The following is a 55,596-nucleotide window of genomic DNA, read 5'->3' as shown; positions in this document are numbered from 1 at the left end:
GTGGAGCGCTTCCGCGCGGCCGGGCTGTTCAGCCTCGCGCTGCCGCGGTCGCTGGGCGGCCCGGAGTGCGCGCCGCTGGCCGTGCTCGACACGGTGGCCGAGGTGTCCCGGGCGGACGCCTCGGCGGGCTGGAGCCTGCTGATCGGGCAGGGCTCCGGTTTCCTGGCCTGGCTGGACCCGGCGGTGGCCGGGCGCCTGCTGGCGGGCACGCCGAACCCGGTCATCGCCAGCTCGATGGCACCGGCCGGGCGGGGCGTGCCGACCGACAACGGTTTCGTGCTCGACGGGCGGTGGCCCTACGTCAGCGGGTGCCTGCACAGCGACTGGGTCCTGCTGGCCTTCGCGGTGGCCGATCCCAGTGGTGAACCGGTCAGCGGGCCGGGCGGGGCGCCGGTAGTGCGGATGGCGTTCGTGCCGTCCGGGGAGCTCGCGGTGCTCGACACCTGGCGCGCGGCCGGGTTGCGCGGCACCGGTAGCCACGACGTGGCCGCGCGGGAGGTGCGGGTGCCCGCCGAGCTCGTCATCGACCCGCTGTTCGAGCGGGCCAAGGTGGGTGGTCCGCTCTACGGCGCGTCGATGTTCAGCTTCCTCATGATGATGATGGCGGGCTTCCCGCTCGGGGTCGGCAGGCGGGCGCTCGACGAGTTCGCCGCCACCGCGCGGCGCAAGACCAAACCCGGCACCGACGTCCCGCTGGCCGAGGACGAGGGCGTCCAGCACGACCTGGTGCTGGCCGAGACCTCGCTGCGCGCGGCCAGGGCGCTGCTGGTGGCGGCGATCGGGGACGTGGTCGAGGCGGTGGGCCGCGACGCGGCCGACCCGCCGGTCCGCGCCCGGCTGGCCGCGGCGGTCGTGCACGCCATGACGACGGCGCGGGAGGTGGTGCAGACCGCGTTCCACGCCTGCGGCGCGAGCGCGCTCTACTCCTCGCACCCGTTGCAGCGCTGCTTCCGCGACATCCACGCCGCGGCGGCGCACGTGGCCTTCAGCCAGGACAGCGTGCGCCGCCTGGGGCGCATCGAGCTCGGGCTGCCCGCACCCACGTTCCTCGTCTGACCGACGACCGTCCACTTCAGACGATGTGGACCGGAAGGAGACCCATGAAGCACACGCTGATCGTGGCCAGGATCGCCGACGGGGCCGAACGGGCCGTCGCGGACATCTTCGCCGCCTCCGACGAGACCGAGCTGCCCGGGCGGATCGGGGTCCGGTCCCGGACGCTGTTCGGCTTCCACGGCCTGTACCTGCACCTGATCACCGCTGACGACGACGTCCGGTCGACCGTCGAGCACAGCAGGCAGGACCCGCTGTTCCGGCGGGTGAGCGAGGACCTGCGCCCGCACATCGCCCCGTACGACCCGCGGACCTGGCGCTCCCCCGCCGACGCGATGGCCACGCCCTTCTACCACTGGGAGAACCAGGAGGTGACCGGGTCATGAGCACGCCCACCAAGACGGGGAACCCGCCCGCGGGTCTGGCCGACCGCGGCGTGGTCATGCGGGTGATGTTCGGCGCGTGGCTGCAGCAGGCGCTGTACGTGGCGGCCAAGCTGGACGTGGCCGACGCGCTGGCCGACGGCCCGCGCGCGGCCGCGGACCTCGCGGACGCGGTGGGGGCGGACCCGACCGCGCTGACCCGGTTCCTGCGCGGGCTGGGCGCGGTCGGGGTGTTCGACGAGCCCGCGCCCGGGGTGTTCGCGCTCAACGGCCCGGCCGAGTACCTGCGATCGGACACAGTGGACACCCACAAGTACATCGCCATCCTGCACGGGGAAGAGGCCTACGCCGCGTGCGCCGAGGCGCTGCACACCGCGCGGACCGGGAAACCCGCGTTCGACAAGGTGTACGGCACGACGTACTTCGATTACCTGGCCGAGAACCCGGGCGCGCGCTCCACCTTCGACCAGGCGATGGGTCGCGAGACCGCGGTGCCCCAGGTGGTGGCGGGCTGCGACTTCGGCGACGTGGGTGTGGTGGTCGACGTCGGCGGCGGCACCGGCGCGCTGCTGGCCGCGGTGCTGGGCGACCGGAACGGCTTGCGCGGCGTGCTGTTCGACCTGCCCGCCGCCGTCGCCGCGGCCACGGCGAACGTGGCCCGGCTCGGCTTGGCCGACCGGGTCGAGGTGGTCGGCGGCGACGCGTTCGAGGCGTTCCCACCGGGCGGCGACGTCTACAGCATCTCCCGGGTGCTGCACGACTTCGACGACGAGCAGGTGCTCACCGTCCTCGGCAACGCGCACCGGGCCATGCGGCCGGGCGCGCGCCTGTTCGTCTTCGACGCGCTGCTGCCGGACCGGCCGGGGTTCAACCCGGGCCGGTTCGCCGACCTGGGGATGCTGATGGTCCTGGGTGGCCGCTACCGCACACAGGCGGAGCTGTGCGGGCTCGTCGAGCGCGCGGGCCTGCGGGTGGTCGCGGTCCGCCACGCCGAGGGCGGCGACCCGCGGGCGGAGAGCGTCATCGAGGCGACCCGCGACTGACCCCGGTGCCGGGCGCGACAGCGGCCCTGGAGTCCACTGTGGACTCCAGGGCCGCCGCGCCGCGCCGGTGGGTCAGGACACCCCGCCGGTGACGTGGACGATCTCGCCGGTGATGCTCTGGTTCGCCTGCGAGGCCAGGAAGACCACGGTGTCGGCGACGTGCGTGGACAGCGGCAGCCTGCCGGTGGGCAGCCTGCCGGTCTGCTCGTCCATCAGCGCCTGCGGGATCTCGAAGGGCAGGTCCTTGCCGTCGATCACCCAGCCGGGCAGCACGACGTTGACCAGGATGCCGTCGCCGCCGACCTCCCAGGCCAGGCTGCGGCTGGCGCCGTGGATGCCGGACTTGGCCGCGGTGTAGGCGACCGAGCCGACCATCCCGCGCTCCACCAGGGAGGTGGACAGGTTGACGACGCGCCCGGATCCACTGGTGCGCAACGCGGGTAGCGCCGCGTAGAGCACCCGCAGGTAGCCGGTCAGGTTCGCCTCGACCAGCGCCTCCCACGCGGGCCGGTCGCTGGTCTCGAAGCGCGCCGGACCCTCGGTCGGGCTGTGGTCGGCCCAGCGGACGGCGTTGTTCACCAGCACGTCGAGCCCGCCCCAGTGCTCGACCACGGTCCGCACCAGGGCCTCGGGCGCGGCCGGGTCCTCGAGGTCGAACGGTGTGACGAACGCCTGCCCGCCCGCCTGCTCGACCCGCGCGGCGACCTTGTCGGCGGCGTCCCGGTTGTTCTTGTAGGTCAACGCGACCCGGGCGCCCTCCCGGCCGAACGCCACGGCGGTCGCCGCGCCGATGTTGGACGATCCGCCGGTGACGAGCACGGCGCGATCGCTCAGTCCGAAGTCCATGCGAGCTCCTTCACGAAGATAGTTACCCGACTAACTATATGCTAGCCTCGGGGCCGGAGTCGACCAGCCGGACTGGGGAGAATCGGATGACGGTCAAGACACTCGTGGCCTACTACAGCGCCACCGGCACGGTCCGCCGACTGGCCGAGGCGGTCGCCGAGGGCGCCGCGAAGGCGGGCTCGGACGTGCGGCTGCGCCGCCTCGCCGAGACCGCGCCCGCCGCCGTGGTCGCGCAACGCGCTGACTGGCAAGGGAATCTGGACACCAGCGCGCACCTGGAGCCGCCGACGCACGACGACCTGCGCTGGGCGGACGCGGTGCTGCTCGGCACGCCGACCCGCTACGGCAACCTCGCGTCGCCGCTCACCGCGTTCCTGGAGACCACCGGTCCACTGTGGTTCGCCGCGGAGCTGGCCGACAAGGTGGCGGGCGGTTTCACCAGCGCGGGCAGCGCGCACGGCGGGCACGAGTCCACGCTCTTGGCCCTGTCACACGTCTTCCACCACTGGGGTGCGATCTACGTTCCGGCGGGCTACGTCGGCGACGTCCTCCAGTCCGCTGGAAACCCCTACGGTGTATCAGCCCTGGCGGGCCACGACACCCCTGGACCGTCCGAAGTGGAGCTATCGGCCGCGCGCGCCTACGGTGCCCGGGTCGCCGCGGTCGCCACCCGGCTCACCCGCTCGGGGGAGCACGCGGGATGACCGCGGCCGAGCCCGCGGCCTCGGTCACCGACTCGCGCACGAGCCGCTGGGGCGCGGTCGTGGCAGCCGGGCTGGCGGTGTTCGTCAGCACCGTGGACATGAACGTCGTCGGCGTGGCGCTGCCGACGCTCGGGCAGCGGTTCGGCGCGGGCCCGGGGGCGGTCCAGTGGGTGGTGCTGGCCTACGTGCTGCCGCTGGTCGCCCTGGTGCTGCCGGTCGGCCGGTGGGCCGACGGGGCGGGGACCCGGCCCGCGTTCCTGTTGGCGGTGCTGGGTTTCGGAGCCGCGAGCGTGCTGGTGGCGGCCAGTACCGGACTGCCCGTGATGATCGTCGCCCGCGGCGTGCAAGGGGTGTTCGGGGCCCTGGTGGCGGCGCTGGTGATGTCGGTGATCGGCCGGTCGGTGCGCCCGGCCGACGCCGGGCGGGCGATGGGGCTGGTGGCCGCGGTCGGCCCGCTCGGCGGCGCGGTCGGCCCGGCGCTGGGCGGTGTGCTGATCGCCGAGTTCGGCTGGCGCTCGGTGTTCCTGATCAACGTGCCGGTGTGCCTGGCCGCGGCCTGGCTGGGTCTGCGCTCGATCCCGGCGGGCGACGGCGGCCTGCCCGCGCCGCGCCGCTCGTGGCTCGCCGACGCCCTGCTGCTCGGCGCCGCGGGGTCCGCGCTGATCCTCGGGCTGCAGGAGCTGGGCAGGCCGGGCGCGCGGCCGCCGTGGGCCTTCGCCCTGCCGGTCGTGGCCGTCGGCGCGGTCGCGCTGTGGGTCAGGCGGCCCGCGGCCCGACCGGTCCGCGCGGTGCTGGCCGACTCCCCGGTGCGCGGCTGGCTGCTGGCCCTGCTGGCGGGCGGCGTGGTCAGCGGGGCACTGGGCTTCCTCACCCCGTACCTGTTGGCGGGGACGCTGCGCGTGCCCACCGCGCAGGTGGGTTTGGTCATGCTGGCCATGCCCGCCGGGATGGTGCTGTGCGCACCGCTGGGCGGGGTGCTGGGCGACCGCTGGGGGCAGCGCCGCACGGCGCTGGCGGGCACCTGCCTGATGCTGGTGGGCGCCGCGCTGCTGGTCCCGGCCGCGACCGACTGGGGGCCGACCGGGGTCGCCTGGCGGCTGCTGCTGGTCGGCGCCGGGTCGGGTTTGCTGGCCGCCCCGGCGCAGGCGGCGATCATGACCGGGGTGCCGCCCGCGCGCACGGCCACCGCGGGCGCGCTGTCCGCCCTGCTGCTCAACGTCGGGTTCGCCCTGGGGCCCGCGCTGGGCTCGATGACCTGGGGGCTGCGCGGGAACTCCGCGACCGGGATGGCCACCGCGTTCGCCACCGCAGCCGTCGCCGCGGCGGTCTCCACCGCCTGCGTCACCCTGGTCCGGGGGCGGCGGGCCCGCAACGGCGCTCCCCACGCCACCCGGCACTCCCCCTGAGCCGGTCGGGCCCGCACCCCGGGTGGACGACCAGGGCTTTCCGCGTCGCGGTCGCCCTGGTCGTCCACTTAATGTCCGGCGCGGCCGCCCATTTGCGATCGGCCGCCGCGAACTCGTTCCGTGCTAGTCTGCTGTGATCCGGCTCGCGGGCCGGACACCGCGACACAGGCGCTTGGGGGCGGCACGCGGCGAGATGGGGGAAGAACGTGGCTGTTCTGCGAGCATTGGGGAATTGTTCCGCCGCGTGGCCGATCACCGCCAAGCGGATTCGTCCGTTCGGCGCACCGGCTCAGCCTGGGGAAATCGGCGAGACCGGTCCGCGGATCGAGTGCGGCTCACCACCAACCGGCGATAAATCGACGGGACCCGTACCGACGATATCAATGACCTGACGTCGAAACGGCTTTCTGGGAGGCCTGATGGCTGAGCTGACGACCGCACCGACCACCGGCTCCCCGGGGGCGCGGTGACCAGGGTGGACGACACCGTCCTGCACGAACTGGTGCAGCTGGCCAAGTCCTCGCGCAACGAGCTGGCCAAGGAGTTGGCCAAGGTCGACCTCTACATCGGCCAGGAGCAGGTGCTGCTCGCGCTGTGGCGCCACGACGGCCTCAGCCAGGCCGAGCTCGCCGAGCGGGTGCAAGCCGTGCCGCCCACGGTCACCAAGATGCTGCAGCGCATGGAACGCGGCGGCTTGGTCCGCCGGGAGCGCGCCGACGGCCGGGGGCGGGTCAGCCGGGTCTTCCTCACCGAGGCGGGCCGGGCGCTGCGCGCCGACATCGAGCGGCTCTGGGCGGTGGTCGAGTCCCGGCTCACCGCCCGCCTCGACGACCGGGAGCGCGCCGCGCTGCGCCACCTGCTGCGCAAGGCGCACGGCCGGACCGAACCGGCGACCATGTCCGGAATGGTCGATTACCCGGCTAATTAGTTGGCTAACGGGAACCACTCCCGCTTTCTTTCCGAGACCGGAACTGTTTCGCATCCATCAAGTTCTGGAAATCCTGCCGGAACGCACCCTTGTCATCGGCCTGCGGATCGGGTTCCATAGGCGGAGTCGGCATCGTCACCACGTCGCGTGGTGACACATGGGGGGCATGCGTTCGACAACGCGGTCGAGTCGCGTTCACTTTCTTTCGGCCGGCCTGAATTTCTTCCTATCACTTGGACGGAGGTCGGTGGAATGACGCATGCGATCGGTAGCGAAAACGGTACCGGGTCCGGTTGGCTCCGGTGTGATTCCTGTGACGATATCTCGTTCTGGCGAAAGTGGAATCGCAAGCAGGGTGTGTGCCCGTCCTGCGGGCACCACGCGGCGCTGGACCCGCGGGCCCGGATCGCGACCCTGCTCGACCGGGGCAGCTTCGCGCCGGTGGCGTTCGGCGACGGCCTGCTGGACCCGCTCGGCTTCGTGGACCGCGTCCCCTACCCCGAGCGGCTGGCGGCGGCGCGCGAGCGCACCGGCGAGCAGGAGGCGGTGGTGGTCGGCACCGGCCGGATCGGGGGCGTGGCCACCGCGCTGGCGGTGCTCGACTTCCGGTTCCTGGGCGGCAGCCTGGGGGTCGGGGTGGGTGAGCGGCTGACCGGCCTGCTCGAGCACGCGCTGGTCGAGCGCCTGCCGCTGGTGCTGGTCACCGCCTCCGGCGGGGCCCGGATGCAGGAGGGGGTGCTGTCCCTGATGCAGATGGCCAAGGTCAGCCAGGCGATGGCGGCGATGCGCGCGGCCGGGCTGGGCACCGTGTCGGTGATCACCGACCCGACCTACGGCGGGGTCGCGGCGTCCTTCGCCACCCAGTCCGACGTGCTCCTGGCCGAACCGGGCGCCCGGCTGGGGTTCGCCGGACCGCGGGTGATCCGGCAGACCATCGGCGCGACGCTGCCGCCGGGGCTGCAGACCGCGGAGTACCTGCACGCCACCGGGATGCTCGACCAGGTGGTGCCGCGGTCGCGGCTGCGCGACGTGCTCGCCGAACTGCTCGACCTGGTGGCGGTCGACCGGCGCGTCACCGCACCCGCCCGGCCGCCGCGGGTCCTCGCCGACCGGCCGGTCCGCGCCGACACCCCCCGGGACGGCTGGTCCACGGTGCGGATCGCGCGCGACCGCGACCGGCCGACCGCGCGGGAGTACCTGGCCCGGATGTGCGAGTCGTTCGTCGAACTGCACGGCGACCGGGTGGGCGGCGACTCGGCCACCGTGGTGGGTGGCCTCGCCCGGCTGGGTGGGCGCTCGGTCGTGGTGGTCGGCACGCAGAAGGGGCACACGAGCGCCGAGCTGACCGCGACCTCGTTCGGCATGGCCGGTCCGGACGGGTACCGCAAGGCGCTGCGGCTCTTCGCGCTGGCCGAGCGGCTCGGGCTGCCGGTGGTCACCCTGGTCGACACCCCGGGCGCGCACCCCGGTCCGGTGGCCGAGCGGGGCGGGCAGGCACTGGTGATCGCCGAGTCGATCCTGGCCCTGACCACCCTGCGGGTGCCCGTGGTGGCGGCGGTGGTCGGCGAGGGCGGCAGCGGCGGCGCGCTGGCGCTGGCGGTCGCCGACCAGGTGCTGATGAGCGAGCACGCGGTGTACTCGGTCATCTCGCCGGAGGGCTGCGCGGCGATCCTGTGGGGTCCGGGGCAGGCCGAGCAGGCGGCCAACGCGCTGCGGCTGACCGCCCCCGACCTGGTGGCGCTCGGCGTGGTGGACCGGGTGGTGCCCGAGCCGGACGGCGGGACGCAGGCAGACCACGCCGAGGCGGCGGCGCTGCTGGCCGCGGCGCTGGAGCGCGCCCTGTCCGGGCTCGCCGAACTCCCCCGGGCCGAGCTCGTCGCGCGGCGCCGGGACCGGTTGCGGCGACTGGGCGCCGCACCGGGTGCAGTTGAGCGGACCGAGACCGTGGGGGTGGCATCGTGAGGCAGACGCAGGACGGCGAGGCACTGGTGGCCGCACTGGGGCGGGAGGCGGAGCGCCTGGTGGCCGCTCGGCCGGGAGGGCTGCGCCGGGTGCGCGTGCGCTCGGGCGAGGTGGCCGTGGAACTGGAGTGGGACCCGGCGCCCGCCGGGGTGCCGGTGGTGGACCAGGTGCCCGAGGCGGCGGAGCCCGCCGCGACCGCCGCGGTGCTGGCGCCGATGGTCGGGACCTTCTACCAGGGACCGGAACCGGGGGCGGCGCCGTTCGTGCGGGTCGGCGACGTGGTCGCCGAGGGCGCGGTGGTCGGGATCGTCGAGGCGATGAAGATGATGAACAAGGTGCTCGCCGACCAGGCTGGCACCGTGGCCGCGGTCCCGGTCCGCGACGGCGAGCCGGTCGAGTTCGGCCAGCCGCTGCTCCTGCTGGAGCGGGCGGGGGTGAGCTGACCGTGTTCCGCAAAGTGCTGATCGCCAACCGCGGTGAGGTCGCGCTGCGCGTGGCGCGGACCTGCCGGGAACTCGGGGTCGCCTCGGTGGCTGTGTACTCCACTGCCGACCGTGGCACCGCGGTGACCCGGTTCGCCGACGAGTCCGTCCACATCGGACCTCCGGCCGCCGGGCGGAGCTACCTCAGCGCCCCCGCGCTGCTGGAGGCCGCGCGGCGCACCGGCGCCGACGCCGTGCACCCCGGTTACGGGTTCCTGTCCGAGGACCCGGACTTCGCCGAGGCGTGCGCGCACGAGGGGATCACCTTCATCGGCCCGGACTGGCCGGTACTGGCGCGCCTGGGCGACAAGGCCGCGGCCCGGGAGTTGATGGCCGCGGCCGGGCTGCCGGTGCTGCCAGGCGGTTCGCAGCCGTGCGCGGACGAGGCCGACTGCGCCAGGACAGCGGCGGACACCGGCTACCCGGTGATCGTCAAGGCGATCGCGGGCGGTGGCGGCCGGGGCATGGCCATCGCGCACGACCCGGCGGAGATCTCGGTCGCGTTCCGCGAGACCCGGGCCACCGCGGAGCTGCTCTACGGGGACGACCGGGTCTTCGTCGAGCGGTACCTGCCCCGCGCGCGGCACGTCGAGGTTCAGGTCCTCGGCGACCGGTTCGGCGCGGCGGTGCACCTGGGCGATCGCGACTGCTCGGTGCAGCGCAGGCACCAGAAGCTAGTCGAGGAGACGCCCGCGCCCGGCTTGTGCGAGCACACCCGGGCGGCGATGGCCGAGGCCGCGGTGCGCGGCGTGCGTGCGGCCGGGCTGGTCGGCGCGGCGACGGTGGAGTTCCTGGTGGACGCCGAGCAGCGGTTCTACTTCATGGAGGTCAACGCGCGGCTGCAGGTGGAGCACCCGGTGACCGAGATGACCACCGGGGTGGACGTGGTGGAGTGCCAACTGCGGGTCGCCGCCGGGGAACCGCTGCCGATCACCCAGGAGCGGGTGCGGCCGCGCGGCGCGTCGGTGGAGTGCCGGATCAACGCCGAGGACCCCGAGCAGGACTTCCGGGCCACCCCCGGCGCGCTGACCGAGTTCCACCTGCCGAGTGGACCGTTCGTCCGCGTCGACACGCACTTCGCCCCGGGTGACCAGGTGCCGCCGTTCTACGACCCGCTGCTGGCCAAGGTGGTCACCTGGGGGCCGACCCGGGCCCGCGCGATCGGGCGGATGGTGCGGGCGCTGGGCGAGGTGCGGGTCGCCGGACCGGGGATCCGGCACAACGTCGACCTGCTCACGGCCGTCCTGTCGGACCCGGACTTCCTGGCCGGGACGCACTCCACGCACCTGCTCGACGAGCTGCGGGACCGCCTGCGCACGGGTGTGGGGGCGCGGTGAGCGGGGTGCTGCCCGCGATGGCCGAGCCGTACCCGAGCGCCCCCGCGCCGCGGGAACCCGAGGCGGACCCGCCCGACGCCCGCCCCGGCCGCCGACCGCCCGGTCGGCCGCGCAGCGAGCGGGCCGGTCAGGCGATCATCCTGGCCACGCTGGAGATGCTGGTGGAGGGCGAGTCCATCGACTCGCTGTCGATGGAGGCGGTCGCGGCGCGCGCCGGGGTGGGCAAGGCGACGCTGTACCGGCGCTGGTCGAACAAACGGGCGCTGATCTCCTACGCCCTGGAGTCGCTCTACGAGCCGATCGAGGCGGTCGAGTGCGGGTCGGTGCGCCAGGACCTGATCGCCGCGCTGACCGAGCTGTGCCGCTGGCTGGTGGAGACGACCTCCGGCAGGCTGCTCCCGCACCTGGTCAGCGGCGGGCGGCGGGCCCCGGAGCTCTACGAGCGCTACCTGCGGGCGGTAGTGGAGCCTCGACGGGAGGCCATCCGCGGGATCCTGTTCCGCGGTGTGCGCGACCGGCAGCTGGACCCCGACCTGGACGTGGAGACGACGTTGGGGGTGCTGTTCGGGTCCGTGCTGTCGTGCGTGGCGGTGACGACCGACTTCACCGAGTGCGTCGGCGGTGTGGACGGGGCGGGCGGGGTGGCCGAGCGGACGGTGGACCTCGTGCTGTTCGGCGCGCTGCCCGCGACCTGAGGTCGGCGGTGTGGGTCGCCGGGCGACCCACACCGCCGCGCTCAGCCCGCGGTGACGGCCTCGATCATGCTGTCCACCCTGGGGCTGGTGCCGACCGGACCGTCCCAGCTGCGGACCGCGCGCAGGCCGGACCGCTCCAGCAGCCCGTGCAGCTCCCGCTCGGTGCGGTCCTGCCCGCCGAGCACGACGAGCATGTGCAGGTCGGCCAGCATCGCCGGGTGGAAGCCGCTCTCGTCGGGCAGCAGGTGGTCGACCACGAGCACCCGGCCACCGGGGGCCATCGCCTTGCGGACGGCGGTGAGCAGCTCCACCGCGCGGTCGTCGTCCCAGTTGTGCAGCACCCGGGAGACCACGTAGACGTCCGCCCCCTGGGGCACGGAGTCGAAGAAGCTCGCGCCGATCACCTCGCACCGGTCGGCGACCCCGGCCCCGGCGAGGTGCGCGGGGGCCTCCTCGACACCCGCGGGCAGGTCTTGCAGGACGCCGCTCAGGTGCGGGTGCTCGACGAGCACCTGCGCGATCAGCGTGCCGATCCCGCCGCCGATGTCCGCGACGACCCGCGCGTCGGAGAAGTCGAACTCGGCGAGCACCTCGGGCGGCCGGTCGGTCACGCCCATTGTCCGGTTGAAGATCTCATTGTATTCCGGGTGGGTGGCCAGGTATTCGAAGAAGGGCTCACCGAAAACGTGGTCGAAAGCCGGTTCCCCGGTGCGGACGGTGTGCAGGACATCGCCCCACGCGCGGAAGGTCTCCCCGCCGTGCAGCATGACGCCCCAGCGCAGCGTCCGCGGCTCGTCGGTGCGCAGGGTCCGGCCCAGGTCGGTGAGGCCGAACGCCCGGTCCGGGTGGGCGGCGAGGACACCGAGCCCGGCCAGCGCCCGGCAGAACCGGTAGAGCGCGCCCTCGTGCGCGCCGGTGGCCCGGGCCAGCTCGGCGATCCCCACCGGCGCGTCGGCCAGGTGGTCGGCGATGCCCAGGGCGGCCGCGACGTGGATCGACTGGCTGATCCACGGGCCACCCATGAGGTGCAGCCGCAGCATCCGCTCGTGCGGCGCCTCGGCGCCGTGGTCGCTTTCTTCAGCGGTCATCGAATTCCTCCCCAGGTCGTTGTCATTCAAGACAAGCAGAGCCCGGGAAGGCGGGTCAAGACGACCTTGTCAATTCGGAGGGCAATACGCTACGCCGTTGTTCTGCATTCGGTGAATCATTCCTGAACGGTCCCGTAATGGTGCTCCGGGGTCCTGGGGACGATGCCGTCGAGGAAGGTGGAGACGAAGTCGTCGGCGAAGCGCGACATGGGGTAGTCGCTGGTGGGCTTGAGCCAGCGGACGGAGAGCCACAGGGCGTCGCGCAGCATGCGGTAGAGCACGCGCGGGGGGATGTCGTCGCGGAAGGCACCGGTCTCGCCGCCCGCCTCGAGGACCGTGATCCAGGTCTTCTGGATCGAGTGGGCGGCGACCCGGATGTGGTCGTAGCCCGCCAGGGAAGCCAGGTAGGCGCCGCTGTTCTGGTAGATCTCGGTGGCGTGCGGGTGCGCCTCGATGACCGCCAGCGAACCGCGGACCAGCTCGGTCAGCTCGGTGCGCGGGTCGTGGCCGGCGGCCATGACCTGGTCGTAGCGGACGGCCAGGTCGTCGAGGTAGCTGGTGACGATGGCGCTCACCATCTCGTCCTTGGACTTGAAGTGGTGGTACAGGCTCCCGGACAGGATCCCCACCGCGTCGGCTATCTCGCGGACCGTGGTCGCCACGATCCCCTTGCTGGCGAACAGGTCCGCCGCGTGGTGCAGGATGACCGTGCGCCGATCCGTTGGCCCCGCCATTGTCGCCCCCTTCGCGACCCGCGTTCGCCGGGCCACCCCTCGCTACCAATCAAGCGCTTGTTATACCACATTGGTAACTATCCCAACAGGGCCGCGCCAGCCCTTGACGTGGCGTGGAACACCTTCCTAGGGTACCCGACCAAGCGCTTGCTACGACCTCGTGGCAGGCACAAGCGAGGAGGTCGGCCCGTGCGGAAGCGACTTGGCGTACTTCTGGTGGCGACGGCGCTCTCCGCGACCGCCTGCGCCGCGGACACCGGCGAGCAGGCGGCGCAGCCCACCGACTCGAGTTCCCCCTACCGCATCGTGCAGCTGCTCGGGCAGAACCAGGCCGGTCCGGCGGCGCTGAACGCGAAGGCGGCGGCCCAGGCGTCCAAGGCCGCGGTGGCCGTGCTCAACGAGCAGGGCGGCATCATGGGGCACAAGGTGGAGCTGGAGATCATCGACGACGGTGGTGACCCGACCACCGCGGTCACCAAGCTGCAGGCCCGGCTCAACAGCGGCCCCAAGCCCAACCTGATCCTGCCCGGCAACACCAGCGCCGAGGCGCTGCCGATGGCCCCGATCATCACCGAGGCGGGCGTGTTCTCCGTGCAGCAGGCGTCATCGGACGCGCTGGACAACCCGGCGAAGTTCCCCTACCTGTTCAAGACCCCGCCGATCCCGGCCACCTGGGCCAAGGCGTTCGCCGACTACGCCAAGGGCAAGGGCATCAGCAAGGTCGCGATGATCGCGGGCAAGGACGCCTTCGCCCAGGCCACCGTCGCGGCCACCAAGAAGGCGCTCGCCGACGCCGGGCTCACCCTGACCGGCGAGGAGACCTACACCGCCGAGGACCTGGACATGACCGCCCAGCTGGAGCGGCTGCGCGCGGGCAACCCGGAGCTGGTGTTCATGCAGGGCGCGGGCGCCGCCGTCGGCTACGTGCTGGAGAGCAGGCGCAAGATCGGCTGGACGGACACCCCGCTGGTCGCCGACTCCACCTCGGCGGTCACCTCGCTGCTGAACAAGGCGGCCCCGGACGGCCTGGTCGGCACCCCCTCGGTGCAGAACGTGTCGCTGCAGGTGCTCGCGGGCGCGGTCAAGGGCGGCAAGGCCCCCAACCCGGACTCGCTGGGCAAGATGATCGCGGCGCTGAAGAAGGAGGGCGACATCACCCTGCCGCTCAACGCCTACTTCGCCTACGACGGCATCATGCTGGCCGCCAAGGCGGCGGAGGAGACCAAGACCATCACCGACGCCAAGGCGCAGTCGCAGTGGCTGGAGAAGCTGACCTCCAGCCAGACCGGCGGCTGGGCACTGGCCGGCTACACCTACACGGCCCAGTCCCACGGCCCCGGCGTCGACCCGGCGACGGTGGCGATCGTCCCGGCCTCGACCCTCACCGACGGCCAGTTCTCAGGATGACCCTGCACGACAAGGCGGTCGTCGTCACCGGAGCGGGCCGAGGTCTCGGCGCGGCCTACGCGGTGGCGGCGGCCGCCGCGGGCGCTTCGGTGGTCGTCAACGACATCGACCAGGACGCGGCCGCCAAGGTCGCCTCCGACATCGGCCGGGCGGGCGGGCGAGCCGTCGCCCACCCGGCCGACATCACCGACTGGGACGCGGCCGAGGGCCTGATCTCCCTCTGTGTCAGCGAGTTCGGCGCAATCGACGGTCTGGTCAACAACGCCGGCGTCTTCACGTTGGCACTACCGTGGGAACAGGACCCAACCGAGGCACGCCGACTCATCGAGGTCAACCTCCTCGGCACCCTCGCTTGCGGCACACACGCGCTTCGGCACATGGTGGCCCGAGGCAGCGGAACCGTCGTGAACGTGACCTCGGGCGAACAGATGGGCAAGACCGCGACAGCGGTCTACGGCGCGACCAAGGCGGCAGTGGCGACATTGACCTACTCCTGGTCCCTCGACGCACGCGACCACGGGGTCCGGGTGAACGCGGTCTCCCCCAACGCCCACACCCGGATGGCCGATACCTACCAGGCGTTCCGAGGTTCGGCAGGCACGCAGAACGTCGGCCTGGCACCGGAGGTGAACGCGCCATTGGTGGTGTACCTGCTATCGGACCTGAGCTCGGCAGTGACCGGACAGGTGGTCCGGCTCAACGGGTCCGACCTGATGCTGTGCACCCACCCGGCGGTCCTCGACCCGGTCCTGACCCGTCCAGGGTGGACGATTGAGGCGCTGGCCGAGGCGTTCGCGGGGGAACTGGCGGAGCACCTGCAACCAGTCGGCATCCAGCGAGTCCGCACGGCACCACTGCCGTGAACCGAGTCTGCGTGAGCGGCATGGCAGCCCTGACCTGGCCGTTGTCCGAAGAACTGTCGATGTACCAACGACTCGGCGCAGACCTGGTCGGACTACCCGCGACAAAACTGGCGACCCACGGCTGGCCAGCGGCACTGGGCGAGATCACACTGTCCGAAGTAGAGGTCGAATACCTGGTACACGCTTGCCAGTCCGACCCGAACGACGAAGTGGGCTGGGTCCGCGAGGTCCGGTCGATGCTCACGGCACTGGACCAGGCAGCGAAGCTGGGAGCAAGAACGCTGTACCTGACCGTCGGCCCGTCGGGCAGCCTGACCTGGGAACAGGCAGCGACCCTCTTCGTCGGCCGGATGCGACCGGTCGTGGAACGCGCCGGCGAACTCGGGATCGCGTTGGCACTCGAGAACACGTCACCGGTCCGATCCGACCTCAGCTTCATCCACACGGTCCGCGACGCCGCAGAGCTGGCACGGGTCTTGGACGTGGGACTGTGCGTCGACCTGTACTGCTGCTGGCAGGAACGGGACCTGATGACCACACTGGGAGCGGCGGTCGAGCGGATCAAACTGGTCCAGGTCAGCGACTTCCGCCTGGGCACCATGGCATTCCCGAACCGTTGGGTGCCAGGTGATGGAGACCTACCGCTGACCCGGTTGTTGGCTGACGTGCTGGGGATCGGGTATGGGGGTGTTGTGGACATCGAACTGATCGGACCGGCGATCGAAGCAGAAGGCCCGGAGAACGCACTACGCCGAGCACTCGCATGGACCACAGCCCAACTGGCCTAGCCAGCAGTCCCCATACTCCATTTCGTTCCCCTCCTTCCCCTCCTTCCTGCCCCCTGCGCCTCGCCCCTGCACCGCACCGCCCTGCCCTTCACCTGCCTTGCCTCCCCCTCACCTCACCTCACCTGCCCTGCCCCTCCCCTGCCTTTGCCCCCCTGCCCTGCCCTCCGCTGCCCCCACCCATCCGCAGCGGATAGGCCGACCCGGCTGGTACGCAAGTCCCGTTACGGATGCTCGATCTAGTGGACTTGCTTCGTGTGGGGGGAGAGTGCCGCTAAACTTGCCGTGGGTGGGGATGCCCTTACCTGCCCTTTTCTCTCCACCGCGGTGCTCTAGGGGCCCCGCACGAAGCGAGTTCACTAGATCGAGCCCCCTATCTTTTCCTCGGGCAGCCCCAGCGACGAGCCGCCGAAGACGGTCGACCATAGGTCGGTGTGCGGCACACCCCACGAGCTGCCCGAGTAAGAGCGGGGCTCGATTGGCTGGACTGCCTTCGCGCGGGGCCCCTAGAGCACCGCGGTGGTGAAAAAAGGGCGGGTGAAGGGCATCCCCACCACACGGCAAGTTTAGCGGTGCTCTCCCCCCACACGAAGGCAGTCCACCCAATCGAGCATGTCCGTAGCGGGCGTTGCGTACCAGCGGGCTCGGCATTTAGAGATTTGAGGACAAGAGATAAAGACAAGAGAACAGATGTATAACAATAGGCGACAGGAGGTGGCAGGGGGGCAGGAGGTAGTGGGGGTTGTTGGTCAGGACAGTCGTTCTAGGATTAGGGCCATTCCTTGGCCGCCTGCGGTGCACATGGTCACCAGGCCGAATTGGCCATCTTTGGCTCGTAGGCCGTTGATCAGCGTGGTTGTCATCCTGGCGCCGGTTTGGCCGTAGGGGTGGCCCAGCGCGATGGCGCCGCCGTGCACGTTCACCAGGTCCAGATCCAGCTTCAGGTCGTCCACACTCGGTAGCACCTGCGCGGCAAAGGCCTCGTTGATCTCGACCAAGTCCAGGTCCGAGACCGACATTCCGGCGTTGGCCAGGGCTCGTCGGGTTGCCTCTACCGGGCCCAGGCCCATGATCTCGGGGGACAGCGCCGATACGCCGCTGGCCACGATCCTGGCCAGTGGTGTCACGCCCAGTTCTGCGGCGCGCACGTCCGAGAGCACCACCAGTGCGGCTGCGCCGTCGTTGAGGCCGCAGCAGTTTCCCGCTGTGACTGTTCCGTCAGCACGGAACACCGGCTTGAGTCCGGACAAGGACTCCACCGTGATGCCGGGGCGTGGTCCGTCGTCGGTGCTGACCACGGTTCCGTCGGGCAGGGTGACGGGGGTGATGTCCGTGGTGAAGAAGCCGGACGCGATCGCGGCTTGGGCGCGTTGTTGGCTCAGGGCCGCGAATTCGTCCTGTGCTCGCCTGCTGATGCCGCGCAGTGTGGCCACGTTCTCGGCTGTCTGGCCCATGGCGAGGTAGACGTCGGGAACGTTGCCGTCGGCGCGCGGGTCGGTCCACTCGGGACTGTTGAGTGCCGTTCGCGCGGAAGCGTCGGCGAACATGGGGTTCTTGGTGTCTGGCATGCCGTCGGCCTTGCCCCGGTTGAAGCGGGACACCGCCTCCGCTCCTGCGGCGATGAAGGCGTGGCCCTCGCCCGCGCGGATGGCGTGCAGGGCCATGCGGGTGGCTTGGAGGCTGGACGCGCAGTAGCGCTGCACGGTCGTGCCCGGCACGTCGTCGAGTCCGAGGCCCACGGCGACCACGCGGGCCAGGCCGTAGCCCTGTTCGCCTGCGGGCTGGGCGGTGCCCAGGGCCAGGTCGTCCAAGGTGTGCGGATCCAACTCCGGCACCCGGGCCAGTGCGGCGCGGACCATGGCGATGGCGAGGTCGTCGGCGCGCATGTCGGTGAGGGAACCCTTGAAGGCGCGGCCGATCGGTGAGCGGGTGGCGGCGGCGATCACGGCTTCGGGCATGGGGTACTCCTTCGCGGGGGACTCAGGCTGGGGCGCCGAGCCGGAACTTCTGGATCTTGCCGCTGGGTGTGCGGGGCAGTTCGGTCACGAAGGTGACCCGGCGCGGGACCTTGTAGTTCGCCATGGTCGCCCGGCAGTGCTCGATGAGTTCGGCCTCGGTGGGCACCGCGCCCGGCTCGGCTACGACGTAAGCGTGGCCGACTTCGCCGAGGCGGTCATCGGGCATGCCGACCACGGCGACCTCGGCGACGGCCGGGTGGTCGCTGAGCATGCGCTCGACCTCGGCGGGGTAGACGTTGAAGCCGCCGACGACGTACATGTCCTTGAGGCGGTCGGTGATCCGCAGGTAGCCCTCGGTGTCGAGCCAACCGACGTCGCCGGTGTGCAGCCAGCCGTCCGGGTCGATGGCGGCGGCGGTGGCGACCGGGTCCTCGAAGTAGCCGAGCATCACGTTGTAGCCGCGCACGACGACCTCACCGTGTTCGCCTGGCGGCAACGAGTTTCCCAGACCATCCACAATGGCCACCTCGGTGCCCGGGATCGCCTTGCCGCAACTGGTGGACAGCCGTTCGGCGTCGGTGTCCGGCGGGCACACGGTGGCGGTGCCGCAGGTCTCGGTGAGCCCGTAGGCGGTCACCACGTCCCGGAAGCCCAGCCGCTCGCGCATGCTCACCAGCAGTGGCACGGGCACGACGGTGGCGCCGGTGACCGCGAGCCGCACCGAGCCCAGGTCGTGGTCAGCCAGCTTCGGATGGGCCAGGATCGAGGTGAAAACCGTTGGCGCGCCAGGGAAGACCGTGATCCGTTCGCGCTCGACCAGCTCCAGCGCGCCCACGACGTCGAAGACCCGCATCGGGACGATGGTCGCCCGCTTGACCAGGCAGGCCAGCAGGCCCGCGCGGTAGCCGAAGCTGTGGAAGAACGGGTTGATCAGCAGGTACCGGTCGCCCGCGCGCAGCCCGACGCCGTCCGACCAGGCCTCGTCCACGCGCAGGTCGGCCAGGTGGGTCACCATGGCGCCCTTGGGGTAGCCGGTGGTGCCGGAGGTGAACAGGATGTCGGCGACGTCGTCGGGCCGCAGGGCTGCGATCCGCTCATCCACAGTGGACTCGGGGACCGTCTCGGCGCCGGCGAGGAAGTGCTCGTACCCGATCGCGGCCGGGTCGTCGACGTCGTCGAGGGTCACCACGGTGTGCAGGTCGGGCAGGCCGGGCACCGGCAGCCGGTCGGTCGGCGGCTCGGGGCTGCTGTCGCGGACCATGGCCAGGTAGTCGTTGCCGAGAAAGCCGTCGTCGAGCAGCAGCACGCTCGCTCGGACCTTGGCCAGCGCGTAGCGGGCCTCGGCGCCCTTGAACCGGGTGTTGACCGGAACCAGCACCCCGCCCGCGGCCAGGATGCCCAGCGCGGCGACCACCCAGCGGCCGGAGTTGGGCGCCCACACCGCAGCCCGGTCGCCCGGCAGCAACCCGCGGGCGATCGCGGCCCGGGCGAACCGGGTGACGGCGGCGTCGAGGTCGGCGAAGGTCAGCCGGAGGTCGCCGTCCACCACGGCCTCCACGCCGGCCGAGTCGACCGCCGCCGCCCGCAGGCACGCCGGGATCGTGCTGAAGCCTCCGCTGTCCGACACGTGCGCCTCCCGCTGTGCTGACTGTCCGCCGGACCGATCCTAGCGAGCCAACCAAGCGCTTGCTAGTCTAGTCGGGTCGCCATTGTCCGCACGTCCTGGAGGATGACCGCATGGCCGAGGCCTACATCGTCGAGGCGGTCCGCACACCGGTCACCCGCAAGGGTGGCGCGCTGGCGGCGGTGCACTCCGCCGACCTGGGCGCGCACGTGCTGGCGGGCCTGATGACCCGGTCCGGAGTGGACCCGGCGGCGGTGGACGACGTCGTGCTGGGCTGCGTGGACACGATCGGCTCGCAGGCGGGCTGCGTCGCGCGCACGGCGTGGCTGGCCGCCGGTCTGCCGGACGAGGTGCCCGGGGTGACGGTGGACCGGCAGTGCGGGTCGTCCCAGCAGGCCGTGCACTTCGCCGCCCAAGCGGTGCTCAGCGGCACCGCGGACATCGTGGTCGCAGGCGGCGTGCAGAACATGAGCGCGATCCCGATCTCCGCGGCCATGTGGGCCGGGCAGCAGTACGGCTTCCCGGACCCGTTCAGCGGCTCGGTCGGCTGGCGGCGGCGCTACGGCGACACCGAGGTCTCGCAGTTCCAGTCGGCCGAGATGATCGCCCGGAAGTGGGGCATCAGCCGGGCCGACATGGAGGAGTTCGCGCTGCGCAGCCACCAGCGCGCGGTCGCGGCGATCGACGGCGGCCGGTTCGACCGGGAGGTCCTGCCGCTGGGCGAGGCCACTGTGGACACCTGCCCGCGCCGCGACACCTCGCTGGCGAAGATGGCCGCGCTGGCCCCGCTGGCCGAGGGCGGACAGGTCACCGCCGCCGTGGCCAGCCAGATCAGCGATGGCGCGGCGGCGCTGCTGGTGATGTCGGAGCGCGCGGTGCGCGAGCACGGCGTCACCCCGCGCGCCCGGATCCACTACCTGTCGGTGCGCGGCGCGGACCCGGTCTGGATGCTCACCGCGCCGATCCCGGCCACCGCACGCGCCCTGGCGCGCACCGGGCTGAGCATCGACGACATCGACCTGGTGGAGATCAACGAGGCGTTCGCCTCGGTGGCGCAGGCCTGGCTCAGGGAGTCCGGCGCCGATCCCGACCGGGTGAACGTGAACGGCGGCGGCATTGCGCTCGGTCACCCGCTGGGCGCGACCGGCGCCCGGCTGATGACCAGCCTGCTGCACGAGCTGGAGCGCACCGGCGGCCGCTACGGGTTGCAGACCATGTGCGAGGGCGGCGGCCAGGCCAACGTGACGATCATCGAGCGCCTCGGATGAGCGCGCTGGCGGGCCGGGTCGTCATCGTCACCGGTGGCACCAAGGGCATCGGCGCGGCGATCGCCCGGCGCTTCCTCGCCGAGGGCGCGGACGTCGTGGTGTGCGGGCGCACCGAGCCGGACGAGCTGCCCACAGTGGACTCGCGGACAGTGGGCTCGCGGACAGTGGGCTCGCGGACAGCGGTGTTCGTCCAGGCCGACGTGCGGCAGCCCGATCAGGCGGCGGCACTGGTGCGGGCGGCGGTGGACCGGTTCGGCAGGCTCGACGTCCTGATCAACAACGCGGGCGGCGCACCACCCGCGGACACCGCGACGGTCTCGCCCCGGTTCATCTCGGCGGTGGTGACGCTCAACCTGCTGGCCCCCTACTACACGGCGCAGCCCGCGTACGCGGTCATGCGCCACCAGCCCGAGGGCGGCCAGATCATCAACATCGGCAGCGTCGCGGGCCGCTCCCCCGCCCCCGACTCGGCCGCGTACTCGGCGGCCAAGGCGGGGCTGACGATGCTGACCAGAGCCCTGGCCATGGACCTGGCCCCCGAGGTGCGGGTCAACCAGGTGACGGTCGGACTGGTGCACACCGAGCTGTCCCACCTGAGCTACGGCGACGAGGCCGGGCAGCGGCGGGTGGCCGAGGCGATCCCCCTCGGCCGGATGGCCACCCCCGAGGACATCGCCGCCGCGTGCGCCCTGCTGGCCTCCCCCGACGCCGCCTACGTGACCGGCGCCGACCTGCTCGTCGACGGCGGTGGCGAGATCCCCGCGCGGCACACCGCCGCGCAGCCGAGCCCCGCTCTGGAGACCACTGCCCTGGACACCACCACCCAGCACGGCGCCACCCAGCAGAGCACCGACCCGCGCCCATGACGTTCCGCGAACTGCACGGCCTGGACCTGCGCATCAGCTACGCCGACACCGATCCGGCGGGCATCCTCTACTTCGGTGCGTGGTTCCCGTGGATGGAGCGGGTGCAGACCGAATGGCTGTTCCTGCGGGGGTTTCGGCAGGACACGCTGGAGGAGCGGTTCGGGTGGCGCACGATCACGCGGGCAGCCGAGTGCGAGTACCTGGCACCGGTGCGGCTGTTCGACCCGATCCACGTGGGCCTGGGAATCGGGCACCTGGGGACGACGTCATTGCGGTGGGAACTGCGGATGACGCGTGATGGGGAGCTGGTGGGGCGCGGGTCCATGACGTTGGTGACGACGGATGCCAGTGGGGTGCCGGTGGCCGTGCCCGCTGCCTTGCGCACCTTGGTCGCGGAATGACCGTGAGCGGGGGTCGGGCACGTCGATCGGTGGCGGGTTGGCCGGTCAACCGATGGTGATTCTCCGGTGGGACATTCGCCAGGTGGTGTCGGTGCGGCGGAGCTGATCTTGGTAGGTGCCCATGCCTACCAGGTGTGGGGTGCTGGTCGTGGAGGTGTAGAAGCGCCAGTAGGACATGGCGGTCGCGTGATCTCCGTCGGGAACAACCGAGGTACCCGAGACGATGTGCCGGGTGGCGCTGCCGGGACCCTGCACTCCCCCGGCCCGCCGCTGCCGCACGCCCTCGGCGATCTCCAGGCGGCCGGTGCGGGTTTGGGCTGGTACCGCGAGGTCCCCGGTCATCTCCCACACCGCGTCCGCGGTGAACAGGTCCAGGTAGTCGTCGATGTCGCCCTCGTCGGCGAGCTGGGCGACCCGGGCGATCAGATCGGTGATCAGGATCATGTCAGCGGCGGTCACAGGCTTTCGCCAATCTTCCCGCGCAGCAAGGAGTTTGTACCGAAGAGGTGTTGGTTCGCCTTGGCGCGCTTGAGGTAGAGGTGTGCGTCGTGCTCGAAGGTGAAGCCGATGCCGCCGTGCAGCTGCACCGACTCCGCTGCCACCGCCATCAGGGCATCCGTGCACACCACTTTGGCCAAGGGCGCGACTGAAGCAAGTTCATCGGTGCCCACGGCCCGCACCGCGTACCAGGCCGTGGCTCGGGCGCCCGCCACGAGCACAGCGAGGTCGGCGCAACGGTGTTTTAGAGCTTGGAAGGAGCCGATCGGCTTGCCGAACTGGTGCCGGACCTTCAGGTACTCGACCGTGTCGGCCAGGCAGGTCTCCGCCGCCGCGGCCGATTCCGCCGCCAGGGCGACGTGCAGCAGGTCGGTCACCACGGCCGCCGGGCCGATCAGCGTGGCAGGCACGTCGGTCAGGTCGATCTCGGCGAGCGCCCGGGTGTGGTCGAGCGCCACTCGACGCCGTCGAACGACCGACGTTGTGTCTACTGTGTACAGATCATCACCCGCCACCACCAGCAGGACGTCCACGTCCGCGCCGTGGATGACGTGCTGCTTGGAGCCGGTGATCCTGCCCTGGTCGACCGTGGTCGGTTCGCGGTCAGCCAGGGCGATGGAGACCGACAGCCCGTCCTCGCCGATCCTGGCCAGGAGGTCGTCGGCGCCGCACTGGTCGAGGACCGCGCAGGCGACCAGGGTGGTCAGCGAGGGCGAAGGCACCAGCCTGCGCCCGAACTCCTCTATCACCACCGCGGCGTCACCGAAGTCCATGCCCAAGCCGCCGCAGCGTTCAGGGACCAGCAGTGCCGCCAGGCCAAGCTCGTCGACCGTGCGGCGCCACAAGTCCTTGTCGTACCCCGGATCCAGCGCCATCGCCGTGCGGATGTCGGCGTTGTCGTCGAGGAACTTCGCTACCGTGGCGCGCATCTCGCGCTGTTCGGTGGCGCGCATCGGGTCGTCCATCGCGGGCCTCACCGGGGCAGGCCGAGGAGGCGCTCGGCGATGATGTTGCGCTGGACCTCGTTGGTACCGCCGTAGATCGTGTCGGAACGGGTGTAGAGGAACAGCCGTTGCGCATCGGTCAGCTCGTAGGGTGGCCCGTCGGTCACCAGGGCGCCGGATCCCGCGACGTCGACGGCCAGTTCGCCGAGGTCGCGGTGCCAGACCGCCCACTGCAACTTGGAGATCGAGCCCTCCACCCCCGGCACACCAGCGGCCGCCATGGTGTGGATCGCGCTGTAGCGCAACACTTTCAGCCCGATCCAAGCTTCGGTGACGCGGGTCCGGAGCTCTGGGTCGTCGAGGGCGCCGGTGCTCCGCGCGAGCTCGACGACCGCCGAGAGCTCGCGCTCGAAGCCAACCTGCTGCCCCAGGGTCGCCACCCCGCGTTCGAAGGCCAGCGTGGCCATGGCGACCTTCCAGCCCTCGCCCTCGGCGCCGATCCGGTTGTCCACCGCGGTGACCGCGCCGTCGAAGAAGACCTCGTTGAACTCCGACGTGCCGGTGATCTGGGTGATCGGCCTGATCTCGATCCCCGGCTGGTCCATCGGCACCAGCAGGTAGGACAGGCCGCGGTGCCGGGACTCGGCCGGATCGGTGCGGGCGAGGACGAAGCACCAGTCGGCCAGGTGGGCCAGCGAGGTCCACACCTTCTGGCCGGTGATCTCGTACTGGTCGCCGCGGCGGACCGCCCTGGTGCGCACGCCCGCCAGGTCCGAGCCCGCGCCCGGTTCGGAATATCCTTGGCACCACAGGACTTCACCGCTGAGGATGCCGGGCAGGAGCCTGGCCCGCTGCTCGGGTGTGCCGAAGGCGAGCAGCGTCGGACCGACCAGCTGCTCGCTCATGTGGCCCAGCCTGCCGGGCGCGCCCGCGCGGGCGCACTCCTCGTGGAAGATCACCTGCTGGACCAGCGACAGACCGCGACCGCCGTGCTCGACCGGCCAGCCCAGACCGATCCAGCCCGCCTCGCCGAGCCGGCGCTCCCAGGCCATCCGCCGCTCATGCGCCTCGTGCTCGTGCCCCGGCCCGCCCGCGCCGACGACGTCGGCGAAGTCGCCGCCCAGGTTCGCCTCGAGCCAACCGCGGACCTCCGCGCGGAACTCCTCGTCGGTCACGGCTCAGGCCCCGTAGACCGGGGTCGGCGGCTCGGCGCGGTCAAGCAGCGCGGTGATCACCAGGCCCAGTTCGCCCGCCTGCCAACGGGTTTCGCGGGTGGCGGGCTTGCCGTGCCGCCAGCCGTCGGCCAGCGACACCTCGCCGCCGGCGATCTCGAAGACCTGGCCGGTGACGCCCGCGGCCTCGTCGCTGCCCAGCCAGGCGACCAGCGGGGAGACGTTGGCCGGGTCCATCGCGTCGAACCCGGTGTCCGGCTTGGCCATCGCCTCGGCGAACACCGCCTCGGTCATCGGGGTGCGCGCCGACGGGGCGATGGCGTTGACCACCACGCCGTAGCGGGCCAGTTCCACCGCGGCGATCTGGGTGAGCACCGCGATGCCCGCCTTGGCCGCGGCGTAGTTGCCCTGGCCGACGCTGCCCATCAGGCCCGCGCCGGAGGAGGTGTTGACCACCCGCGCGGCCACCGGCTCGCCCGCCTTCGACCGGTCGCGCCAGTACGCGGCGGCGTGCCGCAGCGGGGCGAAGTGGCCCTTGAGGTCGACCTTGAGGACCAGGTCCCACTCCTGCTCGGTCATCGTCACGAGCATCCGGTCGCGGTTGATCCCGGCGTTGCTGACCAGCGTGTCCAGGCTGCCGTAGGCGTCCACGGCGATCCGCACCAGCTCGGCGGCGTAGTCCCAGTCGGACACGTCGCCGGTGCTGGTGACGGCGTCGCCGCCCAGACCGCGGACCTCGTCGGCGACGTCCTGCACGGCGGACCCGACGTCGTTGAGCACCAGCCGGGCACCCTGGCGGGCGAACTCCAGCGCGTGTGCGCGCCCGAGCCCCTGCCCCGCACCGGTCACGATCACCGACCGCCCCTCGCACACCCTGTCCATCGGCCCACCTCGCTCCACCGGTCCACCCAGTCCTACTCAGTCCACTCGCGATCGCTGTCCGGCCAGCCAAGCACAGGACGGGTTGACCACGCAAGCAAGCGCTTGGTAGATAGCTGTCCACACCCGATCGAGTGAGGGAGCCGGATGGCCATGTTCCGCGCGATGCGCCATCCCCAGTTCCGCTTCCTGTGGGGCTCGGTCCTGCTGGTGCAGCTCGGCTACTGGTTCGCCACGATCGCGTTCCAGTGGGAGGTCGCGCGCCGCACCGGCAACGACCCACTGGCGCTGGGCGTGCTCTACTTCGCCGCCTTCGCGCCCTACCTGCTGTTCTCCCTGCCCGCGGGCGCGCTCGCCGACAGCCGAGACCGGCGGGCACTGCTGTTGACGGCGCAGGTCTGCTCGATCGCCCTGGCCACGACCTGCGTCGTGCTGTCGCGGTTGGACGCGACGCCCACCCTCGCTGTGCTCGGGCTGGCGTTCCTCGCGGGCTGCGTCATCACCGTCGTCTCCCCCACCAACCAGGCGCTCACCGCCAACTCGGTGCCCGCCGTCGATCTCGCCAGCGCGGTGCCGCTCCAGTCGATGGGCCTCAACCTCGCCCGGATTGCCGGACCCGCGCTGGCCGGGCCGGTGCTGCTGTTCGCGGGGTCGACCGCCGCGTTCAGCGTGTACGCGCTGACCTGCGTGGCCGCGACCGCGCTCGCCTGGCGGCTCGTGGTGCGACCCCGCCCGATCGTGGTGCCGGGCGAGGGACTGCGGCGCCGGGTGCTCGCGGGCGTCGCGCATGCCCGGGACCGGCCGCCCGCGTTGGCCGCGCTGCTGACGGTGGCGGTGACCTCGGTGTTCGGGTCGGCTTTCCAGTCACAGCTGCCGGTACTGGGCGCGCAGGTCGCTGGCGAGAGCGGATTCCTGGTCCTCGTCGTGGCAGGCGGAGTGGGTTCGCTGGCGGGAGTGGTGGCGGTGGCGAGCCGCGCCCGGCAGGCGACGCTGGTGTCGGCGGCACTCCAGTTGGCGGTCCTGGGCGCGGCCGTCGGGGTGCTGGGCGTGGTGCGGTCGTTCGCGGGGATGGCGGTGCTGATGGCGGTGGCGGGCGGGCTGACGTTCTCGATCATGACCTCGATCAACGGCATGCTCCAGCGGCTGGTGGCCGACGCGCACCGGGGCCGGGTGCTGAGCCTGTACTTCCTCTGCTGGGGCGGGCTGCTGCCGTTCGGCGGGCTGGGCCTCGGGGTGCTGCTGCGGGTGGCGGGGGCGCCGGTCGCGTTCGCGGTCACGGGCGCGGTGGCGGTCGTCGCCGGACTCTCGATCGCCGCACGGTCGGGTTGACGGCGGTCTGACCTGCGCCTATTCTCCAACCAAGCGCTTGCTTGACGATGGGAGGCCCGGTTGTCCGACTTCGGTTCCCGCCCCGGTGTCGCGGTCGTGACCGGGGGCACCGGCGGCATCGGCGCGGCGGTCTGCCGGTTGCTGAGCGAGCGGGGCTGCACCGTCGTGCTGACCTACCGCGCCAACGCCGATGCCGCGCGCGCCCTGGTCGCCGAGGGGGTCGCGGTCGTCGCGCACCAGGTGGACCTGACCGACACCGACCGGGTCGCGGAGGTCGTCGGCAGGTTGCCGGAGGTGCACACGGTCGTGCACGCGGCCGGGCCGCACATCCCGATGGTGCACCTGTCGAAGGTCACGCCCGCGCGGTACGCGGACCAACTCCAGCAAGAGGCGGCGGCGTTCTTCACCGTGGTGAGCGCGGTGCTGCCCGCGTTGCGCCGGAGCCGGGGCAACGTGGTCGCCGTGACCACCGCGGCGACCACCCGCTACCCGATTCGCGATGGGCTGTCGTCGGGCACCAAGGCCGCCGTGGAGTCGCTGGTGCGGGCGTTCGCGGCCGAGGAGGGGCGGTTCGGGGTGCGCTTCAACAGCGTCGGCCCGGGCATGCTGACCGACGGCATGGCAGAGCGCCTGATCAGCTCCGGCGACCTGGACGCCCGCGCGTTGGCGACGGCCGAGGCCTCGATCCCGTTGCGGCGCTTCGGTTCCGCGGTGGACGTCGCCGAGGCGGTGGCGTTCCTGGCCTCGGACCGGGCGGGCTTCGTCAGCGGGCAGAAACTCGACGTGGACGGCGGATATGGCGTCTGAGCACACGATTCGCGAGGAAACGATGACACCCTCTTTCACCTTCACCCCCGGCGACGTCGTGCTGGTCACCGGCGCGGGCAGCGGCATCGGCCGGGCCACCGCCCTGCACGCCGCCGAGGTCGGCTTGACCGTGGCGGCGTGGGACATCAATGCCGCGGGTGTGGCCGACACGGTCGCCGAGGTCGAGCGGCTGGGCGGTACCGCACTGGCGGTGACGGCCGATGTGAGCGTGCCCGAGCAGATCGAGCGGGGGCTCGCGGCGAGCCGGGAGCTGGGCACGATCCGACACCTGGTCAACAACGCGGGCCCGTCGTCGGCCGTGGACCTGGACTTCGACGAGGCGATGCTGCTGTCCGTGGGCAGCATGCGCCGCATGGTGGACGCTTGGCTCGCACCCGCACCCGCCGGGGCGACACTGGTGAACATCGCGTCGGTGGCGGGCAACGTGATCGGGACGGCGTCGGACTGGTACTGCGCGGGCAAGGCCGCGATCACCGGCTACACCAGGCACCTGGCGGCCTACCGCAGCGACGAGGTCCGCGCGAACGCGGTGGCACCGGGGATGACCGACACCCCGCGACTCACCGGATTCGCGGCGAGCCCCGTGGGCCAGCGAGCACTGGAGCGGATCCCGTTGCACCGCATGGCAACCCCGGACGACATCGCGTGGGCGGTGCTGTTCCTGTTGTCCCCGCTGGCTTCCTACATCAACGGCGTGTTCCTACCGGTGGACGGCGGCTGGACGGTCACCCAGTGACCGAGGCGACGGACAAGGCCGCGATCACCGAGGCAGTCCTGCGCTACTGCCGAGGCGTGGACCGCCTGGACATGGACCTGGTCCGCTCGGCCTACCACCCGGGCGGGATCGACCACCACACCGGGTTCTCCGGCCCGATCGAGGAGTACGTGGAGTGGGTTTCCACTGCCCTGCAACGGTTCGCGGGGACGATGCACACCGTCGGGAACCAGCTGATCGAACTGCGCGGGAACCGGGCCCTGTGCGAGACCTACGGGACGGCGGCGCACTGGGGTCCCCCACCCGACGACCCACGGCGCAACTTTACCAGCGGCTTCCGCTACGTGGACCTGATGTCGCGTGTGGATGGTCGATGGGCGATCGACGAACGCTGGGCCATCCGCGAGTGGACCCGCTCGGACGCGGGACGGCTGATGGCGAAGGAGGGCGAGGGCCCGTCCGGCAGCCGGGACCGGGAAGATCCCCTGTACCGGGCACGGGCCCTGCTCACCCGTTAGCCGGTGATGGGCCGAAACTGGCTGTCGGCGGCACTGGCCAGGAAGGCCGTCCAAGCCGCGCCCGGGAAGGCGATCGGTCCGACGGCCGGGCTCTTGCTGTCCCGGACCATGGCACCGTTGTCGAGTGGGGCGACCTCGACACAGTTGCCGGTTGCGGTGCTGAAGCTGCTCTTTCGCCACGTTGCGGTAGTCATCGACAAGTCCTTTGTCAGGTCGAATGGTGTGGGTTCGGCTCCCGAAGGCCGGTCAGCCTGCGTGGTCGAACTCGCCGTTGGCGGCACCGGTCACGAACGCCGTCCATGCGGTGGGCGGCACCGTGATAGGCCCGGCGGCGGGGTACTTGCTGTCCCGGACCATGGCACCGTTGTCGAGTGGGGCGACCTCGACACAGTTGCCGGTGCCAGTGCTGTAGCTGCTCTTGCGCCATTTGGGGTCGGGATGGGAATCGTTGGTCATCTCAGGTCCTTGATCACGTCGTGGATGAGGTCCAGTGATTCTCGGGGGGCCATTGCCTGACTCTGCACGGATGCGAGAGCGTGCAGGTAGCTGCGGATCACACCGCCACGCTCATGCACCGTCCACGAGGTCACCCCATCAACATAGACGGCCTCGGGGTCGGTTTCGTCGGGCCACTGGATGATCACGAAAGACTCGCCGAGAGCGGCGTGCGCATCGGCGGTGAAGGGGACGACCTGCACGGTGACGTCATGCTCGCCGACAAGCCGAGCGACGTGGCTCAACTGCTCGCGCAAGACACCAGGGCCGCCGATCTGTTGGCGGATCGCAGCCTCCCCGATGATCGCGGTCAGGCGGAGCCCTTCCAGCACACGCTTCTGGCGGCGCATCCGCAGCTCCAGGTAGCGGTCGATGTCAGCTACGCGGATGTGCGGCGATACCCCGGTGATGACACGTTCGGCGTAGTCACGGGTTTGCAGGAGGCCAGGAATAACCTGCCCCTCGTACGTGCGGATCCAGGAGGCGTCGGCCTCCAACTCGATGAGCATCTGCACGGCCTCGGACAGGATGTCGCCGTAGTCCTGCCACCACCCCGGCGCGTCGGCCTTGCGCCGCAGTTCGTCCAGCTGTGCGGCGGCTTCGGCGGGGATGCCGAGCACCTGCACCGTGTCGGCCAGGACCGCCGGGGACAGCCGGGACTTGCCGGACTCGATCTTCGACCAGGACGCCTGGTGGATGCCGATCCGGCCCGCCAGCTCCGTGCCGGACAGGCCGCTCTCCACCCGATAGGCGCCCAGGCGGCTACCCAGCCGTCGACTCCGCACCGTTGGTCGCACCGTTTGCCCTCCATCGTCCGCTGCCGCTGTCCAACCGCACGATCACCCAATTGGGCCACTTCCCGGCGAGCATAATGCCTGCCATCCTCACTATCATCCAGGGGCTGGCTGAAATCAGCCTAGATCACTCGAGCAGGGAGACCGACATGACCACTGCGTCCACCCGTCCAGCCCACCCGTTGGACGTGCTGGTGCGGGACCCGTCATCGAGGCCGCCGATGGGCGGGGAGGCGGAGTTCGCGGCGATGGTGGCCGACCTGGTCGCGACGGAGGTGCCGCGGGTGTTCGCGGTGGTGCAGGAGTACGGGGAGCGCGTCGACGCGCGGATCGTGGCGTGAGGGTTGGCGTTCGAGAGCCACGCGGAGGTGGCCTCGGTGGATCGGAGCATGCGGATGAGCCTGTCGGCGCCGGAAGGCGCGGTGCGGGCGTTCAACCTGGGTACCCACATCCGGGCCCGGCTCGTGTGGGTCGGTGGCGGCTGACCGCTACTCGAACCAGGTCCACTGCCATGGTTCGATGGTGCGTGCCGGGCCGGAGAGCAGTGGGCGCTCGATATCGTTGTGCGGCAACGGTTCTAGCGCGTCGATGCGGCGTGTGACCTCGGCCGGGTCGCCGTCGAGGTAGTAGAGCGTGATGCGCAGCGTCGAGGTGACTGGGGTTCGTGTGCCGTCGTCGGCCTCCGTGGTGACGTCTTCGCTGCGGAAGATCCAGCCGCCCGCCACGCCGTCGACGGCCAGCACCTGCGGGATGCGGGTGCGGGCGTACCAGTCGAACAGCTCAGCGGCGTCCGGGCCGTCCGGGCTGTCCACTTCGGTCACCGTGATGTACACGCCTCGGTTGGGACGAAAGGGAAGGGCGTCCGGGGTGATCCGGACACGCGGGTGGGCGAAGCCCTGGATGGGGCGGAAGAAGCCCATCAGCGGGCGGGTCGTCCAGCGCAGGTCCTGCCTGCGGCCCTGCTGGATCGTGGTGTCGGCCAGCGCCTGCCACTCGCGGATGCTCGCGTCGGCGGGCTCGGCGAACCAGTACATCGCGACGTAGTGCGCGCGGGCCAGCACCGGGTCGGGCGCCGAGCCCAGGGCCGCGCACTCCGGGGAGCGGACCCAGCGGTCGCCGTGCAGGACACCGGGCAGCGCGAGGTTCTGCGGGCGGTGGTCGAGCTGGTGCCAGTCGTTGTAGTCGGGGTGCCGGGCCGGGTCGGTGACGCTGGGGAACGAGAAGAAGACCCGGGTGGCCGTGGTGGGCGTGGTCATGACCGTCCTCTCGGCAACCTGACAACCAAACCTAACAAGCGCTTGACCAAACCTAGCAGCGTTTCCTAGTGTCGAACAAGCGCTTGGTCACACCGGGAGGACCACATGGACGAGCCGACAGCGGCACTGGCCACCGCCGCCCGACGGGTGGTGGACGCCGTCGTTCGCGCCGGTGGCGCGGTGGGCGATCGGTCGGCCGACCTGGCCGAAACCCTGCACGCGGTGGCCGACGAGCTGGACAAGCTCGCCCCGCCGCTGGCGGACCGGATGGCCGCGATGTGGCAGCCGCTCGACTCCCGCCCGCATAACATGGTCACCGGCTGGGAGAACCCGCTGGCGCCGCCAGTGGCGATCGACCGCGCCGAAGATGGGTCCGTCACCGGCTCGATGGCGCTCGGCCTGCCTTACCAGGGGCCGCCCGGCCACCTGCACGGCGGGATGTCCGCGCTGGTCATGGACCACGTGCTGGGGCTGGCGAACATCTGGGCGGGCAACAGCGGGATGACCGCCCGGCTCACCCTGACCTTCCACCGGCCGCTGCCGCTGTTCACCGAGTTGGCCGTGACCGGCAGGCAGGTGGCGGTGGACGGCCGCAAGATCCACTCGACCGGCGCCATCGGGACCGACGACGGACCGGGCGTGACGGCGGAGGGGCTGTTCATCACACCGCGATCGTCCCGATAGCACTGTCTAGAGAGGACATGTAGTGCGCTTTGGCTTGATTCCGTCGATCGTGGTGCAGCTGCCCGGCGCCAGCGACCCGTGGGAGGCCGACGGCAGCGGCGACGACCTGGTGCGGATCGCGGAGGCGGCGGACACCCTGGGGTTCCACCACATCACGTGCAGTGAGCACACCGTCGTACCCGTGGACATCGCGGCGGTGCGGGGTGGCACGTACTGGGATCCGTTGGCGACGTTGAGTTTCCTCGCCGCGCGCACCCGACGGATCCGGCTGGCCACAAACGTCCTGGTGCTCGGCTACCACCACCCACTGGAGTTGGTGAAGCGCTACGGAACACTCGACCGACTCAGCGGCGGACGCGTGCTGCTCGGCCTCGGCGTCGGAACGTTGGAGCAGGAGTTCGACCTGCTGGGCGCGGAGTTCACCGATCGCGGCCCACGCGCGGACGACGCGCTGCGCGCTCTGCGCGCGTCATGGGGCAGGCCAGAACCATCATACGACGGCCCGTACTACTCCTTCCGAGACCTCCTGGTCGAGCCACACGCGCCGCGGACCGACGTTCCACTGTGGATCGGCGGCCGAACCCGGAGATCCCTGCGCCGAGCCGTCGAGCTCGGCAACGGGTGGATGCCGTTCGGCTTGTCAGGTGCGGAAATCACTCAGATGCTGGCCACTTTCGATCTACCCCAAGACTTTGACGTCATTCTCCAGACACCACGCCTGGACCCGCTGGGCGATCCGGACCGCACCCGGTCGCACATCGCGGCTGCCGCCGAGGCGGGCGCGTCCATGGCCAACGTCAGTGTCAGCGGCACGAGCCGAACGCAGGTGCTCGACCAGCTGCACGCACTCAGCGAGCTCTACCCGGAAGCGATGGAGGAGCCATGACCGACGACCGGATCGCCGCCCTGGAGCGCAGACTCGCCGAGGTCGAGGACCGGTTGGCACTCCTGCAGATCGTGGCCGCCTACGGCCCGGCCGTGGACAGCGGTTCGGCGGAGGCAACCGCCGCCCTGTGGACCGAAGACGGTGTTTACGACACGTTCCCCGTCGTGTTGGCGGGAAAGGCGGCCATCGCGGGGATGGTCACCGGCGAGCTGCACCAGGGTTTGATCAACTCAGGCGCGGCTCACCTGATCGGCATTCCGCACATCGAGCTCGCCGGGGACACAGCGGTGGTCACGACGTACTCGCAATTGGTACTGCGCGACAACGAAACCGACAGCTACCGCAGCTGGCGCACCGGCGTGAACCGCTGGGAGTTCGCCCGCACCCCGCAGGGTTGGCGAGTGACCCGCCGGGTCAACCGCCAGCTCGACGGCACCCCGGAGGGCCGCGCGATCTTGGGCGCGGCCGTGACCGCGAGCGACTCCCGGGGCTACGGCCATGGTTCAAGGGTGGGTGGGTAGGTTCGTCCAACCCTTGCCGTCGGCGCGCCCGTACCAGCCGGAGGCGGCGAGGGTGCCGCCGTCGACCGGGATGGTGTGACCGGTGACGAAGCGGGCGTCGTCGGAGGCAAGGAACTCGACTACGGCCGCGTAGTCGTCGGGAGTACCAAATCGTCCTAACGGGACCCAGCTCTGGATCAGATCTGGATCGCGGCCGCGCAGCATGAGCGCCGCCGGGGTCTGCGGGGTGTCGGCGAGGTCGGGCGCGATCGCGTTGACCCGGATGCCGTGCTGGGCCACGTCGACCGCCAGGCTCTTGGTGAACGCCACGACACCGGCGTTGAAGGCGGCGTACGGCGCGGCATAGGGGATGCCGCGGAAGGCCTCGACGGTGGCGTTGTTGATCACCGCACCGGAGCCGTTGGCGATCATGGCGGGGAGCAGGGTGTGACACATGCGCAGCACGTGCAGGAGGTTGAGCTCATAGAGCTGCTGCCACTGCTCTTCGGTGCTGTGCAGGAAAGTTCTTGCGGCAGGGCGGAAATCACCGACGTTGTTCACCAGCGCGTCGACCAAGCCATCCTTTTGGGACAGTGCGGTGTCGCGGACCCGATCGACGACCGCCCGGTCGCGGATGTCGCCGATCACCAGCACACACCGGCCTCCTGCCGCATCGATCTCGGCCCGCGCCATCTCGGCGGCGTCGGCGTCGATGTCGTTGAGCACCACGATCGCACCCGCGGCCGCGAGGCGCCTGCTGATCCCACCGCCGATGCCGAGCGCTCCCCCGGTCACCACCGCGACCCGGTCGTGGAGCCGTCCGCTCATGCGTTTCTCCTTACGGGCGTACCGGGCCACCAGGTCGGCCAACCCGGCGCTCATCGCAGGCCGAGGCGGTCGGCGCAGGCGGACAGCTCGTCCCGGGCCTCGGTAAGGTCGGAGGTGGGCGTGGTGGTGAGCAGGACGCGGTCCGCGCCCAGCTCGGCCAGTCGCGCGGACTTCTCCGGTGTGATCCGACCCGCGAGGTGACCGAGGGTCAGCTCGAGGGCGTCGGGGTCGCGTCCGGCCCGCTCGGCCTCGACGCGCATGAGCTGGACCAGTTCGCGCAGTTCCTCGCCCGCGACGCCCAGTGGTTGCAACCCATCACCCCGCCGCCCGGCGCGGCGGGCGGCGGCCTTGGAGTGGCCGCCGATGTGCAGCGGAACCCCCTGCGGGCGAACAGGTTTGGGGTAGCTCATGGCGTTGGCGAACCGGAAGAACTCCCCGTCATGCGAGGTCGGCCCGTCGGCCCAGAGAGCACGCAGGACGTCGATCTGCTCGTCGGCCCGCCTCCCGCGAGTGGCGAAGTCGGTGCCGCACGCCTCGATCTCCTCGCGCATCCAGCCCATACCCAAGCACAGGCGGAGGCGACCACCGGAGAGCGCGTCAACGGTCGCGATCCGCTTGGCGAGCCCCACAGGGTGGTGGTTGGGCAGGACGAGCACGCCGGTGGCCAACCCGATCCGCTCGGTGCCGCCCGCAAGGAAGGCGAGCAGGTCGAGGGGGTCGGGGATGGGACAGTCGTCGGGCAGCTCCATCCGACCGGAACCGGCGTAGGGGTAGACGCTTTCGTACCCGGCCACCACGACGGTGTGCTCGACCACCACGACCGACTCGAACCCGCACTCCTCGGCGTGCCGGGTGAAGCCCATGATCCACCGGGGGTCGGCGGTGGTACCCGCGCCAACGGGAGCCAGGACCGCGTAGTGCATGGACACCTCCGACAGCAAAGCAAGCATTTGCTTGGTTGAAGGGTAGCTGCTGGGGGCGAGGGTGGCAATGAGGGCAGACTGGGCGGCGCGAATGGGTGGACTGGAGACGGGCGGAAAGAGTTGGACCGCTTTGCGGGAGCAGCCCCGGCTGGCGTGGGGAGTAGGGCCTGGGCCGCTTGAGTCGTCGCTCGAGTTTTTGAGCGTGGGCTCGCCTTGGCGTTGCCGTCTTCGTTGCCCGAGTGAGGACGGGGGCTCGATCTAGTGAACTCACTTCGTGCGGGGCCCCTAGAGCACCGCGGTGGGGAAAAAGCGTGGGGTGAAGGGCATCCCCACCACACGGCAAGTTTAGCGGTGCTCTCCCCCCACACGAAGCGAGTCCACTAGATCGAGCATCCGTAGCGGGGCCGGCGGTACCAGCGTGGTCGGGACCCTGTTGTGTGCCAGCGGGGTCGGGATCCTGTTGTGTGCCAGCGGGGTCGGGATCCACTTGTGTGCCGGCGGGGTGGGCCTATCGGGACCGCAGTGTCCGGAACAGCCCCGCAGGTGCGGAGAGGGGCTTGGTGGGCTGGGGCGTTGGCGGCGACAACAGTGTTCACCTTCACTTCGCTCCCACCTCAGTCGATCGGCCGTCCAGGGCTCGGCTCCGGCCAAGGCGTGTTGAGTTGCTCCCGGATCTCCACTAGGCGGCGGGCCAGGGTGGGGGCCGTTTCTTCCAGGTGGGTGGTGTCAGTGTGCAGGTCGAGGAACTGCGACCAGAGAACCGCCCGACTCTGTTCCATCAGTTCCACCGCTCGGCCCAGGTCGCCTTTCTCGGTCGCCACGGCTGTGGCATCGCCGGTCAACGTAGTGATGCCGGCGAGCACTCGCTCCTGGTCGCGACGGGTCACTCCGCGCCAGGTCAGCAGGGGGAGCAGGGAGATGGCGGTGGCGTACCCGTCCACAGCGGACACCGATCCCTCGCTGGTGGCCGCCTCTGCCCAGCGGCCCGCCGCCTTCAGGCGGACTGCCACCGGGGCGGCCTGGGCCTCGGCGGCTGATCGCCAGGCGGCGATGGCTCGGGCCCTGTCGTCCTCGGCCCCGCGCGTCCACAGTCCCAACCCCAGGTTCGACTGGTAGGCGGCTCGGCCCGGGTGGCCCGGCGGGACCAAGTCGACCGCGTCCGACACCGCCGCGATGGCGGCGTCGAGGTCCGCGGGGTCGCCCGCCAGCTCGTACCGGACCGCCAACGCGTTCTGCAGGTTGGACAGCACTGCGGGCCGCGCCGGGTGGTCCGCGGACAGCAGCTCCAGTGCGGCCCGCCCGGCGTCGACAGCCGTCTTGATATCCGCCGGGTCGCCTGTTCGCTCGAACCGCAAGGACGCCGTGTTGCCCAAAGTGGATAGGTACTTGGCTCGTTCTGGATGGCCGACCGGTGTCACCTCCACCGCGGCCCGGGCGGCGACCACGGCATCGTCGAGGTCGGTCGGGTGATCCGCGTGTGGCGCGCGAACCGCCAACGCAGTGGCCACATTGGACAGGTAGACAGCCAGGTACGGGTCGTCGGAATCCGCCAGCGCCACCGCCGACCGGCACGCTTCGATCGCCTCGTCCAGGTCGCGCAGGCCGCCGGAGCGGTCGAAGCGGAGTCGGAGGGCGCCGCCCAGGTTGGCCAGCAAACGCACGCGACGATCGCCCGAATCGGCGGCGATCGCCGCCCTACCTGCGGCGATCGCCTCGTGCAGGTCCTCCGGATCTCCGGTCAGTTCGAAACGGGATACCAGGGTTCCGCTCAGGGTGGACAGTGCATCGGGCCCGCCAGCCGCCGCCACCGCCGCCCGGCAGGCATCGACCGCCTGGTCCGCATGACTCTTCTGTCCTGTGTGGATAGATCTGTCGCGCAACAGCAGAGCGAGGTCGACCATGCGCGACAGCAGCTCTGGGCCACCGAGAGCAATCACATCGGTCAGGGCCGCGATCGCCGCCTCCAGGTCGGCCAGTGCGGACGAGCGCCGCGCGCGGGACAGCAGGGCCGCGCTGAGGTTCACCAGGTACCTGTCGCGATACGGGTCAGCCGGGTCAGCCAACGCGGCCCGGAGGATCTCGACGGCCTCGTCGATCGCCGCCGGGTCGCCGCCCTGCAACGCGAGCACCGCCCACTGGGTGCCACTCGCCGGGAGCACACCGGGGCCAGAGCCGATGTCCAGGTGGCCGCGGATCTCAAGCGGGGTCAAGTCGACGTCCTTCTCCGCGAGGAAGGAGAACAGCCGCACGGCCACGGCCAAGTCGTCCGCCTGCTCCGTGGCCTGGAAGCGGCACCAGTGCAGCAGCGCGACGGCCTGGAACACGTCGACGTAGACCTCTTCCTCTGTGTCCTGGTCCAGCACCGTCGCCAACAACGCACCCGCTTCGGCGACCGCGGCGTCGCCCAGCACGGCGTCGGCGTCACCCGCGAAGTAGTCCGCAACCCGTTGCCGCAGCGCGTCAAGGTCGGTCACGATGGCCCAACTCCCTGTTCAGCAGGCGGCCAACCTCAAGTAGCCGCGCGCCGAGCGCTGGATCGGCCGTGGTCACCGCCGTCAGGTCCGGCGCGGCATCAAGGAGTTGGCTCCATAGCACCGACCGCCCCGACTCCAGCAATTCGACGGATAGACTTGACTGTCCACTGTGTATAGCCCAGGCGCCCGCATCCGTGGCCAGGCCTAGGGCAGCGGCCAAGTGCCGTTCCCGGGACCGGCGGTCCAAGCCGTGCCAGGACGTCACGCCCAGCAGGCGAACCGCCTCGGTGAAGCCCGCCACCGCCTCCGGCACCCTGCCCGCCCCGCCCGCCACCTCACCTCGCCTGCGCGCCGCGACCATCCTGATCAACGGGGGCGCGGTGCGCACGCCCGCGGCTTGCCTCAAGAGCGCCAGAGACTCGGTGAGCACGTCCTCGGCACCGGTCACCGCAGCGAGCGCGGCCAACGCGACACCGAGGTCGGCCTGGTGCAGGGCCAGATCGGGTTGGTCGGCCGTGGTCCGCTCGACCGCCCGCCGGGCCCACTCGACCGACTCCTCGAGGACCGCGCTCTCGCCGGTGGCGTAGTACAGGCTGAGCAGGGTCATCGCCAGGTTCGCACACAGCGCGGCGTGATCGTGCGCGCCGGGCAGCACGGCCGCGACCGCGTCGCGCATGGCCTGAACAGCCTCGATGAGATCATCGGACACAGTGGACTCCACACCGGGCGAAGCCAAGAATGGCAACAAGTCTGCTGGTTCGCCGGACCGACGGAGTAGTGCGTTGCCGAGGTTGCTGAGTCTGCCGGCGAAGGCGGGGGCAGTCGGCGGCGTCGTGCGCGCGGCCTCCCGCGCGGCGTCGACAGCCTCGTCCAGGTCGGCGAGCTGGGCTGATTGTCCGTAGCGGCTCTGCAGGACGCCGGTCAGGGTCGACCACCACGCCGCGCGTTCCGGGCTCTTCACGGGCGCTACCGCAACTGCGGCCCGCGCGCACACTACGGCCTCATCGATGTCCTCGATCGAACCGAGGTCTTCAAAGCGGGAACGTAGAACCGCGCTGAGGTTGGCAAGTCTGCGGGCCAGTGCGGGGCTACCCGGCGCGGTGACACCGACCGCACGACGAGCCGCGGCCACCGCCTCTTCCAGATCGGCGGGTCGACCCGTGAGTTCGTGGCGGGAACCGAGCACCACCGAGAGGTTCGACTCGTGAGCGGCCCGGTCCTCGTTCGTACGGGCCAGTTCCACGGCCGCGCGAGCCACCTCGACCGCCTCCTCGAGGTCGGCCGGATCAGCGGTCCACGGGAAGCGGGCCCACTGCGCGGTGGCCAGGATTCCCAGGTATGTCGGGTATTCGGGGTGCTCACGCGCAACGGACCCGAGTGCCGAACGGGCCAACTCGACAGCCTCGTCCAGGTCTGCGACCGCACCGCGGTCCTCGAACCGAGCCTGAACAGCCTGGGCGAGCAGGGCCCTGATCCGCGGCCCGTCCATGTTGTCCAGCCGAGCCAGCTCAACGCCCTGCCTGGCGAGGACTACCGCCTCATCGACATCGGCGGCGGTGCCTTGGCGCTCGTAGCGGGAAAGCATGGCCTGCCCGAGGTTCGCGACGCAGCTGGGTCGGTGCGGGCTCAGGTCTGGTGTGCCCTGGAGTGCTTGGCGCAGAATGTTTATCGCGGCGGCCAGGTCTTCCTCGTCCGCGGTCGCGGTGAAGCGGTCGTGCAGCAGGTCGCCCAGGTTCGACCGGTACACCTCCCGATGCGCCCCCTTTCCCACGGCCACGGCGGCCCGCGCGGTCTCGATGGCGGCGTCGAGCTCGGCGAGGTCTTGGTGGAGTCGGTAACGGGCACCGTGGACGCCCGACAGGCAAGACAACGCGCCCGCGTGGTCGCCCTCGGATTCGGTCTCCCGCACCGCCTTCCGCGCGGCCACGAGCGCCTCGTCCAGATCCGCTACCGAACCCGTTCTGTCGTACCGGGTGCGCAGGGCGAGTCCGAGCGCCGACCACGTGTCGCCAATCGGATCGGTCACGGCGCGCGCGGTGCTGATCGCCTCGTCGAGGTCGGCCAACTCGCCGTGCGCCTCGAATCGGGTGACCAAGGCCGTGACCAAGTTCGTCAGCACGATGGCGTTCGTCGCCGCCGGGTCGTCCGGGTCGCCGACCGCCGCACGGTACTGCGCGACGGCGGTGTCGAGATCGGCGACCTCGCCCCGGCTCTCATAGCGGGCGCGCAGCACAGCGGCTGAGGTGGCCAGCACACCGCCCCGCGAGCGCGATCCCGGCTCGGCGGCAGCCACCGCACGGGCAGCCACCGCGATTGCCTCATCGAGGTCTACTTCCCGCCCCGCAAGCACAAAGCGCTCGCACAGGGCAGCCGCGAGGTTCCCACTCCTGGCAGCGATCGTCGGATCGGCGTCAGCGGACTCCCGGAGCCTGTCCACGGCGACATCGAGGACATCGGCATCACCATCGGCCAGGTAGAGCAGGAACTCGGCCACCCCCGCATCCTCACCGAGCACGTCCCGCAGTTCGACAGGCACACTGTCCGGGGCAAGGTCCCAAACCTCGGTGAACAGGGAGATCGCCCGCTCCAGTTCGACCTCGGCCTCGTCCGCCGGTAGCAAATCTACACGCAGCCAGTGCAACCAGGCGACTGCGACGACAGCCTCGACATCAGGTTCGGCAGCCGCGAACAGATTCTCCGCTTCCCGCAACGCTTCGGGGCCGAGCACGACCGCCGGGTCCTCGGCGAACCGCTCGACCCGCGACTCCACCAGGCGCAGCCACCGCGCGCGGTCCGCGCTCATGGGCCGGTGTGGGTGAACGGGAGCCAGTCGTCCATCGAGCGCCCGCTGTCACGCAACGCGCGAACCGCACTGTGCAGGGCCGTGGCCGAACGATCGGGAGTGAACTCCCCATCCACCACCAGCTCCGGGTAGACGGCGGTGGTGACCTCCGCCGCGATCGCGGGGTCAACCGACCACAGGGTGCCCACGACGTGCCGATACCCGGTATAGCTGAGCGCCGCGGCGAGGGTGATCACCTCGTCGGGGAGGTCGACGCCACCCGTCGCGGTCCGACACGCCGACAAGAAGGCGAAGTCACCGCCGTGGCGGGCCGCACTGAGCAGCGCGATGGTGAGAGTCCCGTCAGACAAGAGAAATCCGGCGGCGGATGGGTCATTGAGGTCCTGGTGACCGTGGCAGCTCAGGTGGACCCGACGATGATCGGCCATGGCAGCCCGCACAGCCGCGACGGTAGCGGCGGAGCCACCGATGCTGGTGAGACCGTGCGGGAAGGTCTCACGCAGGAAGTCGTACTCGCGCGCGACATCGCTCGCCAGATCAACCTGGTCGAGAACGTCTGGCACACTGACGAAAAGCAGCGGGCTATCATCCTTTTCGGACGGCTCAGTCAGACCGGCGAGTGCCCGCAAGGTAGGTGTGTACGAAGACACGACCCGGTCCAGGACAGTACGACCACTACCGTCGAAGTGGTAACCGGCACCGTGCAGCGGCAACAGCGTGAGCAGACCGGTCGGGCACCACCACACCCGGGCGTGATCCCTGGGCAAGGCGCCCAAAACCGGTTCGGCGACAGTGTCCCAGAGCCACTCCACGGTCGCTCGCAGAATGCGTTCGCGCTCCGCCAACCAGTCGGCGCGGGCACGCAGCGCAGCCGCGAATGAGAGATCCGCGACGGCGTGGTCCCCCAGGACGGTCAAAAAGGCCGCCGTGCGCTCCGCGACCTCAGCCGCCGTGAGGCGGGGCAGCTCGACCACCTCGACCCCGGCGGTGGTGACAACCAGCGCGTCACAGCGCCAGCGACTCACGTTGACCACGACCACCGGCCCGTTGACCGCCGCACCCAACAACGACTCCAGTGGCGGCGGGCGGAGGAAGTCCTGGAAACCCTCGATCCGGCGGACCTGCTCGACCAGGTCGTCCCACTCCCTGGCCAGCGCCATCCGCCGGTCGACCTCCCGCGCGTGGCTGTCCCGCTCCGCAGCGACCACGTCCCCGACACCGCCTGTTCCGTCTCCGGTACCGCCGTCACCATATACTGTACGGCCGGCGACCGGCACCATTCGGAGGCGCGCGTGGACAGGCTCGGCACCATCCCTCTGCACCTCACCGAGGCGGCCAAGTCCTTCGAGGCGGCACCGAGCGGAATCCCCCTCGGCCTGATCGAACTCGGCGGCTGGCGGGTCCGCCAGCTCGACCCGGTCCCCACGGACCTGGCCGGACACGCCGCTTATCTGGTACGAGCGCACTACAACTTCGCCATCGAGCCAGAAGTACCCGCACCGGCCTGGGCCGAGATCAAGTTCGAGTTCCCGATTCCGGGCGTCACAGTGCTAGACGCCATCCCCCGCGCGATAACGAGACCGATACCCGCGACCACCTACGACCTGAACGCGCACCTCGACTTCATCCCAGGCACAGGCGCGATCCCACTACCGGCACTCGAGCCCCGGATCGACTGCACCGGCATCGGCACCGACTCCATCCAGTGGACCCACACCGGCGGCGTCCCCACCGGCGCACACACCGCGTGTTTCGTGCTGCTCACACCGCCGGACATGGTCGAGGTACCGGTGGTGGCATCGGGGAGCTACCACGTGTCAATAGATCCGGCACTGAAAATGCGCCCGACCGGCCGAAAGGACGCTTTCGTCCTCCCCTTGCCCACAGTACCGAAGCCTGCAATAGCCGAGCCCACAGCGCCGGAGACGTTGCAGGACAACGGTTCCAAGGCAGTGCCAACGAACGGTTCCGATACACGGGTCTTCGTGTCCTACGCACACGAGTCACCAGAGCACAAGGCAGCGGTAGCAACCCTCTGCGACCTCCTCCGAACAGAGGGCATCACGGTGCACTACGACCGCCAGAACCTCGACGTCCGCCGGAACTGGGACTCCTGGATCAACACCCAGATCATGCGAGCCGACTACGTGCTCACGGTCGCCTCGCCGTCCTACTTGGCCGCAGGCAACGGAACTCTCCCACCCGGCAAGAACCTCGGCGTCCTCTTCGAATACCGCAGACTGGCCGACCTACTGCACCGCCAGCCAGACCAGTGGACCCCCAAGGTCCTACCGGTGGTCCTGCCAGGCCGATCCCCCGACGAGATCCCACTGAGCTTCCTACCGGGCATCGCCGACTACTACCAGGTAGACCCCCTGACAACAGCAGGCGCAAAAAGCCTACTGCGCGTCCTACGGTCAACCAGAACCCAGTAACCACAACAATAGCAGCGGAGAGGCCGCCCCACTACTACTACTACCACCACCAGACCTCAGCGGAAGGGCCGACCCCGCTGGTTCCGCAGCGGTGAGGCCGACCCCGCTGGTACCGGCGGCCCCGCTACGGATGCTCGATCTAGTGGACTCGCTTCGTGTGGGGGGAGAGCACCGCTAAACTTGCCTGGTAGTGGGGATGCCCTTCACCCCACGCTCTTTCCCCACCGCGGTGCTCTAGGGGCCCCACACGAAGCGAGTTCACTAGATCGAGCCCACGCTTCTAACCCGGGCAACGAAGACGGCAACGCGAAAACGAGCAACCCAGGCAACGCAGGAGCGAGCCCACTAGATCGAGAACATCACGGACGCAGCACCCGAGGATCCGCGTGCAACCGCTCCCCCAACCGAACAGTGATGAACTCGTTGTTGTCCGGCTTCCCAGGCGTCCGCCCAGAAGAGAACGGGAAGTTGTTGTCGTTCAGCACAGCCAGCGTCCGGTCATCGAGGATCGCCACATCCTCAATGGTCTGGAACGGAAAGGTGAACGGATCCGCGAAGCCACCCACGTGCCGCGGGTTGGCGAGATTCAGCAGGTCCGCCACCAGCGTCTTGTCCAGCTTCCCATCGTGGTCGCGGTCCCGCTTGTCCGCCAGGTAGATCTTCTTCACCTTGGCGGTCGCCCCCTGACCGCCGTCCCGCTCGATGACCAGCAGCCGGTCGCGGTCCACAGTGGTCACGTCGCCGATCGCGTAGGCCGGGTCGTCGAGCTGGTAGGTCCACCGCCGGTCCGTGTACGCCCCTCGGACGAGGTCGAACTCGTTGAGCCGCAACGACCCCGCCGAGTCGCCCGCGACGACGCCTTCGAGCAGCGCGTTGAGCGTGCGCCGGTCGGGCGAGAGGGCGAGGCCCTCGAAACCCTTGCTGCTCAACAGGTTCGGCGTCCCGGCCGGGTTCTCCGGCGCGAACACGCCGGGCAGCGGCACCGGCGGTGCCAGGAGCCGACCCGCGCGGTCGAAGTGCAGCAGGTACGGACCGAACTCGTCGCCGATCCAGTAGCTGCCGTCGGCGGCCCGCACGATCGACTCGACGTCGAAGTCGGCGCCGGTGAGCACCCGGTCCGGGCGGGTGAGCGGGAACGGGACCTTGCGGTTCGGGTCGGTCAGGTTGACCCCGCCCAGCACGTCCACCGCGCCGGAGCGGAAGTCCGGGCCGATCCGGTGCAGGCGCAGCACGAAGTCGGCGCTGTTGGCCTTGGTGCCGTAGCCGTTGTCGGACAACACCTCGAAGGTGCCGTCGGGGTTGCCGACGATGCCGCTGAAGCCCTGCACCGGCTGGTCGGCGAACGGCGGCGTGATGCCGTTGACCGGCGCGGTGCCGAGGAGGGAGCCGGACGGGTCGCTCGCGGAGACGTAGGTCTCGGCGGGTAGGGCCGCGAACTGGGTCAGCGCAGCGCGGCCCGGGCCACCCCGGTCCGATTCGGGCGCGGCGGAACTGGGCACGGCGAGCGAGCACACCGCGAACGCGGCGAGCCCGATGGCCAGCGGTCTCCTCATGCGTGATCCGATCTCTGCGGCGCGGGCCCACACCGGGCGCGCGATCGTCCGCACGCTAGGGGTCGCGGGTGAACGCGGAGTGGATCGCGGGACGCCGTTTTCGCTCCGTGGGAGGATTCGCCGATGAGCGAACCGCTGGCCGACCACGTCCGGGACTTCGCCGCGGGCGGCTACCCGGTGTCGGTGGTCGTCCCGGCGGTGTGCGCGGACTGCGGCGGCACCGAGTTCCGGGTCGCCGTCGACGACACCGAGGGCTGCGCCGAACGATTGTGCGTCGCGTGCGGGGCTTTCGCGCCGATCGCCGACAGCGCGGAGCACGCGGGCGAACTCGTGGAGTGCGAATGCCCTTGCGGGGGCAACACGTTCGCCGTGGCAGTCGGCTTCGCCCTGCACGCCGATGGTGAGGTCCGGTGGATCAGCCTGGGCCTGCGCTGCCGAACCGACGGCACCTCCGGCGTCTACGCCGACTGGAAGATCGACTACGCCCCCTCCCGCCACCTCCTGGGCTGATCCGGCACCGGGAACGAGAGACTCGGAGGGCGAGTCGGAACGGGGGACCGATCGGTGCGGAGGACCAGCCGGGCCGATGGGCTGGGTCCGTGGTGGCGTGGAATCGCGCTCCCGGGCTCTGGGGCGTTGGCGGGTCGTCGGGGTGAGGAGTGTGGATGGGGCCGGAGGTCGGCGCGGAGTTCGGCGGGTACCGGATCGACGGGGTGCTCGGGCGGGGCGGGATGGGGGTGGTCTTCCGCGCCTGGCAGTGGCGGATGAGTCGGGCGGTGGCGCTGAAGGTGCTGCCGCCCGAGTTCGCCGCCGACCCCGGCTACCGGGAGCGCTTCGGCCGCGAGGCGGCGGCGTTGGCCCGGCTGGACTCGCCGCACGTGGTCGCCGTCTTCGACCACGGGGCCGTCGACGGGTCGCTGTACCTGGCGATGCAGCTGGTCAACGGGCCGGACCTGGCGACCGTCCTCAAGGCCGGGCCACTGCCGCCCGCGCGGGCGCTCACGATCGTCGACCAGGTCGCCGCCGCGCTCGGGGACGCGCACGCGGTCGGGGTGGTGCACCGCGATGTCAAGACCAGCAACGTCCTGCTGCGCCCGCTCGCCGAGCACCACGACGCCGACCACGCGTACCTGTGCGACTTCGGCATCGCCCGCTCGGCCGAGGTCGCCGGGTCCGAGACGTCCGGGCTGATCGGCACCGTCGGTTACCTCGCCCCGGAACGCCTGCGGGGTGAGCCCGCCACCCCGGCCGCCGACGTGTACGCGTTGGGCTGCCTGCTCTGGGCGGCGTTGACCGGCAAGGTCCCGTTCACCGGCACCCAGGCCGCGGTGATCACCGCGCACCTGCACGCTCAGAGCCCGCGCCTGGTCGCGGACGACGCGCGGACCGACGCGCTCAACTCACTGCTGGCGGGCATGCTGGCCAAGGACCCGGCGACGCGGCCGACGGTGCGGGACGTCCGCGCGCGGATCAGGGAGATCCAACGCGACGCCCCTTCCCAGGCGGTTCCCGCAGTTCAGACCGGGCGTGGCCGGTTCCGCGCTGGTGCTCGCCGCGCGGTTCAGGGTCGGTGGACGAAGATCGCGATCGCGGTGGCCGCCGTGGCGGCGCTGGGCATCGGCGCCGCGCTGATCCTGCGTCCGGAAGGCGCGTCACCCACTGACCGGGTCGCGCGCAGTACGCCTGCCGGGCTCACCTGCACGCCGGTGTCGTCGACCAACCAGGAGGTGCGCGCCCAGGTCGTGTGCGCCCCGGGACCCGACGTCGGCGACCTGCGGATCGCGGCGCTGGACGACCCGACCGCCGCCGCCGACTACCTGCGCACCGCGGGCGGCGCCGACCCGGCGGGCCTGAGCCCGGGGCGCTGCCCGACCGACCTGCCCACCCGCGAGACCTGGAAACGCGACGGCCACCACGGCACCCTGGTGTGCGTCGTCCTCGGCGACAACACCCGCTACGCGTGGACCGACGAGACCCAGTCGACGGTCTCGATCCTGGACGGGCGCCCCACCGTCTCCTACCCCCGCGACAGCGACCCGGTAGCCGACTTCTTCACCGCCATGCGCTTCGGCTGAGCCGCTAGCGGCCGTGTTGCCAGCGGTCGTCGAGGGCCTCCGGGGATGAGCCTGGGGCGCCGAAGAGGTAGCCGTAGGCGAGGGTTTGGTCGTCGTCGAAGTAGATGGTCGGGGACTTGTCGTCGGCGGTGGTGAAGGTGATGAACTGGCCGGTGATGTCACCGCCGGTGCTGTGGTTCCAGGCGCGGACTTGGACTGTGCCGGGGACCTTGCCGCCGCCGGCGGCGTTCTCGGTGCGTTGCTTGATCAGGTCTGCCCTGGTCGCCGCCAGGGCGAAGGTGAGCATGCCGCCGTCGGTCAGTGGGCACTTGACCATCTCGGTGGTGCCCGCGGCGACCGGGACCTGTTGGCACTGCGGCTTTTCGGCGTTGATCACCTGGTTCTCGGCGAACGCCCACAGCACCCCTGAGGTGAACGCGGGGCCGGGTAGGTCGGGGCGTGCCAAGCCGCCGAACTGGAGGGCGTCGTAGGTGGTGAGGATCGGGGTCAAGCCGCCCCGGTCGGTGGTGAGGTTGGCGCTGACCGGGCGCGGGCTGTCGATGTCCCAACGGATCGTGGCCGCGCCCGACTCGATCTCGGCCATGGCGAAGCCCGCGCCCTGCTGTTCGGCCCGGGCGGAGCGGACGGCACCGGTCTCGGGGACCTCGGACCGGCGGGTCTCGGCCAAGCGGGACGGCGCGTCGTAGGTGGTCAGGGTCAGGGTGGAGGTGCCAATGTCGCAGGAGACCCGTTCCACCTCGCTCGGGCGGGCCGGGAGTTGGGCGCAGCGGAGGGCGTCGTCGAGCAGGCGGGCGCCCAGCGCGCGGTAGCGCGCGGCGACCTGATCGGTGGCGTAGCGGTCCGGGGGCGGGGCGGGGGGCTGTTCGGTATCGCGGTTGAGCAGGAACACTCCCCCGCCCACGAGGGCCAGCACCGCGACGATGACGATCGGGAGCCACACCACCCGCGTGCGCGTGGGGGTAGGGACGTCTTCCCAGGTGACCCGGTGGGCGGCTGCGTAGTTCCCCAGTGGGGGTGCGGTGTCGGCCAACTGCGCGGCCGGTTCGACCCTGCTCGTCGGCGCGTCTTGGACGTGTTCGGTTGCCTGTTCGATTGCTACCGCCCGGGTGGACTCGTCGGTCTGCGTCTGCTCGTGGTCGGTCAGGAGACGGGTCAAGGGTTTGGCGGGTGCCAGGAACGCCCGAAGGGCCCACTGGACCTCGATAGCCGGCACCGAGGTCCAGTGGGCGACCACAGAGGCGATATCCGATTCGGTGGACAGCGCGGCGAGCTCCGGCGAACCCGCCACCGCCGCGAGTGCGTCCACTTCTCTTGCGGTGAAACGGTTCCCGGTCTCCCGCAGCGCCGCGCGGAGGGCGACCGGGTCGGTCAGGGCGTGCCTGCCGAAGCGCCGGACCACCTCGGTCAGTCGATCGTCCACAGTGGCCTCACGCGTCCGGGTCGGCCCAGAAGGCGCGCAGCACCTGCTGGTCGTCGGTGGTCGCCTGCATCAGCACCGCCACCCCGGTGGCGTCCTCGTCGAAGTACAGCCGGGAGAGTTGGTGCTCCGGGTCGAGGAAGCGCACCCGCGCACCGTCGCCCTTGCGCGGCGTGCCCACCGGGATGCCGGTCCGGATCCCGGGCTTGCCGGGCACGTACTCCCAGCGCAGGCTGCGCACCGACCCCGGCAGAGCACTCGGGTTGTCGTTGATCAGCACACCGCGCAGGGCGTCGAGCTGTTGCGGGTCAAGGAGTTTGCGGAAACTGGCCGCGATCCCGCTACCCAGGTCGCACAGGACGCTCTCCTGCACGCCCACCTGTGGGTCGGCCACCTCGCACTTGACGCCCGCGCGGTCCAGGTACGGTTCGGCCACCTTGAGCAGCGCCGGGTCGGTGAACGCCGCGCGCGGGGTCGTGGCGCTCGAGGTGTTCGTGGTGCTGCTGGTCGGCGGTGTGGTCGTCGTTGTCGGCGCGACCGTGGTAGTCGGTGCGGCGGCGGTCGGCTCGACGGGACCCGACGCCGTGTCGCGGTTGGCGGAGAACACAACCACGGTGCCGACGGCGCCGAGCAACACCACGACGAGCGCGGCGATCAAGAGGGTGCGGTTGGAGTTCGACTGCTTGGCAACAGGTTCCGCACCCCGGGGGAGGTAGCCCAGCGCGGCGCCGAGTTGGTCGACAGCCCACTCCGCACGGTCTCCGGTGGTGCCGCGCAACGCTTCCGCGCGAGCCTCCTGCGGGCGCGCGCCCGCCTCCACAGCCGCGCGCAGCCGTTCGACGGCACCTGAGGCGGAGACACCGGCCAGGTCGGCGATGTCGGCGTCCGGGGGTGGGGTGGCCAGGCTGCGCAGCGCGCCGGTGAGGGCGATCGGGTCGGCGAGGGTGGCGCGGCCGTGGCGGTCGACGACCTCTTCGAGCGCGGTCAGGGTGGTCATGGCGGTCAGTAGACCGCACCGCGCTTCAGGCGCGCTTCAGGCCCTGCGACCATGCCCCACATGGCGGTAGAGGTTCGGCTGCTCGGGGCGGTCGAGTTGGTGGTCGACGGCACCGCGGCCGGGCCCGCGGGCGTGCGGCCGCGTGCGGTGCTGGCCGTGCTCGCGGCGTCCGGGGACACGCCCGTACCGGGCGACCGGTTGGCCGAGGCGGTCTACTCCGACACCGGGCGGCCCGCTACCCGGACCACGGTCCAGGTTCACGTTCACACGGTGCGGCAGGCATTGGGAAAACACGGGGCCCTGCTGCGGCACACGCCTGCCGGCTATCTGTTGACCGGTGCGGTGGTCGATGTCCGCGCAGCCGAGGACGCGGTGGCCCTGGCCCGCGCCGCCGATCGGGCGGGTGACGCAACCGGAGCCGCTTTCGGTTACCGGCAAGCGCTTTCGTTGTGGCGCGGGCAGTTCTGCGCGGACTTGCCCGACCACGCGGCGCTCGACCCGGCGCGGGCGCTCTACGCGGAGTTGCGTTGGGAGGCAGTGGAAGCACGGGTGGCGGCCGACCTGCGCGCGGGTTCGGCGACACAGCTGGTGCACGAGTTGGAGGGGCTGGTCGCGGACAACCCGCTGCGGGAAAGGCTGTGGGGACATCTGATGGCGGCGCTGTACCTGGCGGGGCGGCAGTCGGACGCGCTCGACCGCTACCGACAGGCGCGTCGGGTGCTCGCGGACGAGGCCGGGGTGGATCCGGGCTCCGCGCTGCGCGACCTGGAGCGCGCGGTGCTGGCGCACGCGGGGACGGCGACGGTGCTGCGGGTGGTCGCCCCGGGGCCGCCGTCGTCCGGCAGACCCATGCTGACCTGGGTCGACGGGACCGGGCGGGCGCGCGTGCGGGAGTTGCCCGCTGCCGGTCGGGTGTTGATCGGGCGCGACGCGGCGGCGGAGGTGGCACTGCACCACGACGGCGCGGTGTCGCGCGAGCACGCGGCGATCACGGTCGTCGGCGGGCGCGCGGTGGTGGCGGACCTGGGGTCGCGCAACGGCACGTTCCACAACGGGCGACGACTGACCGGGGAGGTGTTGGTCCGTCCGGGTGACCTGATCCGTTGTGGAGACACGGTTGTCGCCATCACCGCGGGCCCGACCGGCGCGGTCGACGGCACGACGACGCGTGACGGTGATCACCGTGATCCAATCGAGTGATCAGGGCGGGGACCTGCCAGGTGGCACAGACGGATCCGGCTGAGCGGGCGACTGTGGGCACATGGACATCTTCGGCACCACGGTCGGCCTGCTGAGCACGGCGGGCGCGTTCCTCGCGGGTCGGCGCAGCGCGCTGGGGCGGGAGGTGCGCGGGCCGAAGTGGAGCCTGGTGATCTGGTACGCGGTGTGCGCGCAGTTCCCGGTGGTGCAGGTGGTGGGGGAGCTCGCGCGGTTGGGGCGGTGTGCTTGGGGGGCTTGGGTTCGGCGGTCTGGTGGGTTGCGGTCTCGTGTCGCCGGATCGGCCCTTGGTCGATTACGTGGATTGCGCCTCGGTCGATTGGGTGAAGGGCCCTTGGGCCGATGGCGCCTGGGGCGATTGGGTGGATGGCCCCTGGGTTTACCCGGGCTGAGACGGTGGTGCTCGATTGGGTGGACTGCCTTCGTGTGGGGCCCCTAGAGCACCGCGGTGGTGAAAAAAGGGCGGGTGAAGGGCATCCCCACCACACGGCAAGTTTAGCGGTGCTCTCCCCCCACACGAAGGCAGTCCACCCAATCGAGCAGGGAGGTTGTGGGCCTTGCTTTCCAGCGGGGGCGGGATTCTGGAACGTTCCAGCGGGGATGGGGAGACGGGTGTATGCGGTGGGAGGGGTCTATAGGGGGGGTCCGGTGGGTCCGGAGCAGGGTCGGGAACGGGGTCGGTAGCAGGGTCTGAAGCGGGTCCGGAACGGGGTTTGATGCGGGGTCCGGAACGGGGTCTGAAGCGGGGTCCGAAACGGGTTTGATACGGGGGTGGGAGCGGGGTCCGGAGTGGGGGTGGGGGTCCGGGTAAGTGGGTGAGTGGGGCGGGGCTATTCGCTTGGCCGGAGGCATCGGTGGACCACGACCATCCTCAATGGAGGTGCGGGGTCGGGTGGTGGCGCTATCGGACAGTGCATCAAGTGGATCGTTACGGGGCATCAGGTGGATCGTTGTGGGTGAGCGGGTGGTGCGGGGTGGCGGCTGTGGCCACCTTGGACGGGTCCGGTCTGCACCCGCGGCTGGGGCGAGCACGGCTGGCTCGGGTGGAGGGGGCTCGGGGGCGGCTGGAGGGGTGCGCGGAGTGGGTGTCCGCGGGTTGTCCGGGGGCGGTCGGGTGGGGAATCTGGGATGTCGTGGAAATGACCGTGTCGGTCGGGTGTAGATGATCGTTTGGTGGGTATATCCCGCTCGTCCTCGTGCGTAGCGGAATCGCCTGGTCTTGAGCCTCGCGTGTTAAGCAGCAGCACGGGGGCTCAATCAAGCCGGCAGCTGGGCCACTCGAGTGGCCCAGCTGCCGGTGAGGCCCGGGTCCCGGGTCAGTCCAGCGTGTGGTGCCGGGCTACCAGGGTGGCCGCCAGGTCGCGCAGCTTGACGTTGATGTTCTGCGAGGTGCGGCGCAGGGTGTCGAACGCCTCGTCCGCGCCGATGCCGCGGCGGGCCATCAGGATGCCCTTGGCCTGGCCGATGACGTCTCGGCTGTCCAGGGCGTCGCGCAGCTGCTCGATCCGCAGCTGCTCGCGGGTGAGTCCCTCGGCGGTGGCCAGGGCGAGCGAGGCGTGCGTGGCCAGCAGCAGCAGCGCGTCCCGGTCGGCCTGGTCGAAGGCGCCGGGGGCGCGTGAGTAGGCGTTGAGGGCGCCGGAGAGGCGGGGGACTCGGGCGTCGGGCAGTAAGGAAGCGGCGGCCAGGGAGTGGAACCCGAGCTCGGCCGCGGCGGGGCCGAACCGGGGCCAGCGGCGGTCGGCGGCGAGCTCGGGGCTGTGCGCCGCGGCGGGCCCGGACGGGCGGGCGCACTCGACGCAGGCGCCCTCGCCGTGTTCGTACTGGAGTTGGTCGAGCTGGTCGGCGATCCCGTCGGTGAACGCGGGGGTGTGGAACGCGCCGTCCGGGGCGCGCAAGGTGACGCTGACCAGGTCGGCGCCGACGACCACGTCCCTGGTCGTGTGCACGACCCGCTCCAGGACGTCGGCCACCGAGCCCGCGCCGAGCAGGGCCTGGGTGAGGGCCAGGAGCTGGCCCACCAGGTCATCGCTCATCGTCGCCGCCCGTCCGGGGCAGGGTGAAGCGGAACCGGGTGCCCTCGGTGTGGCCGGTGTCGAGCCAGATGGTGCCGCCGTGGAACTCGACGATCTTGCGGCACATCGCCAGGCCGATGCCGGTGCCCGGGTAGGCGTCCTTGCCGTGCAGCCGCTGGAAGATCACGAAGACCCGGTCGGCGAACTGCTCCTCGATGCCCAGGCCGTTGTCGGTGACCGAGAACAGCCACCGGTCGCCGTCGGCCTCGGCGCCGACCTCGACGCGCGGGCGGTCCGGGCCGCGGAACTTGACCGCGTTGCCGATGAGGTTCTGGAACACCGCGGTGAGCAGGGCGGCCTCGCCGTGCACGGTGGGCAGCTCGCCGAGCACGACCTCGGCGTCGGCCGCGGCGATCGCGTCGGCCAGGTTGGCGGTGGCCTGCCGGGCGAGCTCGGTGCTGTCGACGTCGACGTGCTTGCCGGTGTGCCTGCCGACCCGGCTGAACGCGAGCAGGTCGTTGATCAGCACCTGCATCCGCTTGGCGCCGTCGACGGCGAAGGCGATGTACTGCTTGGCGCTGTCGTCGAGCCGCTCGCTGTAGCGGCGTTCGAGCAGCTGGCAGAAGCTGGCCACCTTGCGCAGCGGCTCCTGCAGGTCGTGCGAGGCGACGTAGGCGAACTGCTCGAGCTCGGTGTTGGACCGGCGCAGGTTCTCCCCGGCCGCGTCCAGCGCGGCGTTGCGCTCCTCGGCCCGCTCCAGCTCACCGAGGATGCGCAGCCGCATGCCGTCGACGTCGCGGCCGAGTGAGACCAGCTCGGCCGGACCGGACACCGCGACCTGGTGGCCGAAGTCGCCACCCGCGACCGTGCGCACGTGCCCGGTGAGCCGGGAGAGCGGCCGCACGACGCTGGCGCTGAAGGCGATCACCGCCGCGGCGACCACGAGCAGCAGGCCGCCGAGGGTGATCACGCAGGTGGTCGCCAGCCGGGACGCGGCACCGTTGAGGTCGCCGCGCGCGTCGGCTCGGGCGATCTCGAGCGTGCCCTGCAGGCGCCCCAGCACGCCGCGGATGGTGTCGAAGCGCTGTTTGCCCAGCTCGGCCGAGGGCCCCGGGCCGCCCGCCTGGGCCGCGGCGATGGCGGGCTCGGCGTAGTCGGCGCGCCAGGCCGCCACGGTCCGGTCGAGGTCGTCGAGCTCGGCGCGCAGCCCGGGGACGTCGGCCGTGGCGTTGCCGATGAGGACCTGCGCGGCGTCCTGGCGGGGGCGACCGTCGCGGTAGGGTTCGAGGAACTCGCCGCGCGCGCTGAGCACGAGGCCCCGGACGCCGGTCTCCTGGTCGATCAGCGCCGTGCCCAACTGCTGGGTGGCCACGACGGCGGGGCCGATAGTGTCAAGCAGCCGCGTGCGGGCCCTGGTCAGGTCGGCCACCGCCACGCCGACGGCGACGATCGCGGCGAGCAGGACGGCGACCACGACCAGTGACGACAACATCGCCCACCGGCGCAACGACCAGCGCGGCCGGGATGGTTCGGGACTCATTGCTCAGACTTCCTGGTTGGTCGGCGCGGCGCGCGGGTGACCGTGTCTCCCGGGCCGCATCGCGGGCGGAAGGCTGTGGTCTCAACCATCCAGTGCGCAGATGATAGCCGTGCCGCCGCGCACGGCTAGGCGTGCCAGCGGACCGGTTCGAATTCGGGACACCACCCCGAAGACCGAACCCCGTTCGGTCGTCGCGTCAGATTTTGTCCGAACGGGTAAGCAGTCGGTGTCCACCCCGATGATCAAGGGAGCTTCATGCCAGGCGCGTCGTACAGCCTCGAGGGCGACCCCGCCACCGTCCTGCCCACGCTGCGCGCCTGGCTGCGCGAGCAGCTGGTGACGCTGAGCGAGGACGCGGTCGCCGTGGTGGCGCTGGTGGGCACGGAGCTGGCGAGCAACGCACTGGAGCACGCCCAGCCGCCGCGCTCGCTGCGAGTGAGCCAGGACACCACGGTGCTCCTGGAGGTCGACGACGGCGGCCCGGCCGAGCGACCGAGCCCGGGCTACGGCCTGATGATCGTCGACCGGCTGAGCCACTGGGGCGTCCGGATGCGCGAGACCGGCAAGACGGTCTGGGCGCACATCCCGGTCGACCAGGCGTGACTGTCGGATCGGCCTGGCAGCTGCGCCGGGGAGCGGAGGTGCTGGGCGAGATCACGGTGACCGAGTCCGACTTCCCCTGGCTGTCCGGCCGGTTCGCGCGCGAGCGGGGTTCGCCGAGGTCCGGGACCTGTTCACCCGGGAGTGGGCCCTGCTGGAGGCCGACGGGGACCCGGCGGAGTGGGAGCGGGTGTACGCCCAGATCACCGACACCCTGACCCTGGTGGGCCCGACGGGCCCGGTGGACTACCTGTTGCACGTCGAGGGCGACCAGGCCTGGTTCCGCTGGGCCGAACCCACGCCGGACTCAGACTGACGGGACCAACCGGGCACCGTCGGCGACACACAGGCCGAGCCGAGAACGACGCGCGCTCAGACCGACGTCTTGCGCGGCCACAGCTTGACGGCACCGAACAACGCCGCCCCACCGAGCACGAGCCAGAGCACCGGCACCAGCGGCCCCAACTCCGGACGCGCGCGAGCGGGCGTGAAGGAGTCGGTGGGCCTGCCATCGGACTCTAGGCGGTTCATCGGCACCGGCGTCCCGACATCAGCCGGGGTCAACGCCGAGGCAAAGCTGCTGTACGGGTGACTGCGCCCCCCGATCACCACATCGGCCTGACAACTCCAGGCAGCTCCGAGCACCAACCAGTTGCGCGAACACGTCACATTGGTCGCATAGGCATCGACACTTCGCTGATTCCCGTCACGCTCGGCACCGAAAACGATGTAACACCACACCATCGCGTATACGCAGGCGACGACGAGCAGGGCCACGTAACGCCGTCTCTTGACCACGACACTGTTTGTACACCAGAGCGGGCGACGCGTCAGACTTGGCTCCCTGCAAGGGAACTAGGCCAATCGGGGAAGTTCAGCGGAAATCAGACCCACGAATAGACCAATGGCACCAGCAGGTAGCACCGAACACAGCCCAACCACCCGCTCTTCACCAACCGGCCCCCAACGACCCCAAGGCAGCATCACCTCCCACCGCCTCCCCACCATCCCCGATCCCCACTCGCGAGTCCCTATTTTCAAGTTACCAATCGCAAGTCCCCAGTCCCGCACATCCGACCCGCGCACCCGGTCCCGACCCTAATCTCTTGATCTTTCAATCTTTAGTCTCATTCCCGCTGGTACCGGCAGCCCCGCTACGGATGTGCTCGATTGGGTGGACTGCCTTCGTGTGGGGGGAGGCGACCGCTAAACTTGACCTGTGGTGGGGATGCCCTTCTCCCCACGCTTTTTCCCCACGCGGTTGCCTAGTACGGCAGCCGCCATTTGTTAGCTGACCTGGGTGTTCTCGATGTCGCGGGCGAGTCTGGTGCGTTTGTGGAACCAGCGTGAGCGTGCTTGGTGGGTGCGTCGCCAGTTCACCCAGTGGGTT

At 71.0% G+C, this 55,596-nt stretch carries 54 protein-coding genes (1 of these 54 only partly in view); 30 read left to right on the top strand and 24 right to left on the bottom strand.

What is annotated here, in order from left to right; genetic code table 11:
- The 3 genes in view from QSK30_RS27830 to QSK30_RS27820 are tightly spaced (at most 44 nt apart) and all read left to right on the top strand, a layout consistent with a single transcriptional unit that may run on beyond the window.
- Window positions 1–1,056 carry the 3' portion of an acyl-CoA dehydrogenase family protein gene (locus QSK30_RS27830; RefSeq protein ID WP_285507244.1) on the top strand. 114 nt of this gene lie to the left of the window's left edge, so 1,056 of the gene's 1,170 nt are visible here — the last part of the coding sequence; its start codon lies off the left edge, out of view; its stop codon occupies window positions 1,054–1,056.
- Between the two features lie 44 nt (window positions 1,057–1,100).
- Window positions 1,101–1,439, top strand: a complete 339-nt coding sequence (locus tag QSK30_RS27825; RefSeq protein WP_285507243.1) for a TcmI family type II polyketide cyclase — start codon at window positions 1,101–1,103, stop codon at window positions 1,437–1,439.
- The gene (locus QSK30_RS27820; RefSeq protein WP_285507241.1) at window positions 1,436–2,479 is read left to right on the top strand and encodes a methyltransferase; all 1,044 of its coding nucleotides are present in this window, start codon (window positions 1,436–1,438) and stop codon (window positions 2,477–2,479) included. The genes QSK30_RS27825 and QSK30_RS27820 overlap by 4 nt, the downstream gene beginning before the upstream one ends.
- Before the next feature lie 72 nt (window positions 2,480–2,551).
- On the opposite strand, the gene QSK30_RS27815 is transcribed toward QSK30_RS27820, so the two are convergent.
- Entirely contained in the window at window positions 2,552–3,325 is a 774-nt protein-coding gene (locus QSK30_RS27815; protein WP_285507237.1) for an SDR family NAD(P)-dependent oxidoreductase, read from the bottom strand.
- Window positions 3,326–3,411: 86 nt separating this feature from the next.
- On the opposite strand from QSK30_RS27815, the gene wrbA reads away from it, so the two are divergent.
- The 7 genes from wrbA to QSK30_RS27780 all read left to right on the top strand — a co-directional run bounded on the left by wrbA (window position 3,412) and on the right by QSK30_RS27780 (window position 10,839).
- Window positions 3,412–4,029: an NAD(P)H:quinone oxidoreductase gene (gene wrbA, locus QSK30_RS27810; RefSeq protein WP_285507235.1), complete on the top strand. Its 618-nt coding sequence runs from the start codon at window positions 3,412–3,414 to the stop codon at window positions 4,027–4,029.
- Entirely contained in the window at window positions 4,026–5,435 is a 1,410-nt protein-coding gene (locus tag QSK30_RS27805; protein ID WP_285507234.1) for an MFS transporter, read from the top strand. The genes wrbA and QSK30_RS27805 overlap by 4 nt, the downstream gene beginning before the upstream one ends.
- Window positions 5,436–5,910: 475 nt before the next feature.
- Window positions 5,911–6,363: a MarR family winged helix-turn-helix transcriptional regulator gene (locus QSK30_RS27800; RefSeq protein ID WP_285507232.1), complete on the top strand. Its 453-nt coding sequence runs from the start codon at window positions 5,911–5,913 to the stop codon at window positions 6,361–6,363.
- A gap of 357 nt (window positions 6,364–6,720) precedes the next feature.
- On the top strand, window positions 6,721–8,325 hold the full coding sequence (gene accA, locus QSK30_RS27795; protein ID WP_285507230.1) for an acetyl-CoA carboxylase carboxyltransferase subunit alpha/beta: 1,605 nt from the start codon (window positions 6,721–6,723) through the stop codon (window positions 8,323–8,325).
- Entirely contained in the window at window positions 8,322–8,768 is a 447-nt protein-coding gene (locus QSK30_RS27790) for an acetyl-CoA carboxylase biotin carboxyl carrier protein (protein WP_285507227.1), read from the top strand. The genes accA and QSK30_RS27790 overlap by 4 nt, the downstream gene beginning before the upstream one ends.
- 2 nt (window positions 8,769–8,770) lie before the next feature.
- On the top strand, window positions 8,771–10,144 hold the full coding sequence (locus QSK30_RS27785) for an acetyl-CoA carboxylase biotin carboxylase subunit (RefSeq protein ID WP_285507226.1): 1,374 nt from the start codon (window positions 8,771–8,773) through the stop codon (window positions 10,142–10,144).
- The gene (locus QSK30_RS27780) at window positions 10,141–10,839 is read left to right on the top strand and encodes a TetR/AcrR family transcriptional regulator (RefSeq protein ID WP_285507225.1); all 699 of its coding nucleotides are present in this window, start codon (window positions 10,141–10,143) and stop codon (window positions 10,837–10,839) included. Before QSK30_RS27785 ends, QSK30_RS27780 begins: the two co-directional genes overlap by 4 nt.
- 41 nt (window positions 10,840–10,880) lie before the next feature.
- Here QSK30_RS27780 and QSK30_RS27775 read toward each other — a convergent pair whose 3' ends face one another.
- A complete protein-coding gene (locus QSK30_RS27775) occupies window positions 10,881–11,927 on the bottom strand; it encodes a methyltransferase (protein WP_285507224.1) in 1,047 nt (348 codons plus the stop codon).
- A gap of 116 nt (window positions 11,928–12,043) precedes the next feature.
- Window positions 12,044–12,661, bottom strand: coding sequence for a TetR/AcrR family transcriptional regulator (locus QSK30_RS27770; RefSeq protein ID WP_285507223.1), 618 nt, complete (start codon window positions 12,659–12,661; stop codon window positions 12,044–12,046).
- A 189-nt stretch (window positions 12,662–12,850) separates the two neighbouring features.
- On the opposite strand from QSK30_RS27770, the gene QSK30_RS27765 reads away from it, so the two are divergent.
- The 3 genes from QSK30_RS27765 to QSK30_RS27755 are packed head-to-tail and all read left to right on the top strand — an operon-like array spanning window position 12,851 to window position 15,719.
- Entirely contained in the window at window positions 12,851–14,068 is a 1,218-nt protein-coding gene (locus QSK30_RS27765) for an ABC transporter substrate-binding protein (protein ID WP_285507222.1), read from the top strand.
- Complete coding sequence (locus tag QSK30_RS27760; RefSeq protein WP_285507220.1) at window positions 14,065–14,931, top strand: SDR family NAD(P)-dependent oxidoreductase; 867 nt, start codon at window positions 14,065–14,067, stop codon at window positions 14,929–14,931. Before QSK30_RS27765 ends, QSK30_RS27760 begins: the two co-directional genes overlap by 4 nt.
- Before the next feature lie 20 nt (window positions 14,932–14,951).
- On the top strand, window positions 14,952–15,719 hold the full coding sequence (locus tag QSK30_RS27755) for a sugar phosphate isomerase/epimerase family protein (protein WP_285507275.1): 768 nt from the start codon (window positions 14,952–14,954) through the stop codon (window positions 15,717–15,719).
- Window positions 15,720–16,465: 746 nt separating this feature from the next.
- On the opposite strand, the gene QSK30_RS27750 is transcribed toward QSK30_RS27755, so the two are convergent.
- Together QSK30_RS27750 and QSK30_RS27745 are read right to left on the bottom strand one after the other, a co-directional pair.
- Entirely contained in the window at window positions 16,466–17,674 is a 1,209-nt protein-coding gene (locus tag QSK30_RS27750; protein ID WP_285507218.1) for an acetyl-CoA C-acetyltransferase, read from the bottom strand.
- A 22-nt stretch (window positions 17,675–17,696) separates the two neighbouring features.
- Window positions 17,697–19,301, bottom strand: coding sequence for a FadD3 family acyl-CoA ligase (locus QSK30_RS27745; protein WP_285507217.1), 1,605 nt, complete (start codon window positions 19,299–19,301; stop codon window positions 17,697–17,699).
- A 110-nt stretch (window positions 19,302–19,411) separates the two neighbouring features.
- On the opposite strand from QSK30_RS27745, the gene QSK30_RS27740 reads away from it, so the two are divergent.
- From QSK30_RS27740 to QSK30_RS27730, 3 genes are read left to right on the top strand one after another with little or no spacing between them, the layout of a single operon-like run.
- The gene (locus tag QSK30_RS27740; protein ID WP_285507216.1) at window positions 19,412–20,566 is read left to right on the top strand and encodes an acetyl-CoA C-acetyltransferase; all 1,155 of its coding nucleotides are present in this window, start codon (window positions 19,412–19,414) and stop codon (window positions 20,564–20,566) included.
- A complete protein-coding gene (locus QSK30_RS27735) occupies window positions 20,563–21,432 on the top strand; it encodes an SDR family oxidoreductase (protein ID WP_285507215.1) in 870 nt (289 codons plus the stop codon). Before QSK30_RS27740 ends, QSK30_RS27735 begins: the two co-directional genes overlap by 4 nt.
- A complete protein-coding gene (locus QSK30_RS27730) occupies window positions 21,429–21,833 on the top strand; it encodes an acyl-CoA thioesterase (protein ID WP_285507214.1) in 405 nt (134 codons plus the stop codon). Before QSK30_RS27735 ends, QSK30_RS27730 begins: the two co-directional genes overlap by 4 nt.
- A gap of 45 nt (window positions 21,834–21,878) precedes the next feature.
- On the opposite strand, the gene QSK30_RS27725 is transcribed toward QSK30_RS27730, so the two are convergent.
- From QSK30_RS27725 to QSK30_RS27710, 4 genes are read right to left on the bottom strand one after another with little or no spacing between them, the layout of a single operon-like run.
- Window positions 21,879–22,292 (bottom strand): nuclear transport factor 2 family protein, encoded by a 414-nt coding sequence (locus QSK30_RS27725; protein WP_285507213.1) that lies wholly within the window; start codon window positions 22,290–22,292, stop codon window positions 21,879–21,881.
- Window positions 22,289–23,284: an acyl-CoA dehydrogenase family protein gene (locus QSK30_RS27720; RefSeq protein WP_285507212.1), complete on the bottom strand. Its 996-nt coding sequence runs from the start codon at window positions 23,282–23,284 to the stop codon at window positions 22,289–22,291. Before QSK30_RS27720 ends, QSK30_RS27725 begins: the two co-directional genes overlap by 4 nt.
- Window positions 23,285–23,304: 20 nt before the next feature.
- A complete protein-coding gene (locus tag QSK30_RS27715) occupies window positions 23,305–24,450 on the bottom strand; it encodes an acyl-CoA dehydrogenase family protein (RefSeq protein WP_285507210.1) in 1,146 nt (381 codons plus the stop codon).
- A gap of 3 nt (window positions 24,451–24,453) precedes the next feature.
- Entirely contained in the window at window positions 24,454–25,329 is an 876-nt protein-coding gene (locus QSK30_RS27710) for an SDR family oxidoreductase (RefSeq protein ID WP_285507208.1), read from the bottom strand.
- 162 nt (window positions 25,330–25,491) lie between these two features.
- On the opposite strand from QSK30_RS27710, the gene QSK30_RS27705 reads away from it, so the two are divergent.
- The 4 genes from QSK30_RS27705 to QSK30_RS27690 are packed head-to-tail and all read left to right on the top strand — an operon-like array spanning window position 25,492 to window position 28,716.
- The gene (locus QSK30_RS27705) at window positions 25,492–26,655 is read left to right on the top strand and encodes an MFS transporter (RefSeq protein ID WP_285507207.1); all 1,164 of its coding nucleotides are present in this window, start codon (window positions 25,492–25,494) and stop codon (window positions 26,653–26,655) included.
- 60 nt (window positions 26,656–26,715) lie between these two features.
- Window positions 26,716–27,462, top strand: coding sequence for an SDR family NAD(P)-dependent oxidoreductase (locus QSK30_RS27700; protein ID WP_285507205.1), 747 nt, complete (start codon window positions 26,716–26,718; stop codon window positions 27,460–27,462).
- Window positions 27,463–27,484: 22 nt separating this feature from the next.
- Window positions 27,485–28,219, top strand: a complete 735-nt coding sequence (locus tag QSK30_RS27695; protein WP_285507203.1) for an SDR family NAD(P)-dependent oxidoreductase — start codon at window positions 27,485–27,487, stop codon at window positions 28,217–28,219.
- A complete protein-coding gene (locus tag QSK30_RS27690) occupies window positions 28,216–28,716 on the top strand; it encodes a nuclear transport factor 2 family protein (protein ID WP_285507201.1) in 501 nt (166 codons plus the stop codon). The genes QSK30_RS27695 and QSK30_RS27690 overlap by 4 nt, the downstream gene beginning before the upstream one ends.
- Here QSK30_RS27690 and QSK30_RS27685 read toward each other — a convergent pair.
- Genes QSK30_RS27685 through QSK30_RS27675 form a run of 3 tightly spaced genes read right to left on the bottom strand, consistent with a single transcriptional unit; the run spans window position 28,713 to window position 30,008 of the window.
- On the bottom strand, window positions 28,713–28,910 hold the full coding sequence (locus QSK30_RS27685; RefSeq protein ID WP_285507200.1) for a DUF397 domain-containing protein: 198 nt from the start codon (window positions 28,908–28,910) through the stop codon (window positions 28,713–28,715). The two genes, QSK30_RS27690 and QSK30_RS27685, sit on opposite strands and share 4 nt — an antisense overlap.
- A 52-nt stretch (window positions 28,911–28,962) precedes the next feature.
- Window positions 28,963–29,172: a DUF397 domain-containing protein gene (locus tag QSK30_RS27680; RefSeq protein WP_285507199.1), complete on the bottom strand. Its 210-nt coding sequence runs from the start codon at window positions 29,170–29,172 to the stop codon at window positions 28,963–28,965.
- Complete coding sequence (locus QSK30_RS27675; RefSeq protein WP_285507198.1) at window positions 29,169–30,008, bottom strand: helix-turn-helix domain-containing protein; 840 nt, start codon at window positions 30,006–30,008, stop codon at window positions 29,169–29,171. The genes QSK30_RS27680 and QSK30_RS27675 overlap by 4 nt, the downstream gene beginning before the upstream one ends.
- Before the next feature lie 146 nt (window positions 30,009–30,154).
- On the opposite strand from QSK30_RS27675, the gene QSK30_RS27670 reads away from it, so the two are divergent.
- Complete coding sequence (locus QSK30_RS27670; protein ID WP_285507197.1) at window positions 30,155–30,346, top strand: hypothetical protein; 192 nt, start codon at window positions 30,155–30,157, stop codon at window positions 30,344–30,346.
- Window positions 30,347–30,493: 147 nt separating this feature from the next.
- On the opposite strand, the gene QSK30_RS27665 is transcribed toward QSK30_RS27670, so the two are convergent.
- Window positions 30,494–31,261 (bottom strand): hypothetical protein, encoded by a 768-nt coding sequence (locus QSK30_RS27665; RefSeq protein WP_285507196.1) that lies wholly within the window; start codon window positions 31,259–31,261, stop codon window positions 30,494–30,496.
- Between the two features lie 105 nt (window positions 31,262–31,366).
- Here QSK30_RS27665 and QSK30_RS27660 point away from each other — a divergent pair, with 105 nt between their 5' ends.
- The 3 genes from QSK30_RS27660 to QSK30_RS27650 are packed head-to-tail and all read left to right on the top strand — an operon-like array spanning window position 31,367 to window position 33,352.
- Window positions 31,367–31,945, top strand: a complete 579-nt coding sequence (locus QSK30_RS27660; RefSeq protein WP_285507194.1) for a PaaI family thioesterase — start codon at window positions 31,367–31,369, stop codon at window positions 31,943–31,945.
- 22 nt (window positions 31,946–31,967) lie between these two features.
- Window positions 31,968–32,831, top strand: a complete 864-nt coding sequence (locus tag QSK30_RS27655) for an LLM class F420-dependent oxidoreductase (protein WP_285507192.1) — start codon at window positions 31,968–31,970, stop codon at window positions 32,829–32,831.
- Complete coding sequence (locus QSK30_RS27650) at window positions 32,828–33,352, top strand: nuclear transport factor 2 family protein (RefSeq protein WP_285507190.1); 525 nt, start codon at window positions 32,828–32,830, stop codon at window positions 33,350–33,352. Before QSK30_RS27655 ends, QSK30_RS27650 begins: the two co-directional genes overlap by 4 nt.
- Here the strand turns inward: QSK30_RS27650 and QSK30_RS27645 are convergent.
- From QSK30_RS27645 to QSK30_RS27625, 5 genes are all read right to left on the bottom strand, one after another.
- Window positions 33,335–34,159 carry an SDR family NAD(P)-dependent oxidoreductase gene (locus QSK30_RS27645; RefSeq protein WP_285507189.1) on the bottom strand — a complete coding sequence of 275 codons (825 nt, stop codon included), beginning with the start codon at window positions 34,157–34,159 and terminating at the stop codon, window positions 33,335–33,337. The two genes, QSK30_RS27650 and QSK30_RS27645, sit on opposite strands and share 18 nt — an antisense overlap.
- Window positions 34,160–34,209: 50 nt before the next feature.
- Window positions 34,210–35,082 carry an LLM class F420-dependent oxidoreductase gene (locus tag QSK30_RS27640; protein WP_285507188.1) on the bottom strand — a complete coding sequence of 291 codons (873 nt, stop codon included), beginning with the start codon at window positions 35,080–35,082 and terminating at the stop codon, window positions 34,210–34,212.
- A 614-nt stretch (window positions 35,083–35,696) separates the two neighbouring features.
- Window positions 35,697–37,556, bottom strand: coding sequence for a hypothetical protein (locus QSK30_RS27635; protein WP_285507186.1), 1,860 nt, complete (start codon window positions 37,554–37,556; stop codon window positions 35,697–35,699).
- Window positions 37,543–40,359 carry a tetratricopeptide repeat protein gene (locus tag QSK30_RS27630; RefSeq protein ID WP_285507184.1) on the bottom strand — a complete coding sequence of 939 codons (2,817 nt, stop codon included), beginning with the start codon at window positions 40,357–40,359 and terminating at the stop codon, window positions 37,543–37,545. The genes QSK30_RS27635 and QSK30_RS27630 overlap by 14 nt, the downstream gene beginning before the upstream one ends.
- Window positions 40,356–41,423: a CHAT domain-containing protein gene (locus QSK30_RS27625; protein ID WP_285507182.1), complete on the bottom strand. Its 1,068-nt coding sequence runs from the start codon at window positions 41,421–41,423 to the stop codon at window positions 40,356–40,358. The genes QSK30_RS27630 and QSK30_RS27625 overlap by 4 nt, the downstream gene beginning before the upstream one ends.
- 117 nt (window positions 41,424–41,540) lie before the next feature.
- Between QSK30_RS27625 and QSK30_RS27620 the strand changes: the two genes are divergently transcribed.
- Window positions 41,541–42,794 carry a toll/interleukin-1 receptor domain-containing protein gene (locus tag QSK30_RS27620; protein ID WP_285507180.1) on the top strand — a complete coding sequence of 418 codons (1,254 nt, stop codon included), beginning with the start codon at window positions 41,541–41,543 and terminating at the stop codon, window positions 42,792–42,794.
- Between the two features lie 359 nt (window positions 42,795–43,153).
- On the opposite strand, the gene QSK30_RS27615 is transcribed toward QSK30_RS27620, so the two are convergent.
- Complete coding sequence (locus QSK30_RS27615) at window positions 43,154–44,347, bottom strand: esterase-like activity of phytase family protein (RefSeq protein WP_285507178.1); 1,194 nt, start codon at window positions 44,345–44,347, stop codon at window positions 43,154–43,156.
- A gap of 123 nt (window positions 44,348–44,470) precedes the next feature.
- Here QSK30_RS27615 and QSK30_RS27610 point away from each other — a divergent pair, with 123 nt between their 5' ends.
- Entirely contained in the window at window positions 44,471–44,857 is a 387-nt protein-coding gene (locus tag QSK30_RS27610) for a hypothetical protein (protein ID WP_285507176.1), read from the top strand.
- Between the two features lie 155 nt (window positions 44,858–45,012).
- Window positions 45,013–46,422, top strand: coding sequence for a serine/threonine-protein kinase (locus QSK30_RS27605; protein ID WP_285507175.1), 1,410 nt, complete (start codon window positions 45,013–45,015; stop codon window positions 46,420–46,422).
- Between the two features lie 4 nt (window positions 46,423–46,426).
- On the opposite strand, the gene QSK30_RS27600 is transcribed toward QSK30_RS27605, so the two are convergent.
- Window positions 46,427–47,842 carry a hypothetical protein gene (locus QSK30_RS27600; RefSeq protein ID WP_285507173.1) on the bottom strand — a complete coding sequence of 472 codons (1,416 nt, stop codon included), beginning with the start codon at window positions 47,840–47,842 and terminating at the stop codon, window positions 46,427–46,429.
- Window positions 47,843–47,849: 7 nt separating this feature from the next.
- The gene (locus tag QSK30_RS27595) at window positions 47,850–48,836 is read right to left on the bottom strand and encodes a hypothetical protein (protein WP_285507171.1); all 987 of its coding nucleotides are present in this window, start codon (window positions 48,834–48,836) and stop codon (window positions 47,850–47,852) included.
- Between the two features lie 60 nt (window positions 48,837–48,896).
- Between QSK30_RS27595 and QSK30_RS27590 the strand changes: the two genes are divergently transcribed.
- Window positions 48,897–50,036, top strand: coding sequence for an AfsR/SARP family transcriptional regulator (locus QSK30_RS27590; protein ID WP_285507169.1), 1,140 nt, complete (start codon window positions 48,897–48,899; stop codon window positions 50,034–50,036).
- A gap of 1,334 nt (window positions 50,037–51,370) precedes the next feature.
- Here the strand turns inward: QSK30_RS27590 and QSK30_RS27585 are convergent.
- Both QSK30_RS27585 and QSK30_RS27580 read right to left on the bottom strand, forming a co-directional pair.
- Window positions 51,371–52,087, bottom strand: coding sequence for a GAF and ANTAR domain-containing protein (locus QSK30_RS27585; RefSeq protein ID WP_285507167.1), 717 nt, complete (start codon window positions 52,085–52,087; stop codon window positions 51,371–51,373).
- Window positions 52,077–53,606 carry a sensor histidine kinase gene (locus QSK30_RS27580; RefSeq protein ID WP_285507165.1) on the bottom strand — a complete coding sequence of 510 codons (1,530 nt, stop codon included), beginning with the start codon at window positions 53,604–53,606 and terminating at the stop codon, window positions 52,077–52,079. Before QSK30_RS27580 ends, QSK30_RS27585 begins: the two co-directional genes overlap by 11 nt.
- Before the next feature lie 255 nt (window positions 53,607–53,861).
- Between QSK30_RS27580 and QSK30_RS27575 the strand changes: the two genes are divergently transcribed.
- Window positions 53,862–54,209 (top strand): ATP-binding protein, encoded by a 348-nt coding sequence (locus tag QSK30_RS27575; protein WP_285507162.1) that lies wholly within the window; start codon window positions 53,862–53,864, stop codon window positions 54,207–54,209.
- 187 nt (window positions 54,210–54,396) lie between these two features.
- Window positions 54,397–54,522: a hypothetical protein gene (locus QSK30_RS27570; RefSeq protein ID WP_285507160.1), complete on the top strand. Its 126-nt coding sequence runs from the start codon at window positions 54,397–54,399 to the stop codon at window positions 54,520–54,522.
- A 56-nt stretch (window positions 54,523–54,578) separates the two neighbouring features.
- Here QSK30_RS27570 and QSK30_RS27565 read toward each other — a convergent pair whose 3' ends face one another.
- The gene (locus tag QSK30_RS27565; RefSeq protein WP_285507158.1) at window positions 54,579–55,004 is read right to left on the bottom strand and encodes a DUF6346 domain-containing protein; all 426 of its coding nucleotides are present in this window, start codon (window positions 55,002–55,004) and stop codon (window positions 54,579–54,581) included.
- Between the last annotated feature and the right edge of the window lie 592 nt (window positions 55,005–55,596).

The sequence above is a fragment of the Actinokineospora sp. NBRC 105648 genome, from assembly GCF_030269645.1.
GTDB lineage: Bacteria > Actinomycetota > Actinomycetes > Mycobacteriales > Pseudonocardiaceae > Actinokineospora.
This window is presented reverse-complemented; position numbering and strand designations above follow the sequence as displayed.

Excerpts from the sequence above, each read along its gene's own strand:
- wrbA (WP_285507235.1), top strand. The coding sequence starts at position 3,412 with ATGACGGTCAAGACACTCGTGGCCTACTACAGCGCCACCGGCACGGTC.
- QSK30_RS27775 (WP_285507224.1), bottom strand. The coding sequence starts at position 11,927 with ATGACCGCTGAAGAAAGCGACCACGGCGCCGAGGCGCCGCACGAGCGG.
- QSK30_RS27735 (WP_285507215.1), top strand. The coding sequence starts at position 20,563 with ATGAGCGCGCTGGCGGGCCGGGTCGTCATCGTCACCGGTGGCACCAAG.
- QSK30_RS27755 (WP_285507275.1), top strand. The coding sequence starts at position 14,952 with ATGGCAGCCCTGACCTGGCCGTTGTCCGAAGAACTGTCGATGTACCAA.
- QSK30_RS27760 (WP_285507220.1), top strand. The coding sequence starts at position 14,065 with ATGACCCTGCACGACAAGGCGGTCGTCGTCACCGGAGCGGGCCGAGGT.
- QSK30_RS27645 (WP_285507189.1), bottom strand. The coding sequence starts at position 34,159 with ATGAGCGGACGGCTCCACGACCGGGTCGCGGTGGTGACCGGGGGAGCG.
- QSK30_RS27575 (WP_285507162.1), top strand. The coding sequence starts at position 53,862 with ATGCCAGGCGCGTCGTACAGCCTCGAGGGCGACCCCGCCACCGTCCTG.
- QSK30_RS27805 (WP_285507234.1), top strand. The coding sequence starts at position 4,026 with ATGACCGCGGCCGAGCCCGCGGCCTCGGTCACCGACTCGCGCACGAGC.
- QSK30_RS27670 (WP_285507197.1), top strand. The coding sequence starts at position 30,155 with ATGACCACTGCGTCCACCCGTCCAGCCCACCCGTTGGACGTGCTGGTG.
- QSK30_RS27750 (WP_285507218.1), bottom strand. The coding sequence starts at position 17,674 with ATGCCCGAAGCCGTGATCGCCGCCGCCACCCGCTCACCGATCGGCCGC.
- QSK30_RS27610 (WP_285507176.1), top strand. The coding sequence starts at position 44,471 with ATGAGCGAACCGCTGGCCGACCACGTCCGGGACTTCGCCGCGGGCGGC.
- QSK30_RS27820 (WP_285507241.1), top strand. The coding sequence starts at position 1,436 with ATGAGCACGCCCACCAAGACGGGGAACCCGCCCGCGGGTCTGGCCGAC.
- QSK30_RS27730 (WP_285507214.1), top strand. The coding sequence starts at position 21,429 with ATGACGTTCCGCGAACTGCACGGCCTGGACCTGCGCATCAGCTACGCC.
- QSK30_RS27720 (WP_285507212.1), bottom strand. The coding sequence starts at position 23,284 with ATGCGCGCCACCGAACAGCGCGAGATGCGCGCCACGGTAGCGAAGTTC.
- QSK30_RS27640 (WP_285507188.1), bottom strand. The coding sequence starts at position 35,082 with ATGCACTACGCGGTCCTGGCTCCCGTTGGCGCGGGTACCACCGCCGAC.
- QSK30_RS27650 (WP_285507190.1), top strand. The coding sequence starts at position 32,828 with ATGACCGACGACCGGATCGCCGCCCTGGAGCGCAGACTCGCCGAGGTC.
- QSK30_RS27815 (WP_285507237.1), bottom strand. The coding sequence starts at position 3,325 with ATGGACTTCGGACTGAGCGATCGCGCCGTGCTCGTCACCGGCGGATCG.
- QSK30_RS27685 (WP_285507200.1), bottom strand. The coding sequence starts at position 28,910 with ATGACTACCGCAACGTGGCGAAAGAGCAGCTTCAGCACCGCAACCGGC.
- QSK30_RS27705 (WP_285507207.1), top strand. The coding sequence starts at position 25,492 with ATGCGCCATCCCCAGTTCCGCTTCCTGTGGGGCTCGGTCCTGCTGGTG.
- QSK30_RS27710 (WP_285507208.1), bottom strand. The coding sequence starts at position 25,329 with ATGGACAGGGTGTGCGAGGGGCGGTCGGTGATCGTGACCGGTGCGGGG.
- QSK30_RS27660 (WP_285507194.1), top strand. The coding sequence starts at position 31,367 with ATGGACGAGCCGACAGCGGCACTGGCCACCGCCGCCCGACGGGTGGTG.
- QSK30_RS27740 (WP_285507216.1), top strand. The coding sequence starts at position 19,412 with ATGGCCGAGGCCTACATCGTCGAGGCGGTCCGCACACCGGTCACCCGC.
- QSK30_RS27695 (WP_285507203.1), top strand. The coding sequence starts at position 27,485 with ATGACACCCTCTTTCACCTTCACCCCCGGCGACGTCGTGCTGGTCACC.
- QSK30_RS27595 (WP_285507171.1), bottom strand. The coding sequence starts at position 48,836 with ATGACCACCCTGACCGCGCTCGAAGAGGTCGTCGACCGCCACGGCCGC.
- QSK30_RS27665 (WP_285507196.1), bottom strand. The coding sequence starts at position 31,261 with ATGACCACGCCCACCACGGCCACCCGGGTCTTCTTCTCGTTCCCCAGC.
- QSK30_RS27680 (WP_285507199.1), bottom strand. The coding sequence starts at position 29,172 with ATGACCAACGATTCCCATCCCGACCCCAAATGGCGCAAGAGCAGCTAC.
- QSK30_RS27615 (WP_285507178.1), bottom strand. The coding sequence starts at position 44,347 with ATGAGGAGACCGCTGGCCATCGGGCTCGCCGCGTTCGCGGTGTGCTCG.
- QSK30_RS27585 (WP_285507167.1), bottom strand. The coding sequence starts at position 52,087 with ATGAGCGATGACCTGGTGGGCCAGCTCCTGGCCCTCACCCAGGCCCTG.
- QSK30_RS27605 (WP_285507175.1), top strand. The coding sequence starts at position 45,013 with ATGGGGCCGGAGGTCGGCGCGGAGTTCGGCGGGTACCGGATCGACGGG.
- QSK30_RS27825 (WP_285507243.1), top strand. The coding sequence starts at position 1,101 with ATGAAGCACACGCTGATCGTGGCCAGGATCGCCGACGGGGCCGAACGG.
- QSK30_RS27770 (WP_285507223.1), bottom strand. The coding sequence starts at position 12,661 with ATGGCGGGGCCAACGGATCGGCGCACGGTCATCCTGCACCACGCGGCG.
- QSK30_RS27630 (WP_285507184.1), bottom strand. The coding sequence starts at position 40,359 with ATGAGCGCGGACCGCGCGCGGTGGCTGCGCCTGGTGGAGTCGCGGGTC.
- QSK30_RS27590 (WP_285507169.1), top strand. The coding sequence starts at position 48,897 with ATGGCGGTAGAGGTTCGGCTGCTCGGGGCGGTCGAGTTGGTGGTCGAC.
- QSK30_RS27580 (WP_285507165.1), bottom strand. The coding sequence starts at position 53,606 with ATGAGTCCCGAACCATCCCGGCCGCGCTGGTCGTTGCGCCGGTGGGCG.